Source organism: Streptomyces sp. NPDC006458, from assembly GCF_040612135.1.
Taxonomy (GTDB): Bacteria; Actinomycetota; Actinomycetes; order Streptomycetales; family Streptomycetaceae; genus Streptomyces.
Genome location: NZ_JBEXPR010000001.1, coordinates 190,546 through 246,651, shown reverse-complemented (window position 1 = coordinate 246,651; position 56,106 = coordinate 190,546). Strand labels below are relative to the sequence as shown.

Below are 56,106 nucleotides of genomic sequence, written 5' to 3'. Positions count from 1 at the left end.
CCGACCCTCTTGGGTCGGGGGCCTTTCGGCGTTTCCAGGCCGTTTACACGCTCCCCCGGCGGCGCTGACGTGCCGCTACTCTCGATATATGGCTGAGCACCTGGGCGACAGGATGAAGCGGCTTCGCCGCGTGGCTGGACTGACGCAAGAGGCTCTCGCGGAGAAGGCGAGATTGTCCGTCGACACTGTGAAGAAGCTCGAACAGAAGCAGCGGCACTCTGCCGCTCTGCCCACGCTGCATGCCCTGTCCAGCGCCCTCGGAGTCGAGCTAACGAGCCTGCTCGGCGACCCGCCCGGAGTGCCGTCGACCGGCGAAGCGGACCCCCCACAGTTGGTTGCGCTGCGCCGCGCGGTCTCTCCGCCCCTGTTCCTTCCTCCCCCGGAGCCGACCGGCGCCGAGCGGCTCACACTGCCGGTGCTCCGTAAGGAGATCTCGGCGGCTTGGACGCTGTATCACGATGCGGAGTTCTCGGCCCTGCTCGACGTGCTGCCCGGCATCGTCAACGATGCTCGGTTCGCCGCTTCGGTCGGTACTGCCGACCAACGGGCTGACGGAGAAGCCGCGTTGGGCAAGGCGTTGCAGTTGGCCGGCCACCTCGCTATCAGGCTCGGCAAGCTCGATCTCGCCCTGTCTGCGCTCGAACGGGCCATGAACGCGGCAAGCGCGTCTTCCGATCCGCTGCTGAGCGCCATGATCACAAACAGCGTGGCTTGGAACTACCAGAGGCAAAACCGGCTCGGCGACGCCGAACACGTGGCCGTGTACGCAGCGGACCGCATCGAGCACGAGAACAGTTCGACGGCCGAGGGCGTGCGCGTGTGGGGCGGCTTGGTCATGTCTGCGGCGACGAGTGCGGCGCGGCGCGGCGACTATGACAGGGCGTCGGACATGATGAAGACAGCGGAAGACGCGACGAAGCGGCTTGCGACGTTGCCCCCGCCTGTCGACGGCAAGATGGTAAGCGTGTTCAGCCGCTCCTCTGTGCGCATTGAGCGCGTGCGTCTCGCGGTCCAGCATGCGCGCCCGGAAGAGGCCCTTGATCTAGCGAAGGGCATGCGGCTCAGCGCGGACACTCCTCCGTCGTGGCGTACGTGGCTGCTGCTCGACGTAGCCCGCGCACACACGGACCTCGGCAACGCCGAGGGGGCCGTGAAGGCTCTCACGCGGCTCAAAGAGATCGCACCCGGATGGATGCGGCACCACACCCTCGCTGTGGCGATAGTGACCGATCTGTGGGCGGGCCCAGCGCGACCGGTTGGCCTGCGGAAGCTTGCAGAGTTCTTGGGCGTGATCAGCTAAGGCCCGAAAAGGGGGACAGGGCGCCCCTGTTCTCTCTGCTGTCTCGGCGGCAGGCTCGAATCTCCGCCGAGTGTCAGCGAGGGGAAACGTCATGCCCGAGGTATCCATGCGTACGGCCTTAGAGCCGGTGGGCGTTCAGGGGTGCATGGCTTGCGCCGCTTTCGTCAACTCCCGCGAGGCGGCTCGCGAGGCGCGCGACGCGCGAGCGGTCGCGACCGCCAACGAGCAGATTTCCAAGCATCCCCATAGCGCGGTAGGGGCGGGGAGGAAGCTTCCCGTCACGTCCGTGTGGGGGTTGCTGCCGTGAGGCCGCACGTCCATCACGAGAAGGCGGTAGAGGTTCCGTTGGATGCGTGGCTGTATGAAGCCACCCCTCGCGAGGGTTGCCAAGCATGTGCTGAGGCTTCCGCCGAGTTGGCGGAAGCGGAAAAGACTGGGAATGCAGCCGCGCGTTTCGAAGCGGCTCGGAGGATTCGCCTCTGTACGCATGCGGTCTCGGCTTGAGCATGGCGCCGAGTCGCCACCACGTACCCCGCGCAGGGCGTCGAAGCTACGACGAAGGCCCCCCAACGCTCATTGAGTGGCTGGTGAGCGTCTCGGATATCTGCGGTCTCTGCGCCGACCATCGGACGATTCCGTGCGTCGACTGCTTCGGGTTCGACGGATGCTCGACATGCAAGCGAAGGACATGGCTCCCGTGCCCGCAGTGTTCAGACGGGGACCGGTGGCCGTAGTGAAGGGAAGCGGTTTTGTCGGTGCAGGAACTGTTGAGGTTAACCGCCTATGTGGGGGGGGACGTTGACTCTGGTATGTGTGCAACGTGCGCACATCTGCGGAAGCGGGTGAAGCAGGTGAACCGCGGTGGGGGGTGCGAAGCCGCCAACGAGGTGGTGCAAGCCATGCGCACGCACATGGTTTTTGCGCACCCGGAAGACTCGCGCCGGCCCATGCCAGATCTACCCATGAGGGGCCCACGGGTCGTGTAACCACAAGCCCCCCGTCCGGTGATTCCTGGAAGCTCTCGCCGGGCGGGGCCCGGCCCCTGCTGCCTGTGCGCCGTCAGGCGGCAGGGGCCACCCAACGCAGACGGCCCCCGCTTCGGCGGGGGCCGTCTGCTGTCGAGTTACTTGCAGAATGACGCCTTGACGGCTTCGCCGATCCTCGCGCCCTGGTCGTTCGTCAGCGCGCCCACGTCACCGCCTTCGAAGCGAGCCTTCGCGTTCGCGGCCACGGTGCCGCTGTCTTTGCCCTGCTGCATGTCGAGACAGACGTTCCGAGCGTTGGTGACCGCCTTCTCTTCGTCCGCCCCGAGGGCGGGGTTCACGGCACGCAGGGCGCGAAGGAGTGCGGCTTTCTGCGCTTCGTCGGGCGACGGGATGCCGGCCGGTCGGGAAGGTGTCGTCTTCGGTGCTGCTGCGCTCTTGCTCGCGCTCGCGGAAGTCTTCGGCTTCGCCTCGGGCTTGTCGCTGTCGTCGCCATTGCCGCACGCGGTGAGCGCAGCGAGACCGAGAACGGCGGTCGTGATAGCGGTGATTGGCCGCATGGTGCCCCCCATGGGATCGATCGGAAGGTGATCGTACACGGCGTTTCGAAACGTGTTTAAACGCAGTAAGGCCCCCGCCGAAGCGGGGGCCTTTCGTCTGCCTCAGTGGGTCAAGGGTTGAATGTCCTCGGGCATCATGTTCAGCGTGTAGCCACGAACGGGGTAGGCGACCGAGCCGGGTTGAACCTTGATCCGGCCGTTGTCGAGCAGCTCGACAACTTCGGCTTGAGGCAGGTGCACCCCGAACGTCTCGGACAGCTCGCGCCCCTTCTCTCGAAGGATCTCGACCATCTGACCGGGCCGGTAGCCGCGGGCTCGGCACCGGTCACACACGCATCCGGCGTCGTGCATGGCGGTGCACTCGTTGCTAGTGGGCGACTGTCCGGCGTCGAGTTCCGTGCCGCAGAAGCGGCAGAGGGAGACGTTCTCTTCGTAGAGGAAGAGCCACCGGTGGGTTCCCTTGCGGAGGGTGACGCTCATGTTGCTTCCCTTCATTCGGCCCCTTCCGGGGCCGCTCTCTCGCTGACATGAGAAAGCTATCATTCGAAGTCGTTTAAACGCAATGCCGAATGACAGGTTGCGAGCACGAAGAAGCCCCCCGCCGAAGCAGGGGGCTGCGTTGCGTCAGTCCGCAGGCTGAACGTTGACCTTAATCACGCGGAAGTCGTTGAAATCGGGGAGTAGCCCAGCATCGATCAGACCTCGGGTAACAAAAGGGGGCCCAGTCCCCGGCCCTGCTCGCTCGCTGATCGCCTACTCGTCGTCGCCCTGGTCGTCGTTGAGCCCCTGCTCGGCGAGCCACTCTCCGCGCTCCCACACGTCGACTCGCACGATGCGGATGTGGCGGCTTCCGAACCACGCAGAGACGAAGGCCGCTCGAACCTCCCCTTCGGCGATTCCCGCCGCGCGCGTCGGGCGGTCGACTCCCGTGATGCTGAGCGTGAACTCGCTTCGGCTCGGCCAGAACTGCGCCGTGGCGCCGAGGTGAAGGAGCCGCCCCGTGACGGCGTCGAGGGCCTGCCGGCATTCGTTTGCCGAGAGGTTCACGCCTTCGTGCCTCACTCGCACGACAGCCTGATACTGCACCGTTTAAACGCCCCTTCTGAACGGTGGCGGAGGCCGGTCTCCCGGCCCCCGCGTTGGATGTTAGATGCCGATTCCGAAGCGTCGAGCTACGGCTTCGTTGTTCTTCTGCCCTCGACCCCCGACGTTTCGGCTGATCCACTCCGCCGGTTGCGTCTTGTCCTCGGGGAAGCACAGCCATCCGTGCGTTCGCCGCTCGACCCTGTAGCCCGTTGCGCCGATTGCCTCAGCGAGGCTTTGAGGATCCGTCTTCTGCTTCCTCGGCTTTGCCACTTCCGCATTCCCTAGCTCGCCTCTCGCTGACAAGGCTCACGTTACTAGGTTTCGAAACTGTGCGTCAATGACAGTTTCGAAGCTTAGAAATCGGCATCAGCGAGAGCGGCGCGCACCCGCTCACGTCCGGCCCGGTTGTCGATGACGACAGCAGCAGGGGCACGGGTAGCAGCGAGGGGCTCGGCAGGCTTGCAGTCGCGGCAGTAGCCCATAGGGGCCCCTTCGGGGAGCCATCGGCCGCAGTCGACACACTCGACCCGCTCACGCACGCCACGGGGCGCAGAGGGGCCGTCAGGGGCGGTGTAGCGCCACTCGGGGAGCATGGCGGTGAGGCGGTGCTTCAGCAGCGCGCGGGGCGACTTCACGTGTTCGGGAAGACCGGCGACCAGCGCGGTACGCACTTCGAGATCTGTGAGTCCGCGAGCGAACCACTCGACGACCAGGGGGGCCACGTCCAGAGCGTGAGCCGCGCTCACCTCAAGGCGAGCTTCGGAGAGTCCGAGGCGCCGCAGCAGGGACAGCGCGCGGTCGAGCTGCTCGCTCTGCTTCTCGTCTCGCTTCGGGGAATCTCCCTCCCTTCCCTGCCGCTGCTCGGCCGGACCCTGCTCAGCCTTCTTCGCGACGGGGGTAGGGGGAAGTTCTTTCCTGAGTTCCTTTCCCCCTACGGGGGGAGCGCCGACGGCCCGGCCCTTCGGCTCACCGACCGTCGGGAACCTGTCATTCGGAAGCTCGGCGGGAGCCTCGGTCATCGGGACGTCCGAGACGTGCAGCACGGTCGACCAGAGGCCACCCTCAAGCTGCCGACGGACGCGCCGGACATAGCCAAGCGTCTCAAGCTGCCCCATGGCCTTGCGCACGCGCTCGCGGCCTTCCTCAACCTCGACGCAGACCCTCTCTACCGTCACCTTCGCGCCGTCCGGCAGGCTGAGCAGGTGCCCGAGCAGGCCGCGAGCCGTCAGGCTCAGCTTCTTGTGGCGAAGGATCGTGTTCGGCATGACAGTGAAGTCGCGGTCATGCTGGGTGCGGTGCACTCGCATCGGGGGGCCTACCTGTTCTCTCGCTGACAGGCGCCAACCTAAACTATGTTTCGAAGTCAAGCAAGCTCAGTTTCGAAGCACGAAGAAGCCCCCCGCCGAAGCGGGGGGCTTAAGGGAGTGCGGCAGGGGTTACGCGTGAGCCCGCTCGAAGGCCGCGTAGACACTCTGAGGCATGCGCCCCGTGTCCTTGACGTTGAAGCCGCTCGCTCGGGCCCACATGCGCACGGCAGCGTGCTCGCTCGCCGGTCGCGGCTTCTCCGCTTCGAACGTAGCGCTCACGAGCGGAAGGGCCGTCTGGGTCGTCGGGGGCTCCCACGCGGGCCACGGCTCGACGGACAGCGGCTCTTCGCCCTCTTCGTCGTCGAGCAGTTCGACCAGGGCGACCGGCTCGGCCGTGCGCTTCTTCCGCAGTTGCGTGAAGAGGTGGACAGCGAAGCCGAGGGCGACCGAGGGCACGCCCCTCACGACCGGGCCGAGCAGGGTGTCAGGCATCGAGTTGACCCACAGCGAGTAGCCGAAGAAGGCGACCGCGAGAAGCCACGGGTAAGCCGTCGCGGTCCACCCCCTGTCGCGCAACCGGTAAGCCGTCCACGTGGCAATCGTTACGAAGCCTTCGACAATGAGCGGGTAGCCGTAGGACAGCATGGGGGACATGCCGGCCGAGACGGCGGCCTTGTAGAGAGCTTCATAACTCAGGGCGAAGCCGATTCCGCCGATTCCGACGATGACGCTCGCGGCTGCATGGTCGCTGCGCTCCATAGCCATTCTGTTTCCCCTTCGTTCGGCCCCTTCCGGGGCCGCTCTCTCGCTGACGGCAGGGAATCTATCACTCGAAAGTCCCAGCATTCAATGTCAGGTTGGGGAAACGAGAGAAGGCCCCCGCCGAAGCGGGGGCCCCAAAGCCGCTTACGCGACTGCGAGCTTCTCGCGCAGCGACCGAACCTCCCCCTCCCAGTAGGCAAGCTCTCGGGTCTGCTCGTCGCGCACGGCCCACATGCGGCAAATCTCGTAGTTGACGAGAGCCCCCCGAATCTCTTCCACGTAAAGCTCGGCAACGCGAAGGTCACGGACGATGCGGTTACGGTCCATGCTGTTCATTCTGTTTCCCCTTCGTTCGGCCCCCTCCGGGGCCGCTCTCTCGCTGACAAGGAGAAACTATCATTCGAAGTTGGAGTGGCGCAACGTTTAAACGCAGTAAGGCCCCCGCCGAAGCGGGGGCCTTTGCCGAGCCTTACGCGGCAATCTCCATCTCTCCCCCGAAGGGACAGCGGGGGGTTCCCATGGCGAGCCACTTCTGAGTAGTGCGGACCGTGTACCCACCGCATTCGCAGTCTTCCGAGCAGACCACCTTGAGCATCCTGGTGCCCTGCTTCTTCGGGCCGGAAGAGACCGGCGCTTCGGTCTCGCCCTCACCCTCGGTTTCGTCCCGGTCGTCGCCCTCGGGGGCTTCCTCCTTGGGCTTCGGGAGGGAGATCGGGGCGCCCATCGGGTACAGCGCCGAGTGCGGGTAGGCGCCGAGCTGCTCGGCGATGCTGCGGAGCTTCTTCGCAAGCTCGGGACCGGCGTAGGTGGCGGTCATCTGCCCCGTGAGGCCGAGGGCCTTCGCGACCTTCGCGAAGCGGCCCTTGTGGCCGTTCACGTTGTCGTCGGCAGCGTGCACAAGCTCATGCACGACGGTCGCCAGTACGTCTACGACGTCGGTGATTTCGGGGCTGATGAAGATGTGATTCACGCGGTCGACGGTCGCCGACTTCGACCAGCACTCTCCGAGAATCTTCTTACTTTCGGCCTTCGCGCCGTAGCCGAAGCCGACCGAGATCTGAACTCGCGCGGGAATCGGCAGACCGAGAGCCACGAAGTCAGGACGCAGAAGGTTGATGGCCGCGTGAAGCCACTGCTCGCGCGTCGTGACCGGGGCAGGCTTCTCTTCGTCCTGGTCCGCCTTCTTCTCGCCGATCAGGTACGCCTCGGCCTCTTCCGGGGCGAAGAACGATTCCTCCTGCGGCGCCTCGGCGGGAGCCTCGGGCTTCGGCTCGACCTTCGGGGCGGGCTTGCGGCGGGGCGCCTTCGCGGCGAAGAACTCCGTGCCGGTCCGAATCTTGTCGACCTGCTCGCCGGTCTCGGCGTCGATAACCATGATCACGCCACGGGGCAGGAATTCGAGCGTGACGCGAACGGGGGCCTTGAGGGGGCTCTTCCGCGAGCCGCGACCGCCCCACATCAGTTCGCCCTTCTTCGTGGCGAGCTTCACGGCCTGAGCGGGCTTCATCTTCTCCATTGCGCTTCCCCTTTACTGGCCGGCCGTTCGGCCGGTTTCTCGCTGACAGGGAAGACAGTAGGCCGTTTAAACGGTGTTGTCAAACCTAGTTTCAAACACAGTTTGAAGGTGCGTTTACACGCGCTCGGCGGGTAGGGTGAAGCTGTCTCGGCGGGTGACGCAGCGTCCACCGTGGCAGGCCGGACAGCTTGTGCTGTCCGGCCCCTCAAACGCAGAACGGCCCCCGCCGAAGCGGGGGCCGTCTTGAGCGGCAACCTTCAAACGTGTCAGCGAGAGAAGGGGAAGCCGTTCCGTTCGGAGGGTATCAGGGAACGGGGCCCGGCTCGACAGGCTCGGCCCCCTGCTGCTTCCACGGAAGCTCGCTCTCGGGCGTTCCCTGCTCGACACGGTGAAGAAGCTCCCAGCCATCCGCCGTGCGCCGGTAGATCTCGCCCCCGCGCACGCTCCGAGAGGATCGGCGGGTTTCGGCGTTGTAGATCCACTCGCTGTAGGTGACTGCCTGCTTCGCACGCCCGATGTTCCCGTGATATTTCAGCTCAGGCGCTCTGCTCGGGACGATGCTCGCGTACGGCTCGCCCTTGAGCTTGTCGCGGTACGCGGCGCAACGCCGTTCCATCGGCGACTCGGTCACTCGGCCCCCTCAGTCACGTACTGCGCGGACGCGTCCTGAGTGCCGATCACGCGCGTTACGGTTGTCTGCCGGAACGCGGGGCCCGAATACTGCCCCTTGATGCCGGACAGGCAACGCTTCACCTGCCGGTCCACGCTCTCTTCGGTCTCGCCCTCGATCACCCGAGGAAACTTCGGGTAGTAGCCGTGCGGGTTGTCGACGATGACGCGAATCACGCTACGTACCTCACAGTCGGGATTCCCGCCTTCTCGGCGAGTGCAGCGGTCATGGATGCGCCGCGGGAGCTGGCGCGGATGAAGGCGAGGCAGACGTCTGGACGCTGCTCGACCAGGGCGGCATTGCGGATGAAGCCCGCACGCTTGCCGAAGCGGTCCCAATCGGCGGGATAGCGCTCTACGCGCATCCCGAAGTTCTTCGCGTAGTTGTCGGCGATAGCGTCAGCGCCGGTCGGGCAAGCGCCGTGAAGCAGCGTCGCCCACTCGTGCGGACACTTCATCTCGTACAACTCGCGGAAAATGGCTCGGCGAATGGTGTTGACGTCCCACCAGTCGCGCGAGCCGGTTACGAGGATGCGGAGCATCAGTCGCAGTCGTCGCCCGTGTGAACGTAGACGGGGTGCGCGTACGTTCCGCCGATCGACGCGCCCGGCCTCTTCGGCGACTGGTGGCGCGGGGCCGGCCGAGGAGGTGCGGGCTTCGAGAACGACGATCCCGAGCGGCCCCCGCCACGTCCCCCGGCTGCACACGAGTCCGTCGCGGTGCACGCCACCACGCCGACCGCGACCAGGGCGAGCACGGTGAACCCGCCGATTCCGCCGATGAGCCGCTTCTCTTCTCGCAGCATCTTCACGCTCTCTCGCTCTCTTCGAAATCCCGCAGGTCGAACCCCTCGGGAAGCACCTTGTTGGCGTAGTCGTATGCCTTTCTCGGCGGAACTCCGTCAGTGACGAGAACCTCAAAGCACATCCGTGCTTCGTCGAGAATGGCGAGGGTAGGGCGCGTTCCGCGCATGCTCCCCCTTTGATTGGGGAGGAAAGAGCCGGGCCGTTTCACCGGCTCTTTCCTCGTTCGCATGCTTAGTTTCGCAGCAACCCCATGGCGGTTTCAAACCTAGTTTGAGTGCTACTAGTCGGCGAGAGCGCCGACCGTACGGAGACCGGGGCCGTAGTGCTTCTTCGCCTCTTCCTGCCTGCGCACGACAGAGTTATTCAGGGAGCGCGTCACCTTGTCGATGGCGCGCTGGAGGCGTACTTTCTCGGCGCCCGTCAGGTTTTCCTCAAGTTCGTATCGACGGACGATGACCGTCTGATAGTCGGGCGGCAGCAAGTTGAAGGCTTCGTTGATGTCCCACAGCGCGACGACGATCCCGCCAGCCGCGACGGAAACACCGTCTTCCTTGCGGGGCATGGTTTCCCACAGCTCGGGGCGGAAGAAAGCCTTATCGAAGAGCTGCCGAACTTCGATCATCGTGTAGACGTACTCGGCCGAGTGCGCGATGTACGAATACCGCTCGGCGCCGCAGTAGGCGTAAGCGAACTGCTTGAAGTTCGTCCGAAGCTGCCCTTCGACATAGTCAGCCTTCTCGAAGGTGCTCTGTCGCTCCAGCACCTGAAGCAGGATCTCCTGTCGGATGTCCTCGGCGTCGAATCCGGGGTATTCGGCGGCGACCCTGCGCGCGACGGAATCGGCGAGCTTCGTGTAACGGTCCCAGTCGATAGCCATACTGTCTTCCTCGTTTCGAATAGTAGTTTCGGACCGTTTAAACGCCGTAGGTGGTTCCGTCGACCGTGAAGGTTCCGTTCGCGTGGATCACGACAGGCACGGGAGTGACGCGCCGGTTCTCGACCAGAAGAAGGCCGAAGCCTTGGTTCCAATTGGCGCTGCCCGCCTTGAGGTATCTGGCTTCCTTCATATTCATGAGGTTGCCGACTTCGAAGCCGTAGCGGTGCCGCGTGATGCGACCGTTGACTACGTCGTGATCGTGCTGCAAGCCGAGCTTGTGCGTGTGACCGCAGATCACGGAGTACCCCCAGCGGCGCGCGAGACCGAGCGCGGTGCCGCCGGGGGTGCGGTTCTGCCCGCCTTCGTCGCCGTGCGCGAGCAGCCATCCGGGAGCGATCTCCCACGGCTCTTCGTGGTACGTCACGCCGAGCTGCTCGAACTGCATCATGGCGGGGAACGTGAGCGCTTCGTAGCCCATGAAGCCGGGGGCGTACTGGCGCAGGTAGTTCATGGGGCGGTCGGTGTGGTTCGAGCGCATGACGTGAATCGGGCCGGCGTGCACTTCGCGTACACGGCGGTAGAAGCCTCGCCCCTGCTGTACGTGGCTCTGCATGTCGCCCGCGTACTCGCCAGCCATCCCGCGAGTCCAGCGCGAGATCATTGGAAAGTCGAGATCGTCGCCCACGGACGCGACGCCGTCCGGCTTCCAATCCTTGATGAACGTGAGCACGTTCTTCACGGCGCGCTTGTCGTGATAGGGAATCTGCATGTCGCTGAGGACGACGATTCGCTTCAAGGTGTCTCCTGAGTCCGCGGTGAGTGTTAGAGCGACAGAAGCCGCCGAGCAACGGCTTCGAGCCGCTGCAATCGGATGTCGAGCATGGCCGCGTACACGCCGAGATCTTGGGCTTCTTCGCGGGCCCAAGCGACAAGCTCGGGAAGCGGCATAGTCTCGAACTTCGGCTCTTCGCCGTTGCTGTACTGGTCGGCGCCGACGGTGAGGATTCGCCGAGTGCACTCCTTCGTGAACTCGTAGAAGCCATTCGCGAGCTGCTCGGGGGTCACTTCTTGATCTCCAATCGTTCGAGCAGTGCCGAAGCGCCATGCTCGATAAGGAAGCTGTTCACGTCGTGTCCCTCGGGCATCGGCGAGACGCGTGCGTTATTGATACTGGGGGCGATCTTCTCCGCGAACTCGCATCCAACGTTGTGGCCGAGGCATTCCGCATTGCCCATGTCGGCGCACTCGCGGCAGTTCCTCTTCTTCTTCAGCGGGTCATTGTCGGCGAGGATGAAGACTGCCTTATACCCCTTGAAGCAGCGCGCAAAGTACGGGTTCCAGCACCCGACACCCGCAATGCCCACAGCGGGAATACCCGCCTGCTGCGCTGCGATTGCATCGAACTCGCCTTCGCAAATCGCGATGTGATCGCTCGGAATGAGCAAGGCGTTCGCGTTGAAGATGCGGGGCGGATCACCTGGAACGCTGCGGTACTTCGGTCCTCCGCCTTCGCCGATTCGGCGGAAGCGGACAGTCGTAACCCCTGCTCGGGTGAGGTACGGGACGGAAATATATTCGCGTGCGCTCTCATGCCCCGGCAAGGGGTTTTCTACGTAGCCCAGCCGAAGCGAGCGAACGCTGTCCTCGGACAGGCCCCGACTCGTCAAATACTCCTCGGCGCGCATACCCGCCTCGCTGCGAAGCGTCGCTTCGTACCTGGCCGTAGCTTCTTCCAAGAAGCTTCTCAGCGCAGGCTCGGGCACAATTGAAGTCACGGCATCCTTCCTGATGAGTGATGACGTCGAAGCTGTCACCCGAGATATCGCACGCAAAGCAGCGGAAGCGGTTCCCTTCTGTGCAGACGGAAGCCGAGGCATTCCGGTCTTCATGGAAGGGGCACTTCATTTTCCGATACCGAGAGCCTTCGGGAACGTCAGTCGCTCCGTAAGCCTCAAGTACATCTGCAATGGGCGGCTTTTCCATTCTCCATGACCCCCCTTTACGTTTCGAATATTATCTTCGCGGCTATGGCGGGATCAAAGCTCGGAGTCAGCGTCGGATATGCGGATGAGCGCTCCGGGCTCTTCGTCCTGGTGCGCGTACACCTTGAAAGCGTTCAGCTTCACGACCTGGGCGTCATCGCGATACGCGCCCCCCATGCGCAGCGCGTCGAGCGTGCTGCGGCAGAGCTTGTCTAGGTCCGGGTACTTTCCGGGGTACGGGGGTGCGCCGGCCCTGAGCAGGTGCGAGAAGCGCCCGGTCCGGTAGTGGCTCTTCGGTCGGGGCATGAAGAACCAGACGACGACGCGCACATACGGCAGCTCGGGGAAGTCGACCTTCTCGGTCACAGTGGCGACTGCCGAGCGCCACGGCTTGACCTTCTTTGACGACTCGATCATGACTCCCCCGCCTACATGGCGCTTACTGCCCTGCGGGGCGGGGATGCCGTTCACTCGAACCTCAAGGCACTTCATCCCGTGAGCCGCATCCGTTCCATGTCGGCTTCGAGATAGAGAGTCATGGCGCCGGACGCGTCCGCGCGCCCGGTCCTGTTCTTCACGACAGAGACACCCATGCGCCGGTCTTCGTCTTCGCCGACACGGTGAAGCGTCAGGATCATCTCGGGCACGCGCCCGATCTGCCCCTTGATCTGAGACAGGGGAACGGGCTTGTCGCCGTCGTTCGAGTCGCCCTTGACGTGGTGGAGCGCCACGACGCACGCGCCCGTCATGCGCGCGAGTTCGTGAAGGTACTCGCAGACCTTCTCAAGGCCCACGTAAGAGCTGCTGTCGCTCTCGACGTCCGGCACGACGTTCGAGAGGTTGTCGACGACAATGAGTTCAGGCCACGCCCCGTAGGTGATCGCGAAAGCCTTCAGCTCGGCTTCGAGATCGTCGATGGTGAGGGATGCTTGAAAATCCCAACGGAGGTGATCGAGGCCGTTCAACTGCGCTTCAACGGCGGTCGTGTTGCCGGTCTCAAGGGCGTTCTCGATGTCTCGCGTGCTCCAGCCGCTCACGTTCGCAGCAGCGCGCACAAACATGGTCTGAGCGTCCGTGTCGGCGCTGAAGTAGTAGCTCGGCACTCCAGCGTGCAGCGAGAGGCAGAGGCTCAGCGCGCTCTTTCCCACACCAGGTGCCGCAGCGATGAGCGTGAACTGTCCTCGGCGGAAGTGGACGGTCGCGGCAGCGAGCGTCTTCCAGAGGGTCGGCAGTGGCTCACCAGCCTTGCCCGCATCCCCCTTTGCGCGAACGATCGTGTACAAGCTTCCCCCTTCGGGGATCAGGCGGAGCGCAGGGCGCGCATGCGGATGCGACCGGCCCAGTTGGGATTCCGAGCGATCATCATTCGGGCGTAGTGAGCGGCGAAGTCGTTGTTCACCTTGAACTCATCGCTCGACTTCGTCTTGATGGATCGGTCCCACCGCATGACTTCGAAGAGAAGCTGAACGCCGAGAGACGACTTGCCCGACTCGAACCATTGCTTCGCAAGCCGCTCCATTTCCTTGAGGACGTGCGGGTTGTCGTTGTGGAACTGTCGGAAGCGGGACTCAATAGAAGGCATGGGTGAACCCTTCGGGGAGTTGGAGGGAGCGCGTTGGTGTGCGGCAGTCGCGCCCCTGCCGTTTCGAATAACAGCTTCGTGTCCGTTTACACGGGCTCGCTGCTACTTGATGAACTCCAGCTTGCAGGCGCTCGGGTCACCCTGCGGGGCGGGGCAAGCCCACGCTCGCCACGACCCCGGCTTGCCGTTCTTGTAGGGCCGCTCAAGGAACTTCTTCGTGCCGTGCGGGCACGTCGGGGGCTGCCCGTGCGGCGTTCCCTGCTGCGCGGCAGGGGCCGCGTATCCGCCCTGCTGCGGCGGGGCGTAACCACCCTGCTGCTGCGGGGCACCGGCCGGCCGCTGGTCGTAGTTGCCGGGGTGCTCGACCGGACGCGCGCCGAGGATCGAACCAAGAGCCTCTTCCGCGCGCAGCATCGTGACCGCTTCACCGACCAGGGCAGAAATGCCGCACTGGGTGTAGTTGGTCAGAAGGTCGGTGAGTTCGGCCATGTTCTCGGCTTCGATGACGACCCACGTTGCATCGTGCCCGCCGTGGGCCTTGAGCGTGGCGCTGATCCTGCCCATTCGTTTTCTCCTATGCCGGGTACTGTCGGGCGTCTTGCCCGTTGAAGTCGCAGAAGCGACGGACATTGCAAGTGCGGCAAGCGTCACCGGGGTTGGGCAGGAAGAGACCGAGCCGCACGGCTCGGTCCATGTTCGTCAGCCAACGGGTGATCTTTTCGCGGGTGTAATCCTGGAGATTCCACGGATCAGTAGGCGCGGTGTTCTTCGCCATGTAGAAGTCTCCGAAGCCGGGCTTCACGCCGAACATGTCGTCAAGGGCGTGGTCGTACATGGCGAGCTGAAAGGCCGTGTCGGGCAACTTCGTGCCGGTCTTGAGGTCGCGCACCCGTAGGTGCCCGTCCGGGTACTCAACAACCTGGTCGATGTACCCGATGACCCGTACGCCGTCTAGGTCAAGCTCGAACGGAAGCTCAATCGCCTTGATGCCCTCGGCGGGCTCCCAGATCTTCCACTCGGCCTCTTGCGCGTACCAGAAGTACGCGTCTACCTGCGCAAGCCCCTTCTCGTGCCTGCGCTCGATGTCGACCGCGGGCTTGATCTTCCCGCCCGTAAGCCACTTCGAAGTATCCGGCTCGACTTCAAGGGCCTTCGCGTGCTCGCGCTGCCATGCAGTCTCGAACCACTCGGCCATCTCGTCGGGGCCGTGCCGCCGGTTGCTCTTCTCCCACAGCTCGACGGCTTCGTGAAACGCGGTCCCTTGGTGGAACCACGCGGCGGGCGTCTGCGGGGCCTTCGCGACCTTCTCAAGGCGGTACGCCTCTCCGCATCGCACGAAGGTCTGATACTGCGATACGGAGCGATGCGGGGGCTTCTGGGGGTCCGTCACGGGCGCGTCCTGGGGTGTGGGGTCGGGTGGCCGGCCACGACGTTCAGAACTTCGCCGAGGTACGCAGCGAGCGCGACCTTGTCGCGCAGCTCGGCGATAGCACTGCTGTCGAGCAGGACCGAGAAACCGGCCGCAGCGAGCTGAACAACTACGCGACCGATCTTCGAGTCGTACATGGGGCGAATGGCGATCTCGTCGCCCGTAAGGCTGCGGATGGTCGCAGCGGAGGCGTCCGCGAAGGCGTTTGAGGGGACAGCGGTCACGACGTGACTCCATTTCGAATAACAGCTTGAGGGCGCAAAAAAGAGGCAGTTGGGGGGCTGCCTCTTGTCTGCTGGATGATCTTCAGTTGTACGCCTCGAACGTTCCACTTACTCGAAGAGCCAGAGAGAGTAAGTGACCTCGTCCTTGCACGGGCACCCGAGCGTGTCGCTGATCCGGGCGCCGAGCCTGATGGACCGCTGAGGTATCAGCGGCTCAACCGCGTTGACGTCATCAACGCCGACGCCGTTCGGGCACCACGCCATCTCGAACAAGGTGCCCCCTTCGTATCTCAGCCGAGCAAGGCTGATCACAGAGGGTATGTCCACCAGCACGTCAACATCTATGAGATCCATCTCAGAGATGGCCTCTTGGTCTATGACCGTTTCGAACTGCTCTACGGCGTTGCTAGTCAATGGACGTTCCCTCGCGCCTGTTGCGTCAGCACCCCCTGTGCCGGCGCGAACACTTGAATAGGCTACATGTTCGAACCGTGGAGAACCAGTGGAGATCGTTCCGCTTCCACGGAGCGAATCGGTCCCGCTATACGGCGAGTTCGAGCCTCTTGATACGATCCGAGAGGGTCTTTCGGGGTATGTCCAGTTCGGCAGCCATGGCGCGCACACTCATGCCACCCTGCCGCAACTCGATGATGCGCGCGTTCAGTTCACGCTCGCCGACTTCGCGGCGTTGACGATCAGCACTGAGGCGGTCCGACGGGGACATGCCGCCCCACACGCCGTGAGGCTCACCCTCGCCCCGCTCGGCGCACTCATCGAGCAGGGGGCACCGTGCCCGACATTGCGCCTTCGCAAACTCGACGCCGAGGTGCGAGTCGGAGAACCAAGCTTCGGGGGCCTGCGCGCACGGAATCGTTCTCAATCCCGCTCCTATCCTGGGGGATGAGTGGCGTGTCGCCCTTGACGGCCGCTCGCCTCTTCTTTCGAAACTAAGTTTCGCAGCGGGCGCATGGCGGTGTCAAACATACCTTCGAGCACGAAAAGCCGCCCCGTGGGGAGGGGGCGGCTTGCAATGGGCGGAACGCCTGAACTACGGCGCAGTCTCAGCCTTTTCGGGACTACGCCCCGAGGCTTTTCCCGGCATATCACTCGACTCACGCACGAGAGTCTTCGTCTGTTCGACGTCAGACAGATCTTCGGGGAAGGGCCCGTCGCTTTCGCGACGCTTGCTGTAGTAGAAGCCGCCGGTAGTGGGCGAGGCAGGGTTGGGGGGCATTTCCCTCTCGTAGCACACGACGACGTCAGCAGCCTTGATTTCGTCTAGCCATCGATCGAGCATGCCCCTCTTCACGGCGGGCACATTCTGTCCGGCCTGCTGAGCACCGAGTGCGCGCAGCATGAGCGCAGGGAACGCATTCGCGTGCGTCTGCGCCACAGTCCAGGGCAGTAGGTGTTTATACGAAGGGCGCTTGCCCGCGAGGCCGGCCTCCCTTAGCGCGAGATAGACAGCCCCCTTCGTCACGCCGTACACCTCGGCGATTTGCTCATAGGTCATCTTGTCGCGCTCACGATGTCGCCGGAGCACATCGCTTGTAGGCAGCCGCTTGGGAGCGGGCATGGTCCCTCATCTCAGTCTGGAAGCTCTGGCCATAACTTACTGACGCGTCAGAGAAGGTGTCAATCGGAACCTAAACTTAGGGTTGCCTTCGAAGCTAGACTAGTTTCGAATTTTAGTCGATAACAGCTTCGGGGGCACGGCTTCGCCAGAACCGGTTGCCGCCCTCCGTCGAGACCCTTACCTTGATACGGGAAAGAGCACACGTTTCCGCAGGTCAAGGCGCAAGTTCCAGTTCGGGCAGCTGATCCCGGAGCTGACCGCGCTGGACAACGTGGCGCTGCCGCTGCTGCTGGCGGGCAGCGGCCGCAGGGCGGCGCGGGAAGCGGCGGCGGAGTGGCTGGATCGGTTCGGGGTGGCTGGATCGGTTCGGGGTGGGCGGGCAGGAGGAGCTGCGGCCCGGCGAGATGAGCGGCGGCCAGGCGCAGCGGGTGGCCCTCGCGCGGGCCCTGGTGACCGGTCCGAAGGTGGTCTTCGCCGACGAGCCGACCGGCGCGCTGGACTCGCTGGCCGGGGAGCAGGTGATGACGGCCCTGGCGCACACGGCCCGGGAGGCGGGCATCGCCGTCCTGCTGATCACGCACGACGCGCGGGTGGCGGCGTACGCCGACCGCGAGGTGTCGCTCCGGGACGGCACGGTGACGGCGGAGGGCGCCGACGCGCCGGCGGTGACGCGGTGAGGGCGGCCGGGCGCAGGGCCCGGGCCGATCTGCGGCTGGCGCGGCTGCTGGTGAGCGGCTCGGACCGCCATGAGTGGCGGCGGATCGCGCTGACCGCGTTCGGCGCGCTGCTCGCGACGGGGTTCGCGCTGGCGGCGACGGTGCTGGCCGCGGTGGAGGGCCAGGTCCGGGTGTCCGTGGGCAACGGCCTGTTCGATCAGCCCGGCGAGCGCTCCGGGATGATCGTCGCGCTGCTGCTCCTGCTGGTGCCGGTGTTCGGCTTCCTCGGGCAGTGCGCGCGGATCGGTGCCGTGCACCGGGACCGGCGGCTGGCGGGGCTGCGGCTGGCGGGGGCCTCGCCCTGGCAGGTGCGGCGGATCGCGGCGGCCGAGACGGGGCTGGCCTGCGCGGTGGGCTCGGCGGTGGTCACCGTGTTCTCGGTGCTGTTCCTGCTGCGCGTCTGGACGACCGCGCCGGCCCTGGCGTGGGCGGGCATCGCGGCGGTGGCGGTCGCGGTGCCGGTGGTGGGGGCGCTGGTGAGCGTGCTGGCGCTGCGCCGGGTGGTGGCCTCGCCGCTGGGCGAGGTGCGCCGGGTGCGGCGGCAGGCGCGGCCGGGGCTGATGTTCCTGCTGGCGGTGCTGGCGTTCGGTGCCCTGGCGATGGTCTCGCTGGCCCGCATGGCCGACGGCCCGCGACCGGGCCCGGAAGGGCCGCTCACGGTGCTGGCCGGGGTGGTCGTGGTCGGGGCCGGCGCGCTGTGGCTGGTGGGGGCGGCGTCCCGGCTGCTGGGGCGGCTGCTGGCGGCGCGCACCGACGACGCCGCGGTGCTGATCGCGGCGGAGCGGCTGCGCGACGACCCGTGGGCGGCGGCCCGTACGCACGCGGCGGTGCTGCTGGTGACGGTGGTCGGCACGGGGTTCACCGGGGTCCGGCACGCACTGCTGGACGTGCTGGAGAGCCAGGAGCAGTTGGCGGAGGACATGTCCTTCTACACGACGGGCCTGAATCTGACGGCCGCCGCGATCGGGGTGGCCCTGCTGATCGTGCTGGGCGCGCTGGCCGTGGGCACGGCGGAGTCGCTGGCCGCGCGGCGCCGGGGCCTGGCCGCGCAGACCGCCGCCGGGGTGCCGCAGCGGGTGCTGGGCCGGGCCCTGCTGCTGGAGACCGCGCTGCCGCTGGCGCCCGCGGTGCTGCTGGCGGGGGCCGGGGGCATGGCGATCGGCACCGGGTACGCGGCGCTCGTCCGGGACGGGGCCTGGTCGGTGCCGTGGGAGGCGCTGCTGGTCCCGCTGGGCGTCTACGCCGTCTGTCTGCTGGCCGCGGCGATGTCGCTGCCGCTGCTGCGCCGCTCGGTCCGGCCGGGCGAGCTGCGCTACGTCTGAGGGCGCGCGGTTCGGCGCGAACGGGGGGCGGTGCTCCGCCCGGGGCCGCGCGGCTCGGTGGGGCCGGAGAGCCGCGCCCCGCCCGGAACCGGGCAGCGTGCCGCGAGCGGCCGCGCCCGGCGCCGCCGCGAGCGGCCGCGCCCGGCGCCGCGCAGGCCGGATCACCCGTGGGACCGGGGTGGACGGGGGTCTCCCCGGTCCCGTACGTGGAATGCGAAGGCCCGGATCGTCAGGCGGAGATGCCGTCGATCCGGGCCAGGGCGTCGTCCGCGCCGTACGGCTGCAGGTACGGCAGCCAGCGCGGATCCCTATGGCCGGTGCCGATGATGCGCCAGGCCAGTCCGGTGGGCGGGGCGGGTTTGTGGCGCAGCCGCCAGCCGATCTCGCCGAGGTGACGGTCGGCCTTCACGTGGTTGCAGCGGCGGCAGGACGCCACCACGTTGTCCCAGACGTGTTTGCCCCCGCGGCTGCGCGGGATGACGTGGTCGACGCTGGTTGCGACGCCACCGCAGTACATGCACCGGCCCCCGTCACGCGCGAACAGCGCCCGGCGGGTAAGAGGAACGGGCCCCCGATAGGGAACCCGGACGAATCGCTTGAGCCGGACCACGCTGGGTGCGGGGACTGTGACGGTTGCGCTGTGCAGAAAGGCGCCGGACTCCTCAAGGCATACGGCCTTGTTCTCCAGGACGAGGACGAGCGCGCGGTGGAGCGGTACGACGCCGAGGGGCTCGTACGACGCGTTGAGGACCAGGACATGCGGCACGGATGCCTCCTTGTACGCCGGCGGCGCGTGGCTCGCGCCGGGACGATCTGCAGTCAGTCTCTCCTCATGCCTGGTGAACGCGCCACCATGTCCCGGTAACGGGCTGGGAGTGTTTTCGACCACATCTCATTCATCCGTGGGATCACGAAGCGTTTATCCCCCCTGTTCATCCCCGGGTTCGTGTTCTTTCTCCCTCGAACACGGCAACGATCCGCGCACGATGCCCCGATAGTGTGGTGAACCCGCCCTCCGGTGACCCTTTCGTGACCTTGAAACACTTGACCGCCGAGCGGAGGGCGGATCGCTATACCTGGAGGTACCCGACGTGACGTCCCTGTCCGCCCTGCTCGCCGCCGCGAGCCCGTCCCCGTCGCCGTCGCAGACCGCGCCCGCGGTGCCGACGATCCAGGACGCTCAGGAGAGCGCGACCCACGCCGCGAGCTGGGTCGAGCAGAACTGGTCGACATGGCTGGCGATCGGGCTGCGCGTGCTGCTGATCCTGGTGGTCGCGGCGGTGCTGAGGGTGTTCGTGCGGCGGGCGATCACCAAGCTGATCGACCGGATGAGCCGCACCGCGCAGGCGGTGGACGGGACCGCGATAGGCGGGCTGCTGGTCAATGTGGAGCGGCGCCGGCAGCGGTCGCAGGCGATCGGCTCGGTACTGCGGTCGGTGGCGAGCTTCCTGATCCTCGGCACGGCCGCGCTGATGGTCATGTCGACCTTCGACATCAATCTGGCCCCGCTGCTGGCCTCGGCCGGTGTCGCGGGTGTGGCCATCGGCTTCGGCGCGCGGAACCTGGTGACCGACTTCCTGTCCGGTGTCTTCATGATCCTGGAGGACCAGTACGGCGTCGGCGACCAGATCGACGCGGGGGTCGCCTCCGGTGAGGTCATCGAGGTGGGCCTGCGGGTGACGAAGCTGCGCGGCGACAACGGCGAGATCTGGTACGTCCGCAACGGCGAGGTCAAGCGTGTCGGCAACCTCTCCCAGGGCTGGGCCACGGCCGGTGTCGACGTCACGGTCCGCCCGAACGAGGACCTGGACCGGGTGAAGTCGCTGCTCACCGAGACCGCCGACCGGATGAGCAAGGAGGAGCCCTGGAACGAGATGCTGTGGGGCCCGGTGGAGGTCCTCGGCCTCGACAGCGTGCTGCTCGACTCCATGGTGGTGCGGGTCTCCGCCAAGACGATGCCCGGCAAGGCCCTGAAGATCGAGCGCGAGCTGCGCTGGCGGATCAAGCAGGCCCTCGACGCCGAGGGCATCCGCATCGTCGGTGGCCTGCCGGCCCAGTCCGAGGCCGCGCGGGACGACGACCCGACGGCCGGCATGGCGGCCCCGTCGGTCTACGCCAACAGCTCGTCCCCGCAGTCGGCGGCGGCGTCCCCGCTGGCGCCGCCGAGCACGACGAAGTAGCCGCGCCGGACGCGCCGGACGCGGCAGACGCTTCGAACGGGAGGCGGCACCCCGGAGGTCCCGGGTGCCGCCTCCCGACGTTTCCAGCCTTCCCGGACGCGGCCCGCGGCGTTTCCGGGATTCCCGGGCGCCACCCTCCCTGCGGCCCCGGGAGCCCCCGGCGCCACCCTCCCTGCGGCCCCGGGAGCCCCGGGCGCCACCCTCCCTGCGGCCCCGGGAGCCCCGGGCGCCACCCTCCCTGCGGCCCCGGGATCCCCCGGGCGCCACCCTCCCTGCGGCCCCGGGAGCCCCGGGCGCCACCCTCCCTGCGGACCCGGGATCCCCCGGCGCCGCCCTCCCTGCGGACCCGGGGTACCCGAACCCGGCGCTCCCGGCGTATCCGGGGCGCACGGCATGCCTGTGCGGTGGGCGAAGGTGTGTCTCCCCGCCCGGGCATGCCTCCTCGGACAAACGACTCGACAGCCGCCTCGCCGCCTATTGACGCCTCCTTCCCGCCCGGCATACCGTCCTGCCACCGATAGGAAGCCTTCCTAACAGTGATCTTCCGCGGCACCACGTCGCGTGAGAAGCTGGGCCCCCGAGAGGCAGGTGTCGACCGTGGCAGGTACAGCCGGTACGCCGGGTACTCCGCGCGTGCTGCGCGCCATGAACGACCGGGCCGCCCTGGATCTGCTGCTGGAGCACGGGCCCCTCACCCGGACCCGGATCGGCAAGCTGACCGGGCTGTCGAAGCCGACCGCCTCACAGCTGCTGGCCCGCCTGGAGGCCGCCGGGCTGGTGCGGGTGACCGGCACCAGCGAGGGACGGCCAGGGCCCAGCGCCCAGTTGTACGCCGTGAACCCGACCGCCGCCCACGCCGCCGGACTGGACGTCACCCCCGACCGCATCCGTGCCGCCGTCGCCGACATCACCGGCCGTACGGTCGGCGAGTTCGAACTGGCCACCCCCGGCCGCCGCCCCACCCAGCCCGTCACCCAGCACGTCACCGCAGCCCTGGACGGAGCCGTGAAGGCGGCCGGACTGACCCGCGGCGACGTCCACCGGCTCGTCATCGGCACGCCCGGCGCCTTCGACCCCTCCACCGGCCGGCTGCGCTACGCCTCCCATCTGCCCGGCTGGCACTCCCCCACGCTGCTCGACGAGATCGCCGCCGCGCTGCCGATGCCGCTGGAGTACGAGAACGACGTCAACCTCGCCGCCGTGGCCGAACAGCGCCGCGGCGCGGCCCGCGGTCACGGCGACTTCGTGCTGCTGTGGAACCAGGAGGGCCTCGGTGCCGCCCTGGTGATCGGCGGCCGGCTGCACCGCGGCTGGACCGGCGGCGCCGGCGAGGTCGGCTTCCTGCCGGTGCCGGGCACCCCCCTGGTCCGCCAGGTCACCAGGGCCAACAGCGGCGGCTACCAGGAGCTGGCCGGCTCCCAGGCCGTTCCGCGGCTCGCCCGCGAACTCGGTATCGAGGACGTCCCCACCGGGCCGTACGCCGACGCCGCCGCGGACCTTCTCGCCCGCGCGGCCGATCACGCGACCGGCCCCTACCGCCAGTTGCTGGAGACGTACGCGACCCGGCTCGCGACCGGTCTCGCCTCGCTGGTCTCCGTCCTCGACCCCGAACTCGTCGTCCTCAGCGGTTCCTGCCTGACCGCGGGCGGCGAGGTACTGCGCGGCCTGGTCCAGGCCGAACTGGCCGAACTGGCCGCCGCACGACCCCGGCTGGTCGTCGGTGACGTGACCGAACACCCGGTTCTGCGCGGCGCGCTGGAGAGCGCGCTCGCCACCACCCGCGACGAGGTCTTCGACACCTCACGCTGACCCCTCAGCCACACCTTTCCGACCGCTTCCCTCCCCCTGCCCTGCCCCCGCCCTGCCCCTGCCCGCCCTTTGGGAGCCTCGCCATGCCCGGAACATCCAGAAAAGTCGCGCTCGCGATGGCCGCGTCCGTGTCCCTCGCCCTCCTCGCCACCGCCTGTACCGGTTCCCCGGACACGGGCGCCTCCGACGACCCCTCGCAGGAGACGACCCTCAACTTCTGGCACGCCTGGAGTGGCCGCTGCTGATCCCGATGGCGTTCGGCGACGCGTTCTCGGTGTTCCTGCTGCGCCAGTTCCTGATGACCATCCCCGACGAGTACCTGGACGCCGCTCGCGTGGACGGCTGCGGTGAACCGCGCACCCTGCTGCGGGTCGTGCTGCCGATGGCGAAGCCGGGCATCGCGGCCGTGGCGCTGTTCCAGTTCTTCTACGCCTGGAACGACTACTTCGGCCCGCAGATCTACGCCTCCGAGAACCCCGGCGCCTGGACGCTGTCCTACGGCCTGGAGTCCTTCAAGGGCGCACACCACACCGACTGGAATCTGACCATGGCCGCCACCGTCCTGGTCATGGCCCCCGTGATCCTCGTGTTCTTCTTCGCCCAGAAGGCGTTCGTCGAGGGTGTCACGCTCACCGGAGTGAAGGGTTAGACACGTGAAACTCACCGTGGTCGGCGGCGGTTCGACCTACACACCCGAACTGATCGACGGCTTCGCGCGTCTGCGCGACACCCTGCCCGTCGAGGAACTCGTGCTGGTCGACCCCGACACCGAACGCCTCGCACTGGTCGGCGGTCTGGCCGCGCGGATCCTCGCCCGGCAGGGCCACCCCGGCCGGGTCGTCACCACCTCCGACCTGGACGCGGGCGTGGACGGTGCCGACGCCGTGCTGCTGCAACTGCGCGTCGGCGGTCAGGCCGCCCGCGAGCGGGACGAGACCTGGCCGCTGGAGTGCGGCTGCGTCGGCCAGGAGACCACCGGCGCGGGCGGCCTGGCCAAGGCGCTGCGCACCGTCCCGGTCGTCCTGGACATCGCCGAGCGGGTGCGGCGCGCCAACCCCGGCGCCTGGATCATCGACTTCACCAACCCGGTCGGCATCGTCACCCGCGCCCTGCTCCGGGCCGGGCACAAGGCGGTCGGGCTGTGCAACGTGGCGATCGGCCTCCAGCGCAAGTTCGCCGCCCTGCTGGACACCGAGCCCGGCGAGGTCCACCTCGACCACGTCGGCCTCAACCACCTCACCTGGGAGACGGGGGTGCGCCTCGGCGGCCCCGAGGGCGAGGACATCCTGCCCGGGCTGCTCGCCGAGCACGGCGAGACCCTCGCCGCCGAGCTGCGGCTGCCGCGCCCGCTGCTGGACCGGCTCGGCGTAGTCCCCTCGTACTACCTGCGCTACTACTACGCGCACGACGAGGTCGTCCGGGAACTGGCCACCAGGCCCTCGCGGGCCGCTGAGGTCGCGGAGATGGAACGGCGGTTGCTGAAGTTGTACGGCGACCCGCAACTGGACACCAAACCGGAGCTGCTGGCCAAGCGGGGCGGTGCCTTCTACTCGGAGGCGGCCGTGGACCTGGCGGCCGCGCTGCTGGGGGGCGGCGGCAGCACCTACCAGGTGGTCAACACGCTCAACCGGGGCACGCTGCCGTTCCTGCCGGACGACGCGGTGATCGAGGTGCAGGCCGCCGTCGGCCCCAAGAGGGCGGCACCGCTGCCGGTCGCCCCCGTGGACCCGCTGTACGCGGGCCTGATGGCGAACGTGACGGCGTACGAGGACCTCGCGCTGACGGCGGCCCTGCACGGCGGCCGCGAGCGGGTGTTCCGCGCGCTGCTCGCGCATCCGCTGATCGGGCAGTACGAGTACGCCGAGCGGCTCACCGACTCGTTGCTCGCGCACAACCGGGAGCACCTCGCGTGGGCATGAGAGCGGCCGTGCTCGCCGTCGACGCGGGCAACAGCAAGACCGATGTCGCGGTCGTGACCGCCGCCGGGGAGGTGCTCGCCACCGCCCGCGGCGGGGGCTTCCGGCCGCCCGTGGTGGGGGTGCGGGCGGCGGTGGACGCTGTCGCCGAGGCGGTGGCACGGGCCTTCGCGGAGGCCGGGGTGAACCGGGTGGAGCACGTCTCCGCGTGCCTGGCGAACGCCGACTTCCCGGTCGAGGAGCGCGAGCTGGCGGACGCGCTGCACGCGCGCGCGTGGGGCGCGTCCACCGAGGTGCGCAACGACACGTTCGCGATCCTGCGCGCCGGGGTGGAGGAGCCGCGCGGGGTGGCGGTGGTGTGCGGGGCGGGCATCAACTGCGTCGGCATGCGCCCCGACGGACGTACCGCGCGCTTCCCGGCGATCGGCCGGATCTCCGGCGACTGGGGCGGCGGCTGGGGCCTCGCGGAGGAGGCCCTCCACCACGCCGCGCGCGCGGAGGACGGGCGCGGCGGGCCGACCGAGCTGGCGTTCACGCTGCCCGCGCACTTCGGGCTGGACAGCATGTACGCGCTGATCGAGGCGCTGCACCTGGAGCACATTGCGCAGCACCGCCGCCACGAGCTGACGCCGGTGCTGTTCGCGACCGCCGCCGCCGGCGACCCCATCGCCCGCTCGCTGGTCGACCGGCTCGCCGAGGAGGTCGTCGCGATGGCCGCGGTGGCGCTGACCCGTCTGGAACTCCTCGACGAGGAGACGCCCGTGGTCCTCGGCGGCAGCGTCCTCGCCGCCCGGCACACGCTGCTGGACGACCGGGTCCGTGAACTGCTCGCCGCCCGCGCCCCCAAGTCGGTCCCGCACGTGGTGACGGCCCGCCCGGTCCTCGGCGCGGCCCTGCTGGGCCTGGACCGGACCGGGGCCGGGGCCGAGGCGCAGGCGAGGGTGCGCGGGCACTTCGTCTGAGAGCCCCTCGCTCCACGCCCCGCGGGCGCCGCGTACGGCACTCCCGTCCCAGGGCCTGTCTGACCGAACCCCGTCGTCCGCCCTCGGGGCGGGCAGGCGGGGATCTGTCAGACAGGCCCTCGGAACCGAACCGGCTCGCTGGGCGTATTCATGGGCAGGGGGTGGTGCGGAACCGGAGCCGCGCTGCGATCCGATCAAGATCCAGCAAGGCCGGTGCGGATGCCGGTCCCGGCAGCGATACTTGCGGCGACGGATGACCAGGGGGAGGTCACAGTGACACACCCGCCGAAGAGCAGTGCGGCGCCACCGCGCCCCGGCGCGGCCACGACCGCCGCCGTGCCGCCGCAGGCGGGACCGGGCGGCCGCCCCGGTGCGCCCGCGGCCCCGGCGGGCAGCGGCGCGGCGCGCCGGACCGCGTTCGCCGAGGGTGTCGACCGGGTGCGGGTGACCGCCACGACGGAGCCGGGCCGGCTGCGCATCATCGGCGCGGTCCTGGCCGCCCTGGTCGTGGCGTTCGGCGCCGTCACCGCCGTGCAGAGCGGCGACCGCGCGGCCGCCGCCGACGCGGTGCTGCACGAGAGCCAGCCGCTCAGCTCCGCCGCCGCCGACATCTACCGCTCGCTCGCCGACGCCAACACCGCCGCCTCCAGCGGCTTCCTGGCCGGCGGGCAGGAGACCAAGGCCTCGCGCGAGCGGTACGAGAAGGGCATCCGCACCGCCGCGGCCGGCCTGGTTCAGGCCGCCGAGAACTCCGACCCCGACTCCACCGCGGCCGCCACGATCGCCGAACTCAACCAGCTGCTGCCCGAGTACAAGGGCCTCATCGAGCGCGCCCGCGCCAACAACCGGCTGGGCTACCCGCTGGGCGGCGCGTATCTGCGGTACGCGAACGACACCATGCAGACGGAGATGCTCCCGGCGGCCGAGAAACTGTACGTCTCGCAGAACGAGCGGCTGCGCGCCGACTACGCGAACGCCACCCCCTACCCGTGGATCGCGATGGCCGTCGGCGTGGCCGCGCTCGGCGCCCTCGGCTGGGCCCAGCGCCGCAACTACCTGCGCACCCACCGTGTCCTCAACCACGGCCTGGTCGCCGGTACGGCCGCCACCGCGGCGGTGCTGCTGTGGCTGGTGATCGGCCACAGCGTGGCCCGCGCGAACCTGAACGACTCCTACGACCACGGCGTGCGCTCGCTGAACGTCCTCAACGACGCCCGGATCGCCTCCCTCAAGGCCCGTGGCAATGAGAACCTGACCCTGGTCAACCGCGGCGCCGAGACCGTCGAGGTCGAACCGGGCGAGTTCCAGGACAAGTTCGACGTCGCCTTCAAGGACTCCATGAAGGACCTCGCCGCCGGGCTCGCCGCGGCCGGGGACCTCGCCGACGACGCGGCGGGCAAGGAGCCGGTCGAGGCGGCGGGCGGCAGCATGAAGGTGTGGCAGGAACGCCACAAGGAGGCCCGGGACGCCGACGACTCGGGCGACTACCAGAGCGCGCTGGACCGGATAATCGGCGCCAAGGCCGACAAGCCGACCGGGGAGTGCTTCGACGCGGTCGACCACAACCTGGACGTGGCCCTCCGGCACGAGCAGGGCGAGTTCCGGCAGGCCGCGGGAGACGGCCTCGGCGCCATGACCGGGCTAACGGTCGGCGCGGCCGTCCTCGCCGTGCTGGGCGCGGCCGGGGCGCTCCTCGGCATCGGGCGCAGGCTGTCGGAGTACCGGTGAGAGGGGGCGTGACGATGCGGGCACGACAGTTGGGGGCCGGCCTGAGGGGCTGGGGCGGTGTGGGCGCGATGGCGGTCGTGTGCGCCTTCGCGACGCTGTTCGCGCTGCTGCTGCCGCTCACCCAGGAGGACGGCGACGGCAGCACCGGCATCGGCGGGCCGGGCCTCGCGGACGGCACCCGGGTCAGGGCCGAGGAGTGCGAGAACCCCCAGGACCAGAGCCTCGCCCCGGCGGACACCGAGGGCGCGTCCATCGAGGCGATCAGGAAGCGCGGCTATCTGTCGGTCGGCGTCGACCAGAACAGCTACCGCTGGGGCTACCGCAACCCCAACAGCACGGAGAAGGACGTGCAGTTGGAGGGCTTCGACATCGACCTGGCCCGACGCATAGCCGACGACCTGCTCGGCTCCCCCGACAAGATCCGCTTCAAGGCGATCCCCACCAACCAGCGCGTCCCGGCGATCCAGAGCGGCCGCGTCGACCTGGTGGTGCGCACCATGACCATCACCTGCTCCCGCCTGGAGCAGGTGGCGTTCTCCGCCCCCTACTTCCTCACCGGCCAGCAGGTCCTCGCCCCGGTCAGCTCCACCGTCGAAGGGTACGACGACACGCTCGCGGGCACCCGCATCTGCTCGGCGGCCGGCTCCACGGCGTACGACAAGCTGGACGCGGACCGCAAGTCGGGCGAGCTGGACACGTCCGCGGACATCTCCACCACCGTGCCCAACCAGCTGGACTGCCTGGTGCGTCTCCAACTCGGCGTGGTGGACGCGGTGGTGACCGACGGCGCCCTCGCCGCAAGTCAGGCCGCGCAGGACCCGACGGTGGAGCTCAAGGGCGAACGTTTCACGACCGAGTACTACGGCGTGGCGATGAACCGGAAGGCGACCGATCTGGTCAGCCGGGTCAACCGGATACTGGAGCAGTACCGCATCGACCCGGACGGCTGGCGGGCCTCCTACGACATGTGGCTGCGGCCCACTCTGGGCGCGGACTCCGAATCGGCGACCCCGCCCGTGCCGAAGTACAAGTGACCTGCGGCGGGCCGACCTAGAGGGACGGCGGACAGAACACGGAACACGACAGCGACGAGAGGTGATCGATGGGCGCGGGACCCACCGGGCCGGTGCTGGACCGGGACGAGGTGGACCGTGCGCTGGCGCGGCTCGGCGCGGAGCACGAGGCGATCGAGACCTCGCTCCTCGCCCTCCAGGACCACGCGGGCCGCAGACTCCTCGAAGGCGCCGAGCTCACCGGCACGACCAAGGAGCGATGGCAGGCCACGGAGGCGTCGATCACCCTGCTGTGGACCTACTTCGACGCCTACAGCGGCACGCTGCGCTCCGCCCGTGAGATCCGCTCGCGCCGCCGCTGGTCCAGCCGGGAGGACCTCGCGGAGCTGACCGAGCTGCTGCGCGGGGAGTCCGTCACCGTCGCGGGCTCGGCCGCGCCCGCCTCGGAGGGTGCCGGGCGGCTGAGCCACAGCTTCACGCTGGCCGCGCTGGTGAACCGGATGAACGAGCTGTACGCGCGGTCCCTGGACATGGTGGTGACCGCCGACGCGGTGTGGTCGGCGCTGCCCGCCCGGATCGATTTACTGGCCGCGGAGCTCCAGCGCACCCGGCAGCTCGCCCACTCCGTGGGGGTGCGCCCCGGCGAGCACCCGTCCGGCGACGACCTGGAGCGCATCACGCGGACGCTCACCCGGCTGCGCGAGCAGGTGGTGTCCGATCCGCTGGCCCACTGGGTGCCGGCCGAGGGCAGTTCGGCGCCCGGCGGCGGCCGCCCGGACACGACGGTGTACGACCGTGAGGCACGCGCCCTGGAGGAGGTGCGCCGGGAGATCGACGCGGTGCTCACCGTCCGCCAGGACGCCGAGCAGCGGCTGATCCGGCTGCGGGACGTGCTCTCGCGCGCCGACCGCACCCTCGCCGAGGCGCGCACCGCGCGCGGGGAGGTCCTCGCGAAGATCGCGGCGACCGAGGTGCCGGTGGTCAGCGGCCCGGCGACCGTGCTCCAGGAGCAGCTCGCCGCGGCCGCCGAGTACCGCCGCCAGGCGCAGTGGCACCGGCTGTCGCCGCTGCTGGAGTCGCTGGAGGAGAAGGCGGAGGACGAACTGCTGCGCGCCCGCGAGTCGTTGACGGCGGTCACCGCGCCGCTGGCGGTCCGCGCGGAGCTGCGCGGCCGGCTGGACGCGTACAAGGCGAAGGTGGCCCGGCACGGCATGGCGGAGGACCCGGAGCTGATCGAGCGCTACGACGCCGCGCGGCGGATGCTGTGGAGTGCCCCGTGCGACCTGCGCGTCGCCGAACAGGCGGTGCTGCGCTATCAGCACGCGGCCGCCGAACTGCTGGGCGGCGGCCCGCGGGTGCCCGGGCAGGGCGGACCCGAGGACCGCAGAGGGGGGTTGTCATGAGTCAGGCGCAGCGCACCTGCCAGCGGCCGGGGTGCGGTGGGACGTACGAGGACGTGGGCGGCGGAGAGCTGTACTGCGACACCTGCGGGCTGGCCCCGGTGGTGTCGGCGGGCGGTCTGGTCGGCTCGGTGCCGACCGGGCGGACCGGCAGCGGCAGGGACTCCTCCGGCAGCGGGAGCGCGCGCACCGGCAGCCGGGCCAGTTCGCGTACGTCCTCGCAGTCGTCGAAGTCCCGGCGGTCGGTGTCGGGCCGGCTGTCGCGCGCGCTGTCGGGGGCGTCCACGGGCCGTTCGGTGTCCGTGCGCAGCTCCGGGTCCGCCTCGGGCTCCTCGGGCCGGGGGCGGCTGGGCGCGGGCCTGGTGCAGGTGCCGCAGGTCCCGCGGCCCGACCCGCGCGCGATGGTGCTGGACAACCCCGAGGTGCCCGAGCGCAAGCGGTTCTGCTCGCGTTCGGACTGCGGGGCGCCGGTCGGCCGGTCCCGCGGCGACCGTCCGGGCCGCACGGAGGGTTTCTGCACCAAGTGCGGCCACCCGTATTCCTTCGTGCCGAAGCTGAAGGCCGGGGACGTGGTGCACGGCCAGTACGAGGTCGCGGGCTGTCTCGCGCACGGCGGCCTCGGCTGGGTGTACCTCGCGGTGGACCGGGCGGTCTCCGACCGCTGGGTGGTCCTCAAGGGCCTGCTGGACACCGGCGACCAGGACGCGATGGAGGCGGCGATCTCCGAGCGGCGCTTCCTGGCGGAGATAGAGCACGCCAACATCGTGCGGATCTACAACTTCGTCGAGCACCTCGACCAGCGCACCGGCTCCCTGGACGGCTATATCGTCATGGAGTACGTCGGCGGCAAGTCGCTCAAGGAGATCGCCAACTCCCGCCGCACGCCCGACGGCCGGCGCGATCCGCTGCCGGTGGAGCAGGCCTGCGCCTACGGCATCGAGGCGCTGGAGGCGCTCGGCCATCTGCACAGCCGCAACCTGCTGTACTGCGACTTCAAGGTCGACAACGCCATCCAGACCGAGGACCAGCTCAAGCTGATCGACATGGGCGCGGTGCGCCGCATGGACGACGAGGAGTCCGCGATCTACGGCACGGTCGGCTACCAGGCGCCGGAGGTGGCCGACGTCGGCCCCTCGGTGGCCAGCGACCTGTACACCGTCGGCCGCACCCTCGCCGTCCTCACCTTCGACTTCCAGGGCTACACCGGCGTCTACGCCGACTCGCTGCCCGACCCGGACACCATCGAGGTGTTCCGGCAGTACGAGTCCTTCTACCGGCTCCTGGTCCGGGCCACCGACCCGGACCCGGCCCGCCGGTTCGCCTCCGCGCAGGAGATGAGCGAGCAGCTCACCGGGGTCCTGCGCGAGGTCGTCTCGCTCCAGAGCGGCCGCGCCCGCCCGGCGCTGTCGACGCTGTTCGGGCCGGAACTGCGCGTCACGGACACCGAGTTGGTGCCCAGGCTGACGGGTGAGGTGTCACGGCTCGGGGCGCGGGACGTCCGTGCCCGGCGGGCCGCGCCGGCGCAGGCCGCCGTGCCCCCGGCCGCGTACGCCCCCACGGGCGGTGTCGCCGGCGCGGCGCCCGGCGCCACCGCCGGCTCGCTCGCCCTGCCCACCGGACTGGTCAAGCCGGTCGACAGCCCGGCCGCCGCGCTCGCGCTGCCCGTGCCCCGGGTCGACCCCTCCGACCCCAACGCCGGTTTCCTGGCGGGCCTGTTGGCCACCGCCCCCGCGGAACTGCTGGGGGCGCTGGCGGGGGCTCCGGCCCCGTCGATCGAGACCCGGCTGCGGCAGATCCGCGCCCTGCTGGAGAACGGCGACGCGGCGCCCGCGCTGAACGCCCTCGCCGGTCTGGAGGCGGAAAGGCCCGACGACTGGCGGGTCGTGTGGTACCGCGGCGTGACCGCGCTGGTGACCGGCGATCCGGAGGGCGCGGCCCCGGCCTTCGACGCGCTCTACGACGCGTTCCCCGGCGAGACCGCCCCGAAGCTGGCGCTCGGCCTGTGCGCGGAACTGCTGGGACAGGCGGACAACGCCGCCGAGTACTACCGGCTGGTGTGGTCGACCGATCCGGGCTATGTGAGCGCGGCGTTCGGGCTGGCCCGGGTGCAGCTCGCGACGGGTGACCGCAGAGCGGCCGTGGTCACGCTGGAGTCGGTGCCGGAGTCGTCCATCCACTACACGGCGGCCCGGGTCGCCGCCGTCCGGGCGCGGCTGCGCCAGCGGACGGCGACGGCCGCCGACACGCCGTTGCTGGACGACCTGATGGCCGCCGCGGGACAGGTCGAGGCGCTGGACAACTACGGTCTGGACCCGACGCGGCGGGAGCAGTTGTCCGCCGAAGTCCTCGGCTGCGCCCTGGACTGGATACTCTCCGGTGGCCAGGGTTCCGCCCCGCACGCCGCCGGGGGACGGACGCTGCTGGGCAGCGGACTGGACGAGCGGGGCCTCAGGTTCGGCCTGGAACGCTCGTACCGTGCGCTGGCCCGGCTGGCGCGGGGCGGCGAGGAGAGGATCGACCTGGTGGAACGTGCCAACCGTTACCGCCCCCGGACGTGGGTGTAGTTGATGTCGCAGATGCCCCAGCAGGCCTCGTTGTCGAGGTGTCCGAGCTGCGCGGAGCCGCTGGAGTCGGGTGACCGTTTCTGCGGTGCGTGCGGTTACGACCTGTCCGCCGTGCCCGAGCAGCCGGAGGACCACCCGACGCTGACCATGAACGGCTCGCCGGCCGCGTCGGCCGCCGACCCGGGCTGGCCGTCGGCCGCCGGCCCGGACTCCTCCGACACCCCGCCGGGGGTGCATCTGCCCACCGACATCCGGGGCACGGACTCGGGCGGCGGTCCCCTGCACCCGGCACCGCAACCGGCACCGTACCCGGCGGGTCCCGTCGCAGCGGCCGCGCAGAGTGCTGTCGTACCGGGCTCGCCGAGTCCCGTCGTACCGGCCCCGCACGTCCCGGAGGGCGCCCCGCCCGTGCCCGTCGCGGCCCCGGCGGTACCCCCGCCGGCCCCGGCCGCGGCTCCGGCGCCCCCGTTGGCGGCTCCGGCACCCCCGGCCGCGGCTCCGGCACCCCCGGTGGCGGCTCCCGCCCCGCCCGCCGAGGGCGCCCGGTTCGATCACCGGGCCGAGCCCGACGAGTACCCCCTGCAGGCCCCCGACCCGCGGGTGGTCGACCCGAGCGCGCTCGGGGACGAGCCCACGGTGTGCGTGGCGTGCCGGGCGGGACGGGTCGACGGGGACGGGTACTGCGAGAACTGCGGGCACGCGCAGCCGCGCGAGCGCGACCACATGGAGCAGGAGTGCGGCCCGCTCGCCGCGGTCAGCGACCGCGGTCTGCGCCACCACCGCAACGAGGACGCGTTCGCCGTCGCCACCACCGCGCTGCCCGACGGCTCTCCGGCCGTGCTGGCGATCGTCTGCGACGGCGTCTCCTCCGCCACCCGCCCCGACGAGGCCTCGGCGGCCGCGTCGCAGGCGGCGGGCAAGGCCCTGCTGGCGGCCCTGCCGCGCGGCACGCACCCGCAGACCGCGATGCACGAGGCGATCCTGGCCGCCTCGCGCGCGGTCAACGCCCTCGCCGAGGAACCCGAGCCGGGCCACGAGCACGCCCCGCACCAGAACGCCCCGGCCTGCACCCTCGTCGGCACGGTGGTGACGGCGGGTCTGCTGGTCGTCGGCTGGGTCGGCGACAGCCGCGCCTACTGGGTGCCGCTGGACCGCTCCGCGCCCTCGGCCCGGCTCACCGAGGACGACTCCTGGGCCGCGCAGATGGTCGCGGCGGGCCTGATGAACGAGGCCGAGGCGTACGCCGACGAGCGTGCCCACGCGATCACCGGGTGGCTCGGCGCCGACGCCTACGAACTGGAGCCGCACACCGCCTCGTTCAAACCGGACCGGCCCGGCGTGGTCATCGTGTGCACCGACGGCCTGTGGAACTACGCCGAGGCGGCCGAGGAGATGGCCGGTGCCGTCCCGCTGGACGCCGCCGTACGGCCGCTGCACAGTGCCCGGGTTCTGGTCGGCCACGCCCTGGACGGCGGGGGCCACGACAACGTAACAGTGGCCGTCGTGCCGTTCCCGGCACCGCCCCAGGGGGCAGGATCGGCCTGAGGCCGTCAGGTGGCCGGACACACAACAGCACATACGGCCGCACACGGCCGGACACATGGGGGAAGCGAGGCGGGCCGGAGGGGACCGGTCCGCCCACAGTCATCGCCCCGCCGCCGCGGGGTCGTCGAGGGGGATGTGACAGGGCATGGCCATTTTCTCGAAACCGAACGTGCCGCAGTTCTCGGTGGACGTGTACCAGAACGAGTACCTGCCCGAGGGCGGCCGTGAGGTCAACGCGATCGTCACCGTCACCGCCACGGGCGGCGGCACCATCGGCAGCGCGGTCGCCGCACCGCACGTCTACACACCGGGCCAGGGCCCGTCCGCCGCGGTGGCGATCATGGTCGACTGTTCGGGCTCGATGGACTACCCGCCGACCAAGATGCGCAACGCCCGGGACGCCACGGCCGCCGCGGTCGACACCCTGCGCGACGGCGTGCACTTCGCGGTGATCGGCGGCACGCACGTCGCCAAGGAGGTCTACCCGGGTGGCGGCCGCCTCGCGGTCGCCGACGCCACCACCCGCACGCAGGCCAAGGAGGCGCTGCGCCGGCTCAGCGCGGGTGGCGGCACCGCCATCGGCACCTGGCTCCGGCTCGCCGACCGGTTGCTGTCCTCGGCGGACGTCGCGATCCGCCACGGCATCCTGCTCACCGACGGCCGCAACGAACACGAGTCACCTGAGGATCTGCGCGCCGCGCTGGACGACTGCGCCGGGCGTTTCACCTGTGACGCGCGGGGCGTGGGCACCGACTGGGAAGTGAAAGAAGTCACAGGGATCGCCTCGGCGCTGCTCGGCACCGCCGACATCGTCGCCGACCCGGCCGGACTCGCCGCCGACTTCACCCGGATGATGGAGACGGCGATGGGCAAGGAGGTCGCCGACGTGGCCCTGCGCCTGTGGACACCGGTCGGCACGACGATCCGGTTCGTCAAGCAGGTGGCGCCCACCGTCGAGGAGTTGACCGGGCGCCGCACCGAGGCGGGGCCGCGCGCGGGCGACTACCCCACCGGTTCCTGGGGCGACGAGTCCCGTGACTACCACGTCTGTGTCGAGGTCCCGGCCGCGAGCCTCGGCCAGGAGATGCTGGCCGCACGGGTCTCGCTGGTGATCCCGGAGCCCGACGGCAGTGTCCGCAACCTGGGCGCGCAGGGCCTGGTACGGGCCGTGTGGACCGACGACATGGCCGCCTCCACGTCGATCAACCCTCAGGTCGCCCACTACACCGGCCAGGCCGAACTGGCACAGGTCATCCAACAGGGTCTGGACGCCCGCAAAGCGGGCGATATGGACGGAGCAACGGCCAAACTGGGCCGTGCCGTTCAGCTCGCGAGCGCCTCCGGAAATGCCGATACTGCGAAACTGCTTGCGAAGGTGGTGGACGTGGTCGACGCGGCGGCGGGTACTGTGCGACTGAAGGCGAAGGTCGCGGAGGCCGACGAGATGACTCTCGAAACCCGGTCCACCAAGACTGTTCGTGTGAAGAAGTGACGCAGTACGACCCTTGCAGGACACCGAAGGAAAGGGGGACGCGCCGACATGCCGACCTGCCCTAACGGACACCAGTCGGGTTCCGACGACTGGTGCGAGGTCTGCGGTCACCGCATGGCCGGTGCCGTGCCTCCGCCTCCCCCGCCACCCCCGGCGCCCGGCGGCTACGGCTTCCCGCCACCGCCTCCCGCGCCCGGCGGCGCGGGCGCCCCGCACCTGTCCGTCGTACCGGACCGGCAGCCGGAGCTGTGCCCGCAGTGCCGTACGCCTCGTGAGGGCGGCGCGCCGTTCTGCGAGGAGTGCCGGTGGAACTTCCTGACCAACACGGCGACCTCGTACACCCCGGCGGCCCCGCGTCCGCAGGCCGGCGGCCAGGGCGCGCCGTACCAGCGGCCGCCCGCCGGGCCGTCGTTCGGCGGCACGGACTCCTACGACTACCGCGGCTCGCGGCCGTCGCAGATAAACCGCCCCGCCGAACCGATCCCGCCGAGCCCGCCCTACGGCGCCGACCCGTCCCGCCCGGTCCCGCCCCCGCCGGGCCCGACCCCGGGCGTTCCGGGCGGCGGTCCTGGCGGCCCCGGCGTCCCGGGTGCCCCGCAGGCGTTCCAGCAGCCGGCCCCGCCACCCCCGCCCACCCCCGGGTTCCCGCAGAGCCCGGCGACGGGCGGTGACGACGACTGGCTGCTCTCGCCGCCGGGAGCCGGCGGTCATGGCGGCCCGGGCGGTCATGGCGGCCCCGGTGGTCCTGACATGCCCGGTGGCTACGGCTACCCGCAGCCCGGCGGCCCCGCGCAGACCGCTCCGCCCCCGCCGACGCGCCCCGCGACCTGGACGGCGACGATCGGCCCGGACCGCGAGTACTTCATGGCGATGATGCACCGCTCCGGCCCCGAGGCGGCGGGCCTGAACCTGCCCGCGTACTCACCGGAGCAGCAGCGCACGCTGACCGGAAACCAGGTCACCATCGGCCGGCGCCGCCACTCCACCGGCGACACCCCCGACATCGACCTGTCGGTCCCGCCGGAGGACCCGGGCGTCTCGCACCAGCACGCGGTCCTGGTCCAGCAGCCCGACGGCAACTGGGCGATCGTCGACCAGAACTCCACCAACGGCACGACGGTCAACGGCTCGGAGGAGCCGATCCAGCCGTTCGTCCCGATCCCGCTCCAGGACGGCGACCGGGTCCACGTCGGGGCGTGGACGACGATCACCGTCCGCCGGGGCTGACCGGACATCTGCCGGAGGGGCCCGCACGCGGGTCCCTCCGGGCCGGTCCTAAGCCTTGAGTCCTCCGTCCCCCTGTCTGAGAGCATGGGGGGCGTGAGAGAGATTCGGCGCGGCACGCTTCAGGAGCAGACCTTCTACGAGCAGGTCGGCGGGGAGGAAACCTTCCGCCGTCTGGTGCACCGGTTCTACGAGGGAGTCGCCGAGGACCCGCTCCTGCGGCCGATGTACCCCGAGGAGGACCTGGGCCCGGCCGAGGAGCGCCTGGTGCTGTTCCTCATGCAGTACTGGGGCGGGCCGACCACGTACAGCGAGAACCGCGGCCACCCCCGGCTGCGGATGCGCCACGCCCCCTTCACCGTGGACCGCGCGGCGCACGACGCGTGGCTGAAGCACATGCGCGTCGCCGTGGACGAGCTCGGCCTCTCCGAGGAGCACGAGCACACGCTCTGGAACTACCTGGAGTACGCGGCCGCCTCGATGGTCAACACCGCGGGCTGATCTTCCGCCGGGGTGGGCGGCCGGGCTCCGCCCGGGGCTCCGGGCCCACCCTCGTGGCCACTCTCGTGGCCGGGCGGGCCGGGCGGGCCTCGTGGCCGGGCGGGCCTCGTGGCCGGGGCCGGGCGGGCCGGGCGGGCCTCGTGGCCCGGGGCCGGGCGGGCCTCGTGGCCGGGGCCGGGCGGGCCTCGTGGCCCGGGGCCGGCCGGCCCCAAGCCATGACCGACCACCGGCTCGGCTCGGCTCGGCTCGGCTCGGCTCGTTCACTGAAGCCCGGATTCCGGTCGGCCGACGCCGATTTCCGGTCACAATCCGGTCAAGGCTGATCCACAGCCGCTTACCCCCCGCGCCCCGCCTCTGCCAGCATCGCCCGCAGGTCTGGACGACGGACCACAGGTGCTCGCCCTGTACGCGCTGCTGCTCGTGGCCCGGCTGCTGAGCACCGAGCGCGCGGGCGAGACCCGGGTGCTGCGGACCCGCGGCGCCTCCCGCGCCCGGATCGCCGGCCACGCCTCGCTGGAGGCGCTGCTCATCGCCCTGCCCGCGGTGGTCGCCGCGCCGCTGCTCGCCCCGCGGCTGACCGGACTGCTCGCCGGGCAGGGGCCGCTGGCCCGGATCGGGCTGCACCTGGACATCCCGGCGAGCGACCAGCTCGGCGTCTGGCTGGTGGCCGGCGGCACGGCCCTCGGCTGCGCCCTGGCGGTGACGCTGCCCGCGCTGACCGCGCAGGGCTTCCGGGCGGGCCGGGCCGCCGCACTGCCCGCCCCGCTGCGCGCGGGCGCGGACGTCGGACTGCTGGTGGTGGCCGCCGTCGCCTACTGGCAGCTCGACCACCAGGACTCCGGCGCGGTCCAGCACCCTGGGGGTCGACCCGCTGCTGGTGGCCGCGCCCGCCCTCGCCCTGCTCGCCGGGACCGTGCTGACCCTGCGCCTGTGCCGCCGATGGCCCGGCTCGCCGAGCACCGGGCGGCCGGCGGCCGGGGCCTCGCGGCAGCCCTCGCGGGCTGGCAGCTCAGCCGCCGCCCGATGCGCGGCGCGGGCCCCGTGCTGCTGCTCGTGCTCGCCATCGCCCTCGGCATGCTCGCCATCGGCCAGGGCGCCTCCTGGGAACGGTCGCAGGACGACCAGGCCGACTTCCGCGCCGGGGCCCCGGTCCGGGTGCTGGCCGCCGGGGACGCCGGACTCGGCCGCGCGGAGGAGTACGCGGCCCTCCCGCACGTCTCCGCGCTCGCCCCGGCCGTCCGCGCCACCCAGCCCCTGTCCGGCGACCGCACCGCGACCGTGCTGGCCCTGGACACCGCACCCGCGGCCGAGGCGATGCTGCTGCGCCCGGACCTGGCGTCCCGGCCCGCGCGCCCGCTGCTGTCCGGGCTCGCCCCGAAGGGTGCGCGCCAGGGCGCGAAGGTGCCCCTGGGCACGACCCGGCTGCACCTGACGGCCGTCCTGGCCGCGAGCCCGCGCTCCCGTGCGGCGGCCGACGTGACGGTCTCCTTGGAGGACCTCTACGGCACGCCCTACGAGCTCCCGGCCGGCCGCCTCCCCGCCGACGGCCGGCCCCGCACCTTCACGCTGGACCTCCCCGCGAGCGCCGAAGTGCTGCTCACCGCCGTGCAGATGACCCTGCCCCAGCCCTACGGCGTCGACGAACGCCACCGCCTCACCGTGCGCGAGCTGACCGCCGATTCCGAGGACGGCACCGTACGGCGCATCGAACCGCCGGCCGACTGGCGCGCCGACGTCGACACCGACAACCAGGACCTCCTGCCCGACTCTCTCGCCGAGCCGACCGAGCCGACCCTGACCACCCGGCCGACCCTGAGCGTCTCCTACGGCACCGGGCATCTGCCGACGGAGGGCTATGTCTTCCCGGCGACGCTGACCGTCCGGCTGGAGGTACGGCAGCCGCGCGCGCCGACGTGACCTCCGTACGGCCCTCCCGGCGCCGTACGGTCGCAGAGCTCACCCTGCTGGTGCTGGCGGCGGGCGCGGTGGAGACCCTGCGCCGGCGCGGCACGGCGGGCGAGAGCGGCACCGGGGACCAGCTGATGTCGGCCGCGCCGGTGCTGGTCGCCGTGATCGCCGCCCTGGTCCTGATCCGCCTCTACCCACTGCCGCTGCGCGGGCTCGCCCGTCCCGCCACGCGACTGCGGGGCGCGATCGGCCATCTGTCGCTCGCCCGCGCGGGCCGCACCTCGGTCTCCGCGGTACTGCCGCTGCTGGCGCTGTCGACCGCGCTGACCACGGCCGCGTTCGGCGGCTCGGTGCTGGCGGGGGTGGCCGAGGCCAGGGACGACGCCGCCCTGCTCGCCGTCGGCGCCGACGAGCCCACCGGCGAACTGGACACCCACACCGCCGAGCAGGTCTTCAGCGCCTTCCGCACCGCGAACGAGCAGCTCGGCACGACCGTCGTCATCGTCACCCACGACCAGGCCGTCGCCGACGAGGTCCGCCGCACGGTCGCCATCCGCGACGGCCGTACCTCCACCGAGGTCCTGCGCCGCAGCCGCATCGACGAGGAAACCGGCCACGAGACGGTCGTCGCCCGCGAATACGCCATGCTCGACCGAGCCGGCCGCCTACAGCTCCCCGCCGAGTACACGAAGACCCTGGGCATGCGAGACCGCGTGGCCCTGGAACTGGAAGAAGACCACGTGACCATCTGGCCGGACACCGAAACCCCTTAAAGAAAGACGCCCCAAAAGGGGCGCGGGGAAACTGCGCGACAAACCACGACGCCGCAGCACAGCGACACAGACAGAACACGCCACCACCCTCAGGGGCGCGAGGAACTGCGCAGAAACACCACAACGCGGCACCCACCGAATGCCGGAGCACGCCACCACCCAAGGGGCGCGGGGAACTGCGCGACAAACCACAACGCCACCGCACCCGCCCACAGACTGGACGCGGCCCCTTCACACCCCGCTACGCCCCACCCCGCCGCACACTCACACCCAACACCCCAACCCCACCCCGCCGCACGGCAACAGACCCATAAGCCGTACGCAACCGCAACCACGGCCCCGACGAGAACAGCACAGGATCCCCACCCCGCAAGAACCCGAGCGCCTGCGCCGCATGCACCACCCGCACAGGCAACCCCGTCTCAGCGACGCCCCGCGCCCAGACGTCCCGCCCGATCCGATCGAGCTCGGCCCGAGTACGCCCCTCGGCTCCCAACTCCTCGCTCCGAGCCCGAAACTCGGCAACCCCCGCGGCGACCATGGCCCGCAACTCATCGACCGCCGGCAACCCACCCACCGGCACCCACCCACCCCGAGGCGGCAGCACCCCGGCCCACGAAGGCCCGGTCACCGCCCCCGGCACAGCCACGGTGGCAGCCGACTCGTCTACCCCGTCCAGGAGTTCACCGACGGAGACGGTCACGTCGAGCGTGACGTCGAGCCCGTTCTCGTACGGCTTGCCCAACCGCACCGCGCGGATCGCCAGCACCTCGAAGGACGGCGGCCGCCCGAACACGGCCAGCGCCGTGCCCGCCGCCTGGAGGCGCACCGCGGCGGCACGGTCGTAGTGCAACAGCCGGGAGAGGAAGGCCGCGAGATCCGCCGCCTCCCCCTCGTCGGCGAGATGGAGCACCGTCATGCGGCGACGGCCTCCTCCTTGTCGCCGGAGCCGGAGCCGGAGCCGGAGCCGGCGGGAACGGTGGCCTCGGCGTCGTCGTCCGTGTACTCCTGGAGGAACTCCCGCTCCTCCGCGGTGATCCGGCGCGGCCGCTGAGCCTCGAAGTCGAACGGCACGATGACCGTCGAGGCCCGTACATAGACCTGGTCGTCGTCCTTCACCTCGTAGGTGAGGGTGAAGGACGCCGCCCGTATCTGCGTGACCCACAGCTCGATGTCCACGGGGCTGTGCCGGTGGACGAGCTGCCGCTTGTAGTCGATCTCGTGGCGCGCCACCACGGACCCCTGCTGGAAATCCTTCTCCGGACGGAACAGGAAGTCGATCCGGGCTTCCTCCAGATAGCGAAGGAACACCACGTTGTTGACGTGGCCGTACGCGTCCATGTCCGCCCAGCGCAGCGGGCAGCGGTAGAGGTGGCGCAAGAGATCAGCCCCGGGTCAGCTTCTTGTAGGTGGCTCGGTGCGGACGCGCCGCGTCCGCGCCGAGCCGCTCGATCTTGTTCTTCTCGTACGACTCGAAGTTGCCCTCGAACCAGAACCACTTGGACTCGCCCTCGTACGCCAGGATGTGCGTGGCGACTCGGTCGAGGAACCAGCGGTCGTGGGAGACGACCACGGCGCAGCCGGGGAAGTCCAGCAGCGCGTTCTCCAGCGAGGACAGGGTCTCGACGTCGAGGTCGTTGGTCGGCTCGTCGAGGAGCAGCAGGTTGCCGCCCTGCTTGAGGGTCAGCGCCAGGTTCAGACGGTTGCGCTCACCGCCGGAGAGCACACCGGCCGGCTTCTGCTGGTCCGGGCCCTTGAAGCCGAACGCGGAGACGTAGGCCCGCGAGGGCATCTCGACCTGGCCGACGTTGATGTAGTCGAGCTCGTCGCTGACGACGGCCCACAGCGTCTTCTTGGGGTCGATGTTCTCGCGGCTCTGGTCGACGTAGGAGATCTTGACGGTCTCGCCGACCTTGATCGTGCCGGAGTCGGGCTGCTCCAGACCCTGGATCATCTTGAACAGCGTGGTCTTGCCCGCGCCGTTCGGACCGATGACACCGACGATGCCGTTGCGCGGCAGCGTGAAGCTGAGGTCGTCGACGAGGACCTTGTCGCCGAAGGACTTGCTGAGGTTGTTGACCTCGACGACCACGTTGCCCAGACGCGGGCCCGGGGGGATCTGGATCTCCTCGAAGTCCAGCTTCCGCATCTTGTCGGCCTCGGCGGCCATCTCCTCGTAGCGCGCCAGACGGGCCTTGGACTTGGCCTGTCGTCCCTTGGCGTTGGAGCGCACCCACTCCAGCTCTTCCTTGAGGCGCTTCTGCCGCTTGGCGTCCTTCTGGCCCTCGACCTTGAGACGGGAGGCCTTGGTCTCCAGGTACTTGGAGTAGTTGCCCTCGTAGCCGTGCAGACGGCCGCGGTCGACCTCGCAGATCCAGCCCGCGACGTTGTCGAGGAAGTACCGGTCGTGGGTGACGGCCACGATGGTGCCCTCGTACTTGGCGAGGTGCTGCTCCAGCCAGTTCACGGACTCGGCGTCGAGGTGGTTGGTGGGCTCGTCGAGGAGCAGCAGGTCGGGCGCCTCGAGCAGGAGCTTGCAGAGCGCGACGCGGCGCTTCTCACCACCGGAGAGGTTGGTGACCTGCCAGTCGCCGGGCGGGCAGCCCAGGGCGTCCATGGCCTGCTCCAGCTGGGCGTCGAGGTCCCAGGCGTTGGCGTGGTCGAGCTCCTCCTGGAGCTTGCCCATCTCCTCCAGCAGCGCGTCCGAGTAGTCGGTCGCCATCAGCTCGGCGATCTCGTTGAACCGGTCGAGCTTGCCCTTGACCTCGGCGACACCCTCCTGGACGTTCTCCAGGACGGTCTTCTCCTCGGTCAGCGGGGGCTCCTGAAGCAGGATGCCCACCGTGTAACCGGGCGACAGGAACGCGTCACCGTTCGACGGCTGCTCCAGCCCCGCCATGATCTTCAGAACGGTCGACTTACCGGCACCGTTCGGGCCGACGACGCCGATCTTCGCACCCGGAAGGAAGTTCAGGGTGACGTCGTCGAGGATCACCTTGTCGCCGTGCGCTTTGCGCGCCTTGCGCATGGTGTAAATGAACTCAGCCAAGAGAAACCGTCCGGCAGCTTGAAATCTGGCAGTGGGCAGATACACCCCATCTTGCCGGACGGCCACCCCTGGGGGGAAATACGTATGGTCGGGGCGCTGTGACCTGGGGTCTTACTGCTGGGGGCTACGGCCCGTCCGTCACTGCCGGTCGCTGTCGACTGCCCTAGGGCGCCCTCGCACGGCCCGGAGACGGCCCAGCCCGGCGGCGCCCCTCCCCCGGAGCGCGGGGCTACCGTGCCGCTATGGCCAGCCCTGGGGGCCTCCCCCTTCTCTTCCTCGACGTCGACGGCCCCCTCATCCCGTTCGGGTCGGCGTCCGGTCACCCGCGGGCGACCGTCGCCCACGCCCCGACGTCCGCCGATCACGAACACCCCCTGCTGGGCCGACTCGACCCGGGAACCGGGGCGCGCCTCCTGGCCCTCGGCTGCGATCTCGTCTGGGCCACGACCTGGATGGAGGAGGCGAACGAAGTCGTCTCCCCGTACATCGGGCTGCCGAAGCTGCCCGTGTTGGAGTGGCCGGACACCCGAACCGAGGAAGGCCCGCGCGGCCTGCACTGGAAGACCCGCCCTCTTGTCGAGTGGGCCGACGGCCGGCCGTTCATCTGGGTCGACGACGAGATCAGTGCCATGGACCGCCGGTGGGTCGCCGCCGATCACCCCGGCCCGGCGCTACTCCATCGCGTAGACCCGGCCAAGGGCCTCGAAGACACCGACTTCGCCGCGCTCGCCGATTGGCTCCGCGATGTCGCACCGAAAGAGGCAGGGCGTCCCCTCCAGGGCAAGCCGACAGGCACGGGATCGTCGACGCTCTCGCCGCTGCCGCACTCAAGTGCTGGGCGGACAAGGCATACCAAGGGGCCGATGGCTCCGTGATCAGTTATGGCCGTGCAGCGGGCCAGAGTTGCATCATGGAGCATGGGGATTGATCTGGAGCTGCACTCAGCACGGCCGGCCCGCAACAACTGGCGCAAGTCCCGCGCAACACTCCTGCGGAGCTCTTACGGGCACGGCGACGCGCTGGCCGACGCACTCGGCTCGCTCCAGCTCCTTGGGGTCTCCGGAAGGCTCACTGCCGTCGATCCGTACGGGGATACGTTGATGAACGAGCAGGAGGCCGCCGCCGCCCTCCGAGAGATCCACGATCTGAGGCAACGGTGCGGTGATGAGCGTCAGCTTGCCGCGCTGGACGACCTGGCCACGATGCTGCAACAGTGCGCGGCCACCCGAGGCAGCTACCTGTGGTTCGCGGGCGACTGAAGCTCGTGCCACGCCCGCCGTCTGAGGAGCTTCACCTCTTCCTGCCCCCGGCCTCCACGCCAACTCCGCCTTCCATCAAATGAGTTGGAACCAGCCGTCTGCCCCGGACGAACTCTCCGCAGGCCGGCGCAGTCAACGTCCCCCACGCCCGCGTCCGCGCACGCGGCCCAGCGTGCGGCCGGGCGGGGCCGCAGCTGGCGGGGACAGTGCGGTGTCCTCGCCGGCAAGGCGGCACGCGCCCGAGGCGGGCTCAGGGCCTTGACGGTGGACAGAACAGCAAGGCGCTGAGCCTCTGACCCAGGGCACACCCGGTCGGGGAGCTCCGGCTTCCGGGGAGGTTCCCGGGGCTTCGGATCAGTCCCCGGTGCCCTGCTGTCTGCCGCGCAGGAGGATCAGGACCGCTCCGCCGATGAGGACAAGGGCGATCGCTGTGCCGCCGATGAGGGGGGTGATGTCCGTGCTGCCGGTGCTGGCGAGGTTGACGTCGGCGGGGGTGCCGCCGACGGTGGCAGGGCTGGGCTCGGTCATCAGCTGGGTGCGTTCGTCGGCGGTGGTGTCACCCTGGGTGCGGCAGTCGAGGACGCCGCTGAAGCGCTTCGCGAAGCCGTCCGGGCCGGTGATCGTGAAGTCGTAGGCCTGGTCCTCCTGGAGCGGGACGGTCACCGTGCGTGTGGTCCCGGCCGGGATGGTGTGCTCCACGCCCATCAGCTCGAAGGTGAACGGCCGGTCGCCGGTGTTGGCGGCGGTGAGGTCGACCCCGCCCTCGGCGCAGTTCTCGCGGGCCGACAGGGCCGGTATCGCACCGCGGTCCGCCCAGGTCGCGCTCGCCGTGGCCGAGACGGTCGACTCGCTGGAACCCGCCAGGATCTGCGTCTGGCTGCGGCTCTCGGCGGCGAAGACCCGCCCGACCGGCACGGTGGTGGAGGCCTGCACGGTCAGTTCGGCCGAGCCGGGCGCCGTGTCCTCGGGCACCTCGAAGAACAGCCGGCTGCCGTCGCGCGCGGTGGTGACGGGCTTGCCGTCCTTGCCGACGACCCGCACCCCGCTCGCCACACTGTCCGCCGGCGGCGTCAGCGTCACGCTCCGCGCGTTGGTGTGCACGGTCACCGGGCCGAGCAGCCCGCCGGGCCGCCCGGACACCGCGGGCGGGTCCAGGGTCAGCGAGGCGTTCGGTTCCGCCAGGGAACGGGCGCTCTTCTCCAGATGGTCGGCCAGCCGCTCGGCCTGCGGGTCGAGGGCCACGACGTCGGCGCCGTCGGACCAGCGCCAGATCGCCACCTGGGTGCCGGCCGCCGCGTCCTGCTCGGTCAGGCCCGCGCCGATGCCCGCCCGCCGGGCCAGCTCCGCGAGGTCGTTCACCTGCGGATAGGAGTTCTGCAGAATCCAGCGGATCTTGCCCGCGTTCTTGTTGGCACCCAGCGAGGTCCCGCTCCAGGACGTCTCGCGGTACTTCGCCTCCCGCTGCGTCGGGTGGTACAGATCCACGCAGTACGTGCGCAGCGTGCCGCCGCCCTCGACGGACATCTCGAACAGGCCCGCCGGGACCTCCTGGTCCCCGCCCTCGCCGTGGATGACCGCCGTGCCGTAGGTCTCCATGCCGCCCATGGTGGCGACGGCCCCGCCCTGTCCCCGCTCCGGCGCCTCGTCGGCGGCGGCCGGCTGCGCGGCGGCCAGCACACCGGCGGCGACGAGCCCGGACACCAGCGCCGCGGCGGCCAGGCGCACCGCGCCCCGCCCGCGCGCGGACACGGCGACCGGCACGGTGAGCGAAGACATCACACAATTCTCCTTCTCACAGGACCAGTTGGACCGGAGGTCGCACCGGCCCCGGGTCTCACCAGCAGCATCAGCAGCCCCGAGAACTACTCTCGGCATCCTAGGTAGACCGCGCACCGCTCTTCCCCGTCATACCGTCGGACCGCCGATCCGACTCGCAATCGTTATCGCCGGAACCGGCCCGCGAGCAGGGCTTATCGACAAATCCACCGGTTCGTTCGCTGTGCGTTCGGCGTGCGTTCGGCGTGCGTTCGGCGTCGCGTTGGGGATCTTCGGCCGGCGGACCGGGGTTCGGGCCGGGTCCGGTCCTCGGGCGGGTCCGGGCCAGGCCCAGTGGCCTGACGTCACGTCACCGCCGCAGTTTCGAGCGTCTGTTGAACCGTGTGTGACGGGTTCGGGCTCTCCGGCCCACCCGGTCCGTCCCGTCCCTCCGCCCCCTCCACGGAATCCGCCACCGGGGTCTCCCAGTTGGGCTCGGCCCGCCCCGCCGCGGCCTCCTCCCCCGCCTCCGCCTCCGCCTTCGCGCCGCCCCGCCGGAAGGCGGACGTACCCCAGCCCAGGTCGTGGCCGATGGCCACCGCGTCGATGTCGGCCGAGGTCCAGTTCTGCCCCTCGCGCACGTCCTGGCGGACCTTCAGCCTGCCCTGCACCAGCACCGGGTCGCCGACGTTCAGCGACGCCGCCGCGTTGGTGGCGAGCTGGCGCCTGGCCCACACCGTGAAGAAGTTGGTGTGCCCGTCGGTCCACACGCTCTTCTCGCGGTCCCAGTAGCGCGCGGTCACCGCCAGCCGGAACCGCGCCGACGGCCCCGCCGCCAGCTCCCGGTACACCGGCTGGGTGGCCACCCGGCCGACCGCGCAGATCATCGTCTCGTTCATCGCGAACCCCTCCCACGCCCGGCCGTCTTCCACCGGGTGGACTCCCGCACGGGCCGCTCCCGTCCGGCTGCGATGCCAGACTGCCCGCGCCGCACGGGACCCGCCGCGCCCTGTGGACCCATCGTCGACCTGTGGAAAACCCGGCCACCCGCCCGAGTGACCCTCGTCGCCGAGGGGACCAACCACCCACAGGGCCCCGCCCCTCCCACAGGGCCCGGCCCCTCCCACCCGGCGCCACCCCCTTCGGCCACGCCCCTCAGCCCACCCCCACAACCCTCCCGTACTGCTCCCGGACCTCCCGGTACCGCAAGAGCTCCGCCGCCACCGGATCCAGGACCCGCGCCCGGCCACACCCCGAGGCCGCCTCCCGCAGTCTGCGCTCGGCCTCCTGCCCATAGCGCCGGGCGGGCCCTCTCGCGGCCATCCGGCAGCCCCACTCGACCAGCGGTCCGCCGACGATCCCGAGGACCATCAGCAGCACCGGCACACCCAGGTTCGGCGCCATGACACCGACGATCTGCGCAACCAGCCACAGCCCCCCGACGACCTGAAGAATCGTCATCGCGGCCTGGGACAGCACGGCCACCGGCCACCAGCCGGGCCGCGGCGGCCTCCCGGCCGGCAGCCCCGCCCGGGAGGCCAGCTCGTCCAGCGCCTCGGGCAGCCCATGGGCACCGCGCGCCGCCGCCTCCCGCACCGCCTGCGCCCAGGGAGCCGGCATCCCGGCCGCCGCCCGTTCGGCGACGATCCGTACGGCCTGCTCCACCCGCTGCCGCGCGGTCGCCTCCTCGTCCGCCTGGGAACGCAGCGGCAGCCGCCCGGTCACCGGGTCGTACCGGTCCTGGTACCACCGCCACAGCCGCAGCCACGGCGTCCCGCACGCGCGGTTGGCGTTGCGCAGCCAGGCCCGTTCGGCGGCCTCACCGGCCGCGGTCGCGCCCACGGCGTCCGCGAGCCGGGCGGCGAACTCGTCGCGCGCCTCCTCGCTGAGCCCCATCCGCAGCCCGGTCGCGTACACCGGCCGCAGCCCCGCCGCCGCGGAGTCCAGATCGGCGGCGACCCGCCGCGCCGGAGCGCCCCGCTCGGCGACGAACTGGCCGAGGGCCTCGCGCAGTTCACCGAGTCCGTCCCCGGTGAGCGCGGACAGCGCGAGCACGTGCGCGCCGGGTTCGCCGTACTCGCCGAGCGCGATCCCGTCCTCGTCGAGCAGTCTGCGCAGATCGTCGAGGACCTGCTCGGTGGCCTCCCCGGGCAGCCGGTCGACCTGGTTGAGGACGACGAACATCACCTCCGCGTGCCCGGCCATCGGCCGCAGATAGCGCTCGTGCAGCACGGCGTCGGCGTACTTCTCCGGGTCCACGACCCAGATCACCGCGTCGACCAGGGCGAGCACCCGTTCCGCCTGCTCGCGATGCTGTACGGCGGCGGAGTCGACGTCGGGCAGGTCGATCAGGACCAGCCCGCGCAACTGGGCCTCCGCCTCGGGGCTCTGCACCGGCCGTCGGCGCAGCCGGCCCGGGATGCCGATCCGGTCGATGAGGGTCGCCGCCCCGTCGCTCCAACTGCACGCGATCGGCGAGGCCGTGGTCGGCCGTCGTACGCCGGTCTCCGAGATCGTCACACCGGCGAGCGCGTTGAACAGCTGGGACTTGCCGCTGCCGGTGGCGCCCGCGATGGCGACGACCGTGTGCTGCCCGGAGAGCCTGCGCCGCGCGGCCGCCTCGTCGAGCACCCGGCCCGCCTCGGCGAGCGTGCGGCTGTCCAGCCGGGTGCGGGAGAGCCCCACCAGTTCGCGCAGGGCGTCCAGCCTGGACCGCAGCGCCCCGTCGTACGCCAGCGGGGCCGCGGTCTGCGGCACGGGCGCCCGGCTCTCCGCCACGGCGGCCGCCGCCTGCTCGCCCTCGTTCACCCGCCGTGCGATCAGCCCGTCGTCCCAGGTACCCGTGCCGCCCTCCTCGCGCCGCGCCTCACCACCGTCGGCACCCGGCGAGTCGGCCGTGCCCCGCGAGTCGGCCGCCCCGCGTGAATCGGCCGTATGCCGCGAGTCGTCCGTACGCCGCGGAGCCCCGGCCCCGGCGCCAGCCGCCGCCTCTTCCGACGGCACGCGCGCGTGCCCGCCATCCGCCGCCATCTCCGCCCCCTCCTCCGGCACCCCCGCCGACGCCTCGCCGCCCTCCGCCCCGGCAGCGGCCCCGGACCCGGACCCGTCCGCCCGCCCGGCCCGTTCCGGCTCGTGAGAGGCCTCCCCCACGACGTCCGGGCCCTGCTCGCCCCGGTCACCGTCCCGGGAGTCACCAGGGCTGCCGGCGTGAGCGATGTGCTTCCCAGGGCCCGAGTGACCCGAGTGATTTGAGTGATCCGAGTGATCCGAGTGATCCGTGTGGTCCTGGTCAGCGACGGCGGTCACCGGTCACCTCTCCTTCTGCAGTACGGACAGCGCGGCGATGAGCTCGGCCTGCGGTTCGGGATGGACGTCGAGTCCGTCGAGTGGGGCGAGACGGCGCTCGCGCTCGGTGTGCAGGACACGGTCGACGTGCTCGGCGAGCAGCCGTCCGCCCCGGTCGCGCAGCCGCAGCGCCCCGTGTGCCCCGAGCCGCTCGGCGAGCCGCTCGCCCGCGGAGCGCGCCCGGCGTCCGCCGAGCAGCGCGGTGGCCACCAGCGCGGCGACCGTCTCGGGGTCGGGGGCCTGGCTCCGGTCGACGTCCCGGATCTCCTCCTCGGCGAACTCCTCCAGCTCGCGCCGCCACCGCCGTACGGCCATCCCGATGCGGTGTTCGGCGCTCTCCGGCTCGGGGTCACGGGCGGCGAGCAGCTCCGGTGCGTCCGAGGCGGGCTCGCGGCGCCAGGCGTCGTCGACGCGCTCGTCGGCGGCAGTGACGGCGCACAGCAGCAAGGCGCCGAGGCTCTCCACGAGCGCGTCGAGCAGTTCGGCGGCGGTGCAGTCGAGGGGGAAGGCCCGCCAGCGTTTGAGGGCGCCTCCGGCGAGGACGGCTCCGGCCTGCAGGCGGCTGCGCACGCGCGTGTGCTCGCTGTCGTAGGCGGCGTCTACGGCGGCGGTGAGCCGCAGGGCGGCGGCGTACTGCGCGGCGGCGGCACCGGCCAGTTCGGGCATGCGGGCCTTGAGCGAGTCGAGGACGCCGTACGCCGTGCGGGCCATGACGTACTGGCGGGCGCCCGGGTCCTGGGCCTGGTGCACCAGCCAGGTGCGCAGCTGGGCCACGGCGCTGGCGGGCAGCAGGCCGCCGCCCCAGGCGGACTCGGGCAGCTCGGGCACGGTGAAGCGGGGCACCTCGCCGAGGCCGGCTTTGGTCAGCAGGGCGCCGTACTGGCGGGACACCTCGGAGACGACCTGGTGGGGAACCCGGTCGAGCACGGTCACCAGGGTCGCGTGGTACTCCTTGGCGGTGCGCAGCAGGTGCCAGGGCACGGCGTCGGCGTAGCGGGCGGCGGTGGTGACCATGATCCAGATGTCGGCGGCGCAGATCAGCTCGGCGGCGAGCACCCGGTTGTCGGCGACGAGGGAGTCGATGTCGGGCGCATCGAGCAGGGCGAGGCCGCGCGGGAGGGTGTCGGCGGTCTCGATACGCAGCACGCGCGCGGGGTGCTCGCCAGGCAGCAGCAGATCGTCCGGCTCCTGCTGGGGCACCCAGACGCGGGTGAGATCGGGCAGCACCCGCATGCCGCTGAACCAGTGATGGTCCTCCGGGTGGCACACCAGCACCGGGGTACGGGTCGTCGGCCGCAGCACCCCCGCCTCGCTGACCCGCCGCCCCACGAGCGAGTTGACGAGGGTCGACTTGCCCGCCCCGGTGGATCCGCCCACGACGACGAGCAGTGGCGCTTCAGGGTCTCTGAGCCTGGGCACCAGGTAGTCGTCCAGTTGCGCGAGCAGTTCGTCGCGGTTGGCACGCGCGCGTGGGGCCCCCGCCAGCGGCAGCGGGAAGCGTGCGGCGGCGACACGGTCGCGCAGGGCGGAGAGTGCGTCGAGCAGCTGAGGCCGTACGTCCAAGGTCACCACATGCGAAGAATGCCCAATTTCAGGGGAATTCTGAAGCATATGGGCATCCCTGCGCGCCGACAGGACAGAAGGGATGGAAGGGACGTCCGGGACACCCGCCGGGGCCAGGCATAACGAGTGCACAACACCCGTGGTCCGAGGCGTCAAAAGCGATGCACGATTCATCACTGCCTGCGATTATCAGGACCGCTTCACCGAACCTCCACATCGAGCCACGGAGGAGAGGCGGCAGGGACATGGATCGGGGAGCCCTATCCTTGTCCCCGGCGACGTCAGGGTTCAGCCCACACCCGGGCACCACGACCGAGGCCACACCCGGCCCCCGTAGCTCAGTGGATAGAGCAGGCGCCTTCTAAGCGCTTGGCCGCAGGTTCGAGTCCTGCCGGGGGCGCAAACACCCTCTGACCAGCGGAAACGCTGGTCTTTTTCATTTCTGGCCCGATGCACATCGCTACTGGGGCAAGCGCCTTGACTGCCCACGATCGTGGGCATCATGGTTATGGCATGGACGATGAGCGCTACAACATCGGGCCCATGGCTGCCTCATGGCTGCGTGCCCTCAAGTCACAGAACAAGGCCGACAACACGATCCGTATCTACGGAAACGCCGTCAGATCGTTCGCCCGCTTCCTGGTCGACGCCGACGAGGGGTACAAGCCCGTCGTCGACGACGAGGGCAACACCGGGCGGCCGGCGCCGACCGACCTCGACGAGGTTCACCGCGAGCACGTCGAGGCGTACGTCGCCGCCACGATCAAGCGGACGTCACCGGCGAACGCGCACCAGCACTTCCGGGCGCTGAAAACCTTCTTCAACTGGCTGATGGACGAGGAGGAGATCGACCGCTCGCCAATGCGGACGATGAAGCCACCGGCCGTGCCCGAGACCGAGGTGCCCGTCATCACCGAGGACGATCTCGCGAAGCTGTTCAAGGTCTGCAAGGGGCGGTCGTACGTCGACCGGCGCGACACGGCGATCTTGATGCTGTTCCTCGATACCGGCGTGCGCCTGTCCGAGTTGACCGAGCGACGGGTCGGCGACCTCGACCTCGACATGATGGTGCTGCGCGTCCTCGGCAAGGGCGACAAGTGGCGGTCGGTGCCGTTCGGCCGCACCTGCGCCGCCGCCCTCGACCGGTACTTTCGGGCGGCCGCGAAACACAAGAAGAAGGAACTTCACGAGGACATGTGGCTGTGGTGGGGCGACCGCAACAACGGGCACCGGCTCACGATCTCGGGCGTGAACAAGCTACTCAAGCGGCGGTGCGTCGAGGCGGGGATCGAGCCGATCCACCCGCATCAGTTCCGGCACACCTTCGCCCACCTGTGGAAGGTCAACGGCGGCAATGAGGACGACCTCATGCGCATCACGGGGTGGAAGTCGCGACAGATGCTTTCGCGCTACGCCGCGTCGGCGGGCGCCGAGCGGGCCCGTGCGGCTCACGCGCGCCTCAGTCCGGCCGACCGCCTCGGCTGAGCACGGTTGCGCCCCGGTGCCCGGCTCGTCGGCGAGCCGGATGCCGGGGCGTTGTCGTGCGACCTTGTGGGGGGTTTACGGAACCCGGCGCACTTCGAGGTTCCCGACGAGCTGTGGCATTCGGAGGCAGAGCAACGCGAGTGCCGCAGCCTCGTCGATCTGTTGGGGATCGTGAGCGAGCCGGACGTACGCACCAAAGTCGCGATACATCATCGGCGTACCGAGGTCGAGGTCGACCCGTTCCACTCGCACATCTGTCACATGACCCCCTGTTCCCGCCGGTACAACAGCAGCACAAATCGAACCGGCGTTCGACACGCGCGAGGTTCGATCACTCTACGACGAGCGGGACCGTAAGCACAGCGCGTATCACCAGCAACAGGCGGTGATCTCGTCACCGCGAGGCAACAACCTAAACGCGCCTTTACAGAAAGCTCACCCGATCGGGTGAGTGCTCACTGTTCGGCGTCCCAGCGGTCGGCTACCGCCTGCGCCTTGTCGGTCGGCGCGTCCTCGCTGCCGAGCATCCGAACGAGCCGGGCCGGCGCCCCCTTGGACAGTTCGGCGTCGGTGTACCCGATCACTTGCAGGTGCGCGGCGGCCGCGACGATCTCGCGGTCGACGCCGAGGCCGATAGCGACCGCGCCGACGAGTTGGGGCGTCACGTCGTACCCCTGACCGGCGATGATCTTCGCGACGAGACTCTTCCCCGGCGACCAATCGGTGTCGGGATCCACGGCGACAGCGCTGAACTCTCGCGTGGACATCCGGCGCCCCGCGCCGACATGCGCCTTCACGAGTTCCGTGAGCGCGTTCCGCTGCTGCGGCATCCCTCCGCCTCTCTCGTCTCAATCAGTCCACGCCCAAAACCGGGCGAATATACGAATTCGCAGGTCAGGGCGTACAACCTTTTTCACCTGCGGGACATTGTCCACGATCGAGGGCAGTAGTGGGGGCCGGGGGGAGATGCTCGGCCGATTCTTGACCCTTCGCGCGAGCTGCCCACGATCGTGGACACCGCTCATGCGATGTGCTCTACTGGAGCTGCCCACGATCGTGGGCAGCTAAGCGGAGGCGCATCCATGACCCAAACCCGGCTCTATCTGACCGACCGGCAGGTGCTGCGCGGGCTGATGACGTGGGGGCCGGCCGGAAGCTCGCTGGATATCCGGAAGTTCGCCGCCGCCGTAGGAGTCTCGAAGAGCAAGATCGGCGCGCTGCTGTCGGGGGAGCGACCTTCAGTCACGGAGGACGTTGCCGACCGCATATGCGAGGTTCTCGCCGTCCGCAGGGACGCTCTTTTTTACGACCGACTGCCCACGCCCATGGGCGAGGGCAGCCACAGCAGAGGAGGAACTCACCGTGAACACGAGCGAGCGGTCGCAGCAGATGAGGTTCGCGGCTCACACGAGTTGGGCGAACACGACGGACCGGTCGGCCCGTACCGCCGCCGCCCGTAGGGCGTCGCACCACACGCGATTCCTCGACATGGCGCGAGCGAAGCACCCCGACGCCACCGAGGCCGAGATCGCGAAGGTCGCCGAGTCGCTGCGCAAGGCGCATTACAGCGCGCTCGCCCTCAAGTCGGCGGCCGCCCGCCGCGCGAAGCGCGAGATCGAACAGGCGAAGAAGCGGGCCGCGACCGAGCGACAGCTCGCGCAGTACCGCCCCGGCAGCGCCGCCGCCTGATCTTCCCCCGGACGCAAGTCGGGGCCGACCCGGATGCCGGTCCGGAACGACCCCTGTCGGCTCGCGCCCCACTCAACTACTGCAGAAAGCGAGGCGAGTGCCTTGAGCACACAGCCTATCCCCCTCCGCACCGCGAAAGCGCCGGCGATCGACCCGCAGCTCGTCGCGGTCGAGGCCGCGATCGACTACCTCAACTTGCCCACCGTGCGGCCTCCGTTGGTCCGCGAGGACGGCGTACACGTCGTCGTCGCCGACGGCGAGCAGTTCGCCGCGTGGACGTTCGCACTCGGCGGCGATGTCAACCGGGCGCCCGCCCTCGACGGCGCCTCGCTGTGGACGCTGCGTACCGAGACGCCCCGCCGCGCCGACGGCTCGACCGTCCGGATCCGCGTGCACGTCGCCCTCGTTCACGACGAGTTCGTGCCCGCCGAGTTCCGCGGCGCGGTGACGGCATGACGAACCCGAACATCGAGCGGGCCGCCCGCGCAATCGCCGCCGCGGTCGTGCACGGCAAGACGGGCGACCCCGCCCTCGAAGCAGCGCAGGCGCTCGACGAGTTGGGGCTGCTCGCCCCGTCCACCGACCCGTTCATGACGCCCGGCCGGAACCGGCCCGCCGCGAGCCCGGCCGCTGTCGCTGCCCTCGACCAGTGCCGTCGGGCGAAGGGCGTCGCCGACGCCACACGCGCGCAGGCCGACGGCATGCCGGGCAAGCCCGACGTGTCCGCGGTCGGCGGCGAGGTGCGGATCGTCGTGCACCCCGAGTCGCTCGCCGACTGGAAGCAGTGGATGCACGCCCTCGGCGTCGGCGACGCCCGAGCCGACTCGACCGGCGTCGCGATGACCGTCCGCTGTACGTACGGCGGTGTCCGCGCCCGCCTCGTCGGCGTCGGCGTGCCCGCCCTGTACGGCGAGATGCACATCGCCCGCGGCCGGCGGACGGCGGTCCGTCCGTGAGTGCCGACAACATCACCGCCGCCGTGATCATCGCGCTCGTCGCGATCGCTCTGCTGCTCGCATCTTCTGCCGGGGGTTCCCGATGACCAACACCAACACGCCCGTTGACGGGCCATACCGCATCACGACCGAGCCGATCCCCACGGGCGTGACGCTCGACGTCGAGGCGTTCGTGCAGGGCGTCGTAACCGACGTCGTCGAGCTGCTGCTCACCGACGAGTTCGCCGACCGCCTCGACGGGCTGTACGACATGCAGGCCCGTGACCCGCACCTGATCGAGCGCCCCGGCGACCTCCCGTTCGAGGGGCTCGTCGACGACCTCGTCGCCACGGTGCGCACCAAGATGCCGGTGTACGGCCGGCAGTGCGGACGCCTCGCCGAGCGACTGCTGACGCTCAGCCTCGCCGGGCAGTTGCGGTCCCTCGCCGACCGCCGCGCGGCCGCCGCCTCGCACGCCGAGGGAGGTGCGGCGGCGTGAACGCCCGCACCGAAGTGCACGCCGCCCTCATGCGGGCCGGCTACGGGGCGCCCGGCGCCGACCGGCTGCTCGACCAGATCGAGGCCGACGCCCTCACCCGTGAGAAGGACACCCGCGGCGGATCGTCGCAACAGGGCGAGTCCACTCACGAGCAGCGACACCCGCGCCCGTGCGAGTTCCCGACCGTGCTGCCGTGCACCTGCCCGCGCCCGTCCGCGCTGCCCGACTCGGCGTTCGCCCGAGCCCGGCGCCGCGCCCGCATCGCCGCGTTCTTCCACGGTGCCCGCGACGGGCACGCCGCGGTGTGGGTGGGTGCGGCGCGATGACCGACCCGAAGTGGGCGAGGGACACCGAGCGGGGTCGGTACTACGACGACCCCGCCGGGGGCCCGCCCTTGATCAGCGTCACGAACGCGCTGTCGAGCATCGCGAAACCGGCGCTCGTGCCGTGGGCCGCCGGCCTCACCGCCGACGCCGTGATCGCCGAGCCGATCGCGACCGCCCGCCGGGCCCGCACCGAGCCGACCGCGCTGCGGAAGGAACTCGTCGCCGTCTCGCGGCACTACACCGAGCGGGCGCAGAACCTCGGCACCCGTGTGCACCTGCGGGCCGTCGCGCTCGTGCTGAACACCCCGCACCCGTACGACGAGGAAGTCGAGCCGTACGCCGTGCAGTTGGCCGCGTGGTTCCGGCTGTGGCGGGTCGACTTCGAGCGGGACATCGAGGCCGTTGAGACGACCGTCGTGCACCGGGCCCGCGGCTACGCCGGGACCGGCGATCTGTGGGTGTGGCTGCCGACGGGCCGGTACCGGCGGC

Annotated in this window: 55 protein-coding genes, 1 tRNA gene and 7 pseudogenes (1 of these 63 only partly in view); 30 read left to right on the top strand and 33 right to left on the bottom strand. The window is 70.3% G+C overall.

What is annotated here, in order from left to right; translation table 11 throughout:
• The first annotated feature begins 88 nt into the window (after positions 1-88).
• Positions 89-1,300 (top strand): helix-turn-helix transcriptional regulator, encoded by a 1,212-nt coding sequence (locus tag ABZZ79_RS01300; RefSeq protein ID WP_356685174.1) that lies wholly within the window; start codon positions 89-91, stop codon positions 1,298-1,300.
• A 1,123-nt stretch (positions 1,301-2,423) separates the two neighbouring features.
• Here ABZZ79_RS01300 and ABZZ79_RS01295 read toward each other — a convergent pair.
• The 24 genes and pseudogenes from ABZZ79_RS01295 to ABZZ79_RS01180 form a co-directional block, all read right to left on the bottom strand.
• Complete coding sequence (locus ABZZ79_RS01295) at positions 2,424-2,882, bottom strand: hypothetical protein (RefSeq protein ID WP_356685172.1); 459 nt, start codon at positions 2,880-2,882, stop codon at positions 2,424-2,426.
• 63 nt (positions 2,883-2,945) lie between these two features.
• Positions 2,946-3,323: a hypothetical protein gene (locus ABZZ79_RS01290; RefSeq protein WP_356685170.1), complete on the bottom strand. Its 378-nt coding sequence runs from the start codon at positions 3,321-3,323 to the stop codon at positions 2,946-2,948.
• Positions 3,324-3,596: 273 nt separating this feature from the next.
• On the bottom strand, positions 3,597-3,890 hold the full coding sequence (locus ABZZ79_RS01285) for a hypothetical protein (protein ID WP_356685169.1): 294 nt from the start codon (positions 3,888-3,890) through the stop codon (positions 3,597-3,599).
• Between the two features lie 392 nt (positions 3,891-4,282).
• A complete protein-coding gene (locus ABZZ79_RS01280; RefSeq protein ID WP_356685167.1) occupies positions 4,283-5,194 on the bottom strand; it encodes a hypothetical protein in 912 nt (303 codons plus the stop codon).
• Between the two features lie 171 nt (positions 5,195-5,365).
• A complete protein-coding gene (locus tag ABZZ79_RS01275; RefSeq protein WP_356685165.1) occupies positions 5,366-5,995 on the bottom strand; it encodes a DUF2637 domain-containing protein in 630 nt (209 codons plus the stop codon).
• A gap of 147 nt (positions 5,996-6,142) precedes the next feature.
• Positions 6,143-6,334 carry a hypothetical protein gene (locus ABZZ79_RS01270; protein WP_356685163.1) on the bottom strand — a complete coding sequence of 64 codons (192 nt, stop codon included), beginning with the start codon at positions 6,332-6,334 and terminating at the stop codon, positions 6,143-6,145.
• Between the two features lie 133 nt (positions 6,335-6,467).
• Complete coding sequence (locus ABZZ79_RS01265) at positions 6,468-7,514, bottom strand: hypothetical protein (protein ID WP_356685161.1); 1,047 nt, start codon at positions 7,512-7,514, stop codon at positions 6,468-6,470.
• A 304-nt stretch (positions 7,515-7,818) separates the two neighbouring features.
• Positions 7,819-8,145 carry a hypothetical protein gene (locus ABZZ79_RS01260; RefSeq protein ID WP_356685159.1) on the bottom strand — a complete coding sequence of 109 codons (327 nt, stop codon included), beginning with the start codon at positions 8,143-8,145 and terminating at the stop codon, positions 7,819-7,821.
• A complete protein-coding gene (locus ABZZ79_RS01255; RefSeq protein WP_356685157.1) occupies positions 8,142-8,360 on the bottom strand; it encodes a hypothetical protein in 219 nt (72 codons plus the stop codon). Before ABZZ79_RS01255 ends, ABZZ79_RS01260 begins: the two co-directional genes overlap by 4 nt.
• Positions 8,357-8,725 carry an SLOG family protein gene (locus ABZZ79_RS01250; RefSeq protein ID WP_356685155.1) on the bottom strand — a complete coding sequence of 123 codons (369 nt, stop codon included), beginning with the start codon at positions 8,723-8,725 and terminating at the stop codon, positions 8,357-8,359. Before ABZZ79_RS01250 ends, ABZZ79_RS01255 begins: the two co-directional genes overlap by 4 nt.
• 544 nt (positions 8,726-9,269) lie before the next feature.
• Positions 9,270-9,866, bottom strand: coding sequence for a hypothetical protein (locus ABZZ79_RS01245; protein WP_356685153.1), 597 nt, complete (start codon positions 9,864-9,866; stop codon positions 9,270-9,272).
• Between the two features lie 37 nt (positions 9,867-9,903).
• Positions 9,904-10,662 (bottom strand): hypothetical protein, encoded by a 759-nt coding sequence (locus tag ABZZ79_RS01240; protein ID WP_356685151.1) that lies wholly within the window; start codon positions 10,660-10,662, stop codon positions 9,904-9,906.
• Positions 10,663-10,688: 26 nt separating this feature from the next.
• Complete coding sequence (locus ABZZ79_RS01235; RefSeq protein ID WP_356685149.1) at positions 10,689-10,931, bottom strand: hypothetical protein; 243 nt, start codon at positions 10,929-10,931, stop codon at positions 10,689-10,691.
• Complete coding sequence (locus ABZZ79_RS01230) at positions 10,928-11,641, bottom strand: hypothetical protein (protein WP_356685877.1); 714 nt, start codon at positions 11,639-11,641, stop codon at positions 10,928-10,930. Before ABZZ79_RS01230 ends, ABZZ79_RS01235 begins: the two co-directional genes overlap by 4 nt.
• Before the next feature lie 58 nt (positions 11,642-11,699).
• Positions 11,700-11,849, bottom strand: a pseudogene (locus ABZZ79_RS01225) (hypothetical protein); the annotation flags it as partial.
• Positions 11,850-11,902: 53 nt separating this feature from the next.
• Positions 11,903-12,340 carry a RusA family crossover junction endodeoxyribonuclease gene (locus ABZZ79_RS01220; RefSeq protein ID WP_356685147.1) on the bottom strand — a complete coding sequence of 146 codons (438 nt, stop codon included), beginning with the start codon at positions 12,338-12,340 and terminating at the stop codon, positions 11,903-11,905.
• Positions 12,337-13,131, bottom strand: coding sequence for a DnaB-like helicase C-terminal domain-containing protein (locus ABZZ79_RS01215; RefSeq protein ID WP_356685145.1), 795 nt, complete (start codon positions 13,129-13,131; stop codon positions 12,337-12,339). The genes ABZZ79_RS01220 and ABZZ79_RS01215 overlap by 4 nt, the downstream gene beginning before the upstream one ends.
• Positions 13,132-13,148: 17 nt before the next feature.
• Positions 13,149-13,430, bottom strand: a complete 282-nt coding sequence (locus ABZZ79_RS01210) for a hypothetical protein (RefSeq protein WP_356685143.1) — start codon at positions 13,428-13,430, stop codon at positions 13,149-13,151.
• Between the two features lie 102 nt (positions 13,431-13,532).
• Positions 13,533-13,994, bottom strand: a complete 462-nt coding sequence (locus tag ABZZ79_RS01205) for a hypothetical protein (RefSeq protein WP_356685141.1) — start codon at positions 13,992-13,994, stop codon at positions 13,533-13,535.
• A 10-nt stretch (positions 13,995-14,004) separates the two neighbouring features.
• Complete coding sequence (locus ABZZ79_RS01200; RefSeq protein ID WP_356685139.1) at positions 14,005-14,820, bottom strand: PD-(D/E)XK nuclease family protein; 816 nt, start codon at positions 14,818-14,820, stop codon at positions 14,005-14,007.
• Entirely contained in the window at positions 14,817-15,083 is a 267-nt protein-coding gene (locus tag ABZZ79_RS01195; RefSeq protein WP_356685137.1) for a hypothetical protein, read from the bottom strand. Before ABZZ79_RS01195 ends, ABZZ79_RS01200 begins: the two co-directional genes overlap by 4 nt.
• Before the next feature lie 108 nt (positions 15,084-15,191).
• Positions 15,192-15,497 carry a hypothetical protein gene (locus ABZZ79_RS01190; protein WP_356685135.1) on the bottom strand — a complete coding sequence of 102 codons (306 nt, stop codon included), beginning with the start codon at positions 15,495-15,497 and terminating at the stop codon, positions 15,192-15,194.
• A gap of 127 nt (positions 15,498-15,624) precedes the next feature.
• Positions 15,625-15,963 (bottom strand): WhiB family transcriptional regulator, encoded by a 339-nt coding sequence (locus ABZZ79_RS01185; RefSeq protein ID WP_356685133.1) that lies wholly within the window; start codon positions 15,961-15,963, stop codon positions 15,625-15,627.
• 168 nt (positions 15,964-16,131) lie between these two features.
• On the bottom strand, positions 16,132-16,659 hold the full coding sequence (locus ABZZ79_RS01180; protein WP_356685131.1) for a hypothetical protein: 528 nt from the start codon (positions 16,657-16,659) through the stop codon (positions 16,132-16,134).
• A gap of 226 nt (positions 16,660-16,885) precedes the next feature.
• Here ABZZ79_RS01180 and ABZZ79_RS01175 point away from each other — a divergent pair.
• A pseudogene (locus ABZZ79_RS01175) lies at positions 16,886-17,336 on the top strand (ATP-binding cassette domain-containing protein); the annotation flags it as partial.
• A complete protein-coding gene (locus tag ABZZ79_RS01170) occupies positions 17,333-18,697 on the top strand; it encodes an FtsX-like permease family protein (protein ID WP_356685129.1) in 1,365 nt (454 codons plus the stop codon). The pseudogene ABZZ79_RS01175 and the gene ABZZ79_RS01170, both read left to right, overlap by 4 nt.
• Before the next feature lie 229 nt (positions 18,698-18,926).
• Here ABZZ79_RS01170 and ABZZ79_RS01165 read toward each other — a convergent pair whose 3' ends face one another.
• Positions 18,927-19,463 carry an HNH endonuclease gene (locus tag ABZZ79_RS01165; protein WP_356685127.1) on the bottom strand — a complete coding sequence of 179 codons (537 nt, stop codon included), beginning with the start codon at positions 19,461-19,463 and terminating at the stop codon, positions 18,927-18,929.
• Between the two features lie 325 nt (positions 19,464-19,788).
• On the opposite strand from ABZZ79_RS01165, the gene ABZZ79_RS01160 reads away from it, so the two are divergent.
• From ABZZ79_RS01160 to ABZZ79_RS01085, 16 genes and pseudogenes are all read left to right on the top strand, one after another.
• The gene (locus ABZZ79_RS01160) at positions 19,789-20,877 is read left to right on the top strand and encodes a mechanosensitive ion channel family protein (protein WP_356685125.1); all 1,089 of its coding nucleotides are present in this window, start codon (positions 19,789-19,791) and stop codon (positions 20,875-20,877) included.
• A gap of 597 nt (positions 20,878-21,474) precedes the next feature.
• Positions 21,475-22,686: an ROK family transcriptional regulator gene (locus ABZZ79_RS01155; RefSeq protein ID WP_356685123.1), complete on the top strand. Its 1,212-nt coding sequence runs from the start codon at positions 21,475-21,477 to the stop codon at positions 22,684-22,686.
• Between the two features lie 83 nt (positions 22,687-22,769).
• Positions 22,770-22,919 (top strand): annotated as a pseudogene (locus ABZZ79_RS01150) (ABC transporter substrate-binding protein); the annotation flags it as partial.
• A pseudogene (locus tag ABZZ79_RS01145) lies at positions 22,919-23,335 on the top strand (carbohydrate ABC transporter permease); the annotation flags it as partial. The pseudogenes ABZZ79_RS01150 and ABZZ79_RS01145, both read left to right, overlap by 1 nt.
• A 4-nt stretch (positions 23,336-23,339) precedes the next feature.
• Entirely contained in the window at positions 23,340-24,605 is a 1,266-nt protein-coding gene (locus ABZZ79_RS01140; RefSeq protein ID WP_356685122.1) for a 6-phospho-beta-glucosidase, read from the top strand.
• Positions 24,596-25,564, top strand: a complete 969-nt coding sequence (locus tag ABZZ79_RS01135; RefSeq protein ID WP_356685120.1) for a BadF/BadG/BcrA/BcrD ATPase family protein — start codon at positions 24,596-24,598, stop codon at positions 25,562-25,564. The genes ABZZ79_RS01140 and ABZZ79_RS01135 overlap by 10 nt, the downstream gene beginning before the upstream one ends.
• 273 nt (positions 25,565-25,837) lie before the next feature.
• On the top strand, positions 25,838-27,292 hold the full coding sequence (locus ABZZ79_RS01130) for a hypothetical protein (protein ID WP_356685118.1): 1,455 nt from the start codon (positions 25,838-25,840) through the stop codon (positions 27,290-27,292).
• Between the two features lie 14 nt (positions 27,293-27,306).
• The gene (locus tag ABZZ79_RS01125; protein WP_356685116.1) at positions 27,307-28,326 is read left to right on the top strand and encodes a glutamate ABC transporter substrate-binding protein; all 1,020 of its coding nucleotides are present in this window, start codon (positions 27,307-27,309) and stop codon (positions 28,324-28,326) included.
• A gap of 68 nt (positions 28,327-28,394) precedes the next feature.
• Positions 28,395-29,708: a hypothetical protein gene (locus ABZZ79_RS01120; protein ID WP_356685114.1), complete on the top strand. Its 1,314-nt coding sequence runs from the start codon at positions 28,395-28,397 to the stop codon at positions 29,706-29,708.
• Positions 29,705-32,269 carry a tetratricopeptide repeat protein gene (locus ABZZ79_RS01115; protein WP_356685112.1) on the top strand — a complete coding sequence of 855 codons (2,565 nt, stop codon included), beginning with the start codon at positions 29,705-29,707 and terminating at the stop codon, positions 32,267-32,269. Before ABZZ79_RS01120 ends, ABZZ79_RS01115 begins: the two co-directional genes overlap by 4 nt.
• Positions 32,270-32,272: 3 nt before the next feature.
• Complete coding sequence (locus tag ABZZ79_RS01110) at positions 32,273-33,814, top strand: PP2C family serine/threonine-protein phosphatase (RefSeq protein WP_356685110.1); 1,542 nt, start codon at positions 32,273-32,275, stop codon at positions 33,812-33,814.
• A gap of 145 nt (positions 33,815-33,959) precedes the next feature.
• Positions 33,960-35,306: a VWA domain-containing protein gene (locus ABZZ79_RS01105; protein ID WP_356685108.1), complete on the top strand. Its 1,347-nt coding sequence runs from the start codon at positions 33,960-33,962 to the stop codon at positions 35,304-35,306.
• A 48-nt stretch (positions 35,307-35,354) separates the two neighbouring features.
• Positions 35,355-36,533: an FHA domain-containing protein gene (locus ABZZ79_RS01100; protein WP_356685106.1), complete on the top strand. Its 1,179-nt coding sequence runs from the start codon at positions 35,355-35,357 to the stop codon at positions 36,531-36,533.
• A gap of 84 nt (positions 36,534-36,617) precedes the next feature.
• Positions 36,618-37,031 carry a globin gene (locus ABZZ79_RS01095; protein ID WP_356685104.1) on the top strand — a complete coding sequence of 138 codons (414 nt, stop codon included), beginning with the start codon at positions 36,618-36,620 and terminating at the stop codon, positions 37,029-37,031.
• Between the two features lie 393 nt (positions 37,032-37,424).
• Positions 37,425-38,956, top strand: a pseudogene (locus ABZZ79_RS01090) (ABC transporter permease); the annotation flags it as partial.
• A 387-nt stretch (positions 38,957-39,343) separates the two neighbouring features.
• Positions 39,344-39,712 (top strand): annotated as a pseudogene (locus ABZZ79_RS01085) (ABC transporter ATP-binding protein); the annotation flags it as partial.
• A gap of 241 nt (positions 39,713-39,953) precedes the next feature.
• Here ABZZ79_RS01085 and ABZZ79_RS01080 read toward each other — a convergent pair.
• From ABZZ79_RS01080 to ettA, 3 genes are read right to left on the bottom strand one after another with little or no spacing between them, the layout of a single operon-like run.
• Positions 39,954-40,631 (bottom strand): hypothetical protein, encoded by a 678-nt coding sequence (locus ABZZ79_RS01080; protein ID WP_356685101.1) that lies wholly within the window; start codon positions 40,629-40,631, stop codon positions 39,954-39,956.
• A complete protein-coding gene (locus ABZZ79_RS01075) occupies positions 40,628-41,092 on the bottom strand; it encodes a thioesterase family protein (RefSeq protein WP_356685099.1) in 465 nt (154 codons plus the stop codon). Before ABZZ79_RS01075 ends, ABZZ79_RS01080 begins: the two co-directional genes overlap by 4 nt.
• 4 nt (positions 41,093-41,096) lie before the next feature.
• Positions 41,097-42,761: an energy-dependent translational throttle protein EttA gene (ettA, locus tag ABZZ79_RS01070; protein ID WP_356685097.1), complete on the bottom strand. Its 1,665-nt coding sequence runs from the start codon at positions 42,759-42,761 to the stop codon at positions 41,097-41,099.
• 242 nt (positions 42,762-43,003) lie between these two features.
• On the opposite strand from ettA, the pseudogene ABZZ79_RS01065 reads away from it, so the two are divergent.
• Both ABZZ79_RS01065 and ABZZ79_RS01060 read left to right on the top strand, forming a co-directional pair.
• Positions 43,004-43,504 (top strand): annotated as a pseudogene (locus ABZZ79_RS01065) (HAD domain-containing protein); the annotation flags it as partial.
• A gap of 174 nt (positions 43,505-43,678) precedes the next feature.
• Positions 43,679-44,020: a hypothetical protein gene (locus ABZZ79_RS01060; RefSeq protein ID WP_356685095.1), complete on the top strand. Its 342-nt coding sequence runs from the start codon at positions 43,679-43,681 to the stop codon at positions 44,018-44,020.
• Between the two features lie 354 nt (positions 44,021-44,374).
• Here the strand turns inward: ABZZ79_RS01060 and ABZZ79_RS01055 are convergent, their stop codons facing one another.
• The 4 genes from ABZZ79_RS01055 to ABZZ79_RS01040 form a co-directional block, all read right to left on the bottom strand.
• Entirely contained in the window at positions 44,375-45,796 is a 1,422-nt protein-coding gene (locus ABZZ79_RS01055; RefSeq protein ID WP_356685092.1) for a Cys-Gln thioester bond-forming surface protein, read from the bottom strand.
• Positions 45,797-46,140: 344 nt separating this feature from the next.
• Entirely contained in the window at positions 46,141-46,674 is a 534-nt protein-coding gene (locus tag ABZZ79_RS01050) for a single-stranded DNA-binding protein (RefSeq protein WP_356685090.1), read from the bottom strand.
• Between the two features lie 256 nt (positions 46,675-46,930).
• A complete protein-coding gene (locus ABZZ79_RS01045; RefSeq protein ID WP_356685089.1) occupies positions 46,931-49,081 on the bottom strand; it encodes a YfjP family GTPase in 2,151 nt (716 codons plus the stop codon).
• Positions 49,082-49,084: 3 nt separating this feature from the next.
• Positions 49,085-50,692: a dynamin family protein gene (locus ABZZ79_RS01040; RefSeq protein WP_356685088.1), complete on the bottom strand. Its 1,608-nt coding sequence runs from the start codon at positions 50,690-50,692 to the stop codon at positions 49,085-49,087.
• Between the two features lie 318 nt (positions 50,693-51,010).
• Here ABZZ79_RS01040 and ABZZ79_RS01035 point away from each other — a divergent pair.
• Both ABZZ79_RS01035 and ABZZ79_RS01030 read left to right on the top strand, forming a co-directional pair.
• Positions 51,011-51,083, top strand: a tRNA-Arg gene (locus tag ABZZ79_RS01035).
• 113 nt (positions 51,084-51,196) lie between these two features.
• The gene (locus tag ABZZ79_RS01030; protein ID WP_356685086.1) at positions 51,197-52,168 is read left to right on the top strand and encodes a tyrosine-type recombinase/integrase; all 972 of its coding nucleotides are present in this window, start codon (positions 51,197-51,199) and stop codon (positions 52,166-52,168) included.
• Between the two features lie 455 nt (positions 52,169-52,623).
• On the opposite strand, the gene ABZZ79_RS01025 is transcribed toward ABZZ79_RS01030, so the two are convergent.
• Positions 52,624-52,998 (bottom strand): hypothetical protein, encoded by a 375-nt coding sequence (locus ABZZ79_RS01025; RefSeq protein WP_356685084.1) that lies wholly within the window; start codon positions 52,996-52,998, stop codon positions 52,624-52,626.
• A 252-nt stretch (positions 52,999-53,250) separates the two neighbouring features.
• Here ABZZ79_RS01025 and ABZZ79_RS01020 point away from each other — a divergent pair, with 252 nt between their 5' ends.
• The 7 genes from ABZZ79_RS01020 to ABZZ79_RS00990 all read left to right on the top strand — a co-directional run.
• Entirely contained in the window at positions 53,251-53,628 is a 378-nt protein-coding gene (locus tag ABZZ79_RS01020; protein WP_356685082.1) for a helix-turn-helix transcriptional regulator, read from the top strand.
• 28 nt (positions 53,629-53,656) lie between these two features.
• Positions 53,657-53,857 carry a hypothetical protein gene (locus ABZZ79_RS01015; protein WP_356685080.1) on the top strand — a complete coding sequence of 67 codons (201 nt, stop codon included), beginning with the start codon at positions 53,657-53,659 and terminating at the stop codon, positions 53,855-53,857.
• A gap of 102 nt (positions 53,858-53,959) precedes the next feature.
• A complete protein-coding gene (locus ABZZ79_RS01010; RefSeq protein ID WP_356685078.1) occupies positions 53,960-54,313 on the top strand; it encodes a hypothetical protein in 354 nt (117 codons plus the stop codon).
• Positions 54,310-54,813: a hypothetical protein gene (locus tag ABZZ79_RS01005; protein ID WP_356685076.1), complete on the top strand. Its 504-nt coding sequence runs from the start codon at positions 54,310-54,312 to the stop codon at positions 54,811-54,813. Before ABZZ79_RS01010 ends, ABZZ79_RS01005 begins: the two co-directional genes overlap by 4 nt.
• An 82-nt stretch (positions 54,814-54,895) precedes the next feature.
• On the top strand, positions 54,896-55,291 hold the full coding sequence (locus ABZZ79_RS01000) for a hypothetical protein (RefSeq protein ID WP_356685074.1): 396 nt from the start codon (positions 54,896-54,898) through the stop codon (positions 55,289-55,291).
• Positions 55,288-55,617 carry a hypothetical protein gene (locus ABZZ79_RS00995; RefSeq protein WP_356685072.1) on the top strand — a complete coding sequence of 110 codons (330 nt, stop codon included), beginning with the start codon at positions 55,288-55,290 and terminating at the stop codon, positions 55,615-55,617. The genes ABZZ79_RS01000 and ABZZ79_RS00995 overlap by 4 nt, the downstream gene beginning before the upstream one ends.
• Positions 55,614-56,106 carry the 5' portion of a hypothetical protein gene (locus ABZZ79_RS00990; RefSeq protein ID WP_356685070.1) on the top strand. 335 nt of this gene lie beyond the right edge of the window, so only the first 493 of its 828 coding nucleotides appear in the window; the start codon lies at positions 55,614-55,616; its stop codon lies beyond the right edge, outside the window. The genes ABZZ79_RS00995 and ABZZ79_RS00990 overlap by 4 nt, the downstream gene beginning before the upstream one ends.

Coding starts and splice junctions, on each gene's coding strand:
- ABZZ79_RS01110 (WP_356685110.1), top strand. CDS start 32,273: ATGTCGCAGATGCCCCAGCAGGCCTCGTTGTCGAGGTGTCCGAGCTGC.
- ABZZ79_RS01060 (WP_356685095.1), top strand. CDS start 43,679: ATGGGGATTGATCTGGAGCTGCACTCAGCACGGCCGGCCCGCAACAAC.
- ABZZ79_RS01265 (WP_356685161.1), bottom strand. CDS start 7,514: ATGGAGAAGATGAAGCCCGCTCAGGCCGTGAAGCTCGCCACGAAGAAG.
- ABZZ79_RS01015 (WP_356685080.1), top strand. CDS start 53,657: ATGGCGCGAGCGAAGCACCCCGACGCCACCGAGGCCGAGATCGCGAAG.
- ABZZ79_RS01290 (WP_356685170.1), bottom strand. CDS start 3,323: ATGAGCGTCACCCTCCGCAAGGGAACCCACCGGTGGCTCTTCCTCTAC.
- ABZZ79_RS01005 (WP_356685076.1), top strand. CDS start 54,310: ATGACGAACCCGAACATCGAGCGGGCCGCCCGCGCAATCGCCGCCGCG.
- ABZZ79_RS01250 (WP_356685155.1), bottom strand. CDS start 8,725: ATGCTCCGCATCCTCGTAACCGGCTCGCGCGACTGGTGGGACGTCAAC.
- ABZZ79_RS01300 (WP_356685174.1), top strand. CDS start 89: ATGGCTGAGCACCTGGGCGACAGGATGAAGCGGCTTCGCCGCGTGGCT.
- ABZZ79_RS01055 (WP_356685092.1), bottom strand. CDS start 45,796: ATGTCTTCGCTCACCGTGCCGGTCGCCGTGTCCGCGCGCGGGCGGGGC.
- ABZZ79_RS01030 (WP_356685086.1), top strand. CDS start 51,197: ATGGACGATGAGCGCTACAACATCGGGCCCATGGCTGCCTCATGGCTG.
- ABZZ79_RS01275 (WP_356685165.1), bottom strand. CDS start 5,995: ATGGAGCGCAGCGACCATGCAGCCGCGAGCGTCATCGTCGGAATCGGC.
- ABZZ79_RS01120 (WP_356685114.1), top strand. CDS start 28,395: ATGGGCGCGGGACCCACCGGGCCGGTGCTGGACCGGGACGAGGTGGAC.
- ABZZ79_RS01270 (WP_356685163.1), bottom strand. CDS start 6,334: ATGAACAGCATGGACCGTAACCGCATCGTCCGTGACCTTCGCGTTGCC.
- ABZZ79_RS01105 (WP_356685108.1), top strand. CDS start 33,960: ATGGCCATTTTCTCGAAACCGAACGTGCCGCAGTTCTCGGTGGACGTG.
- ABZZ79_RS01080 (WP_356685101.1), bottom strand. CDS start 40,631: ATGACGGTGCTCCATCTCGCCGACGAGGGGGAGGCGGCGGATCTCGCG.
- ABZZ79_RS01100 (WP_356685106.1), top strand. CDS start 35,355: ATGCCGACCTGCCCTAACGGACACCAGTCGGGTTCCGACGACTGGTGC.
- ABZZ79_RS01125 (WP_356685116.1), top strand. CDS start 27,307: ATGCGGGCACGACAGTTGGGGGCCGGCCTGAGGGGCTGGGGCGGTGTG.
- ABZZ79_RS01095 (WP_356685104.1), top strand. CDS start 36,618: ATGGGGGGCGTGAGAGAGATTCGGCGCGGCACGCTTCAGGAGCAGACC.
- ABZZ79_RS01210 (WP_356685143.1), bottom strand. CDS start 13,430: ATGCCTTCTATTGAGTCCCGCTTCCGACAGTTCCACAACGACAACCCG.
- ABZZ79_RS01205 (WP_356685141.1), bottom strand. CDS start 13,994: ATGGGCAGGATCAGCGCCACGCTCAAGGCCCACGGCGGGCACGATGCA.
- ABZZ79_RS01280 (WP_356685167.1), bottom strand. CDS start 5,194: ATGCCGAACACGATCCTTCGCCACAAGAAGCTGAGCCTGACGGCTCGC.
- ABZZ79_RS01115 (WP_356685112.1), top strand. CDS start 29,705: ATGAGTCAGGCGCAGCGCACCTGCCAGCGGCCGGGGTGCGGTGGGACG.
- ABZZ79_RS01020 (WP_356685082.1), top strand. CDS start 53,251: ATGACCCAAACCCGGCTCTATCTGACCGACCGGCAGGTGCTGCGCGGG.
- ABZZ79_RS01000 (WP_356685074.1), top strand. CDS start 54,896: ATGACCAACACCAACACGCCCGTTGACGGGCCATACCGCATCACGACC.
- ABZZ79_RS01180 (WP_356685131.1), bottom strand. CDS start 16,659: ATGCCCGCTCCCAAGCGGCTGCCTACAAGCGATGTGCTCCGGCGACAT.
- ABZZ79_RS01050 (WP_356685090.1), bottom strand. CDS start 46,674: ATGAACGAGACGATGATCTGCGCGGTCGGCCGGGTGGCCACCCAGCCG.
- ABZZ79_RS01220 (WP_356685147.1), bottom strand. CDS start 12,340: ATGAAGTGCCTTGAGGTTCGAGTGAACGGCATCCCCGCCCCGCAGGGC.
- ABZZ79_RS01245 (WP_356685153.1), bottom strand. CDS start 9,866: ATGGCTATCGACTGGGACCGTTACACGAAGCTCGCCGATTCCGTCGCG.
- ABZZ79_RS01025 (WP_356685084.1), bottom strand. CDS start 52,998: ATGCCGCAGCAGCGGAACGCGCTCACGGAACTCGTGAAGGCGCATGTC.